This is a genomic window from Leptospira andrefontaineae, from assembly GCF_004770105.1.
GTDB classification, from domain to species: Bacteria; Spirochaetota; Leptospiria; order Leptospirales; family Leptospiraceae; genus Leptospira_B; species Leptospira_B andrefontaineae.
The window spans coordinates 112,949-170,619 of sequence record NZ_RQEY01000012.1; the positions used below are offsets into that span (position 1 = coordinate 112,949).

The 57,671-nt window shown below is 37.9% G+C and carries 45 protein-coding genes (2 of these 45 running past the window's edge); 24 read left to right on the forward strand and 21 right to left on the reverse strand.

Annotated elements, in window-relative coordinates; genetic code table 11:
* A protein-coding gene (locus tag EHO65_RS07515; protein ID WP_135773517.1) for a hypothetical protein crosses the window boundary here: on the reverse strand, positions 1-119 show its 5' end (the start). It extends 1,033 nt beyond the left edge of the window; the window shows 119 of its 1,152 coding nt (coding positions 1-119); it begins with the start codon at positions 117-119; its stop codon lies off the left edge, out of view.
* Between the two features lie 248 nt (positions 120-367).
* Between EHO65_RS07515 and EHO65_RS07520 the strand changes: the two genes are divergently transcribed.
* From EHO65_RS07520 to EHO65_RS07565, 9 genes are all read left to right on the forward strand, one after another.
* Positions 368-6,730, forward strand: coding sequence for a TIGR04388 family protein (locus EHO65_RS07520; protein ID WP_135773518.1), 6,363 nt, complete (start codon positions 368-370; stop codon positions 6,728-6,730).
* An 11-nt stretch (positions 6,731-6,741) separates the two neighbouring features.
* Positions 6,742-7,329, forward strand: coding sequence for a hypothetical protein (locus EHO65_RS07525; protein WP_135773519.1), 588 nt, complete (start codon positions 6,742-6,744; stop codon positions 7,327-7,329).
* A gap of 70 nt (positions 7,330-7,399) precedes the next feature.
* Positions 7,400-8,032 carry a hypothetical protein gene (locus EHO65_RS07530; RefSeq protein ID WP_135773520.1) on the forward strand — a complete coding sequence of 211 codons (633 nt, stop codon included), beginning with the start codon at positions 7,400-7,402 and terminating at the stop codon, positions 8,030-8,032.
* A 21-nt stretch (positions 8,033-8,053) separates the two neighbouring features.
* Positions 8,054-8,482, forward strand: a complete 429-nt coding sequence (locus EHO65_RS07535; RefSeq protein WP_135773521.1) for a hypothetical protein — start codon at positions 8,054-8,056, stop codon at positions 8,480-8,482.
* Positions 8,483-9,089: 607 nt separating this feature from the next.
* Positions 9,090-9,842 carry an AP2/ERF family transcription factor gene (locus tag EHO65_RS07540; protein WP_135773522.1) on the forward strand — a complete coding sequence of 251 codons (753 nt, stop codon included), beginning with the start codon at positions 9,090-9,092 and terminating at the stop codon, positions 9,840-9,842.
* Positions 9,843-9,924: 82 nt separating this feature from the next.
* Positions 9,925-10,686, forward strand: a complete 762-nt coding sequence (locus EHO65_RS07545; RefSeq protein WP_208744018.1) for a hypothetical protein — start codon at positions 9,925-9,927, stop codon at positions 10,684-10,686.
* Between the two features lie 417 nt (positions 10,687-11,103).
* Positions 11,104-11,571, forward strand: coding sequence for a hypothetical protein (locus EHO65_RS07550; RefSeq protein ID WP_135773523.1), 468 nt, complete (start codon positions 11,104-11,106; stop codon positions 11,569-11,571).
* Positions 11,572-12,044: 473 nt separating this feature from the next.
* Entirely contained in the window at positions 12,045-13,943 is a 1,899-nt protein-coding gene (locus EHO65_RS07560; RefSeq protein WP_135773525.1) for an AAA family ATPase, read from the forward strand.
* A 4-nt stretch (positions 13,944-13,947) separates the two neighbouring features.
* A complete protein-coding gene (locus tag EHO65_RS07565; protein ID WP_135773526.1) occupies positions 13,948-14,982 on the forward strand; it encodes a hypothetical protein in 1,035 nt (344 codons plus the stop codon).
* Positions 14,983-15,012: 30 nt separating this feature from the next.
* Here EHO65_RS07565 and EHO65_RS07570 read toward each other — a convergent pair whose 3' ends face one another.
* The 9 genes from EHO65_RS07570 to EHO65_RS07610 form a co-directional block, all read right to left on the reverse strand.
* Entirely contained in the window at positions 15,013-15,684 is a 672-nt protein-coding gene (locus EHO65_RS07570) for an SOS response-associated peptidase family protein (RefSeq protein ID WP_135773527.1), read from the reverse strand.
* 6 nt (positions 15,685-15,690) lie between these two features.
* Positions 15,691-17,961: a DNA polymerase domain-containing protein gene (locus EHO65_RS07575; protein ID WP_135773528.1), complete on the reverse strand. Its 2,271-nt coding sequence runs from the start codon at positions 17,959-17,961 to the stop codon at positions 15,691-15,693.
* A complete protein-coding gene (locus EHO65_RS07580; RefSeq protein WP_135773529.1) occupies positions 17,962-18,219 on the reverse strand; it encodes a DUF8156 family protein in 258 nt (85 codons plus the stop codon).
* A complete protein-coding gene (locus EHO65_RS07585; RefSeq protein ID WP_244243476.1) occupies positions 18,182-18,742 on the reverse strand; it encodes a P-loop NTPase family protein in 561 nt (186 codons plus the stop codon). Before EHO65_RS07585 ends, EHO65_RS07580 begins: the two co-directional genes overlap by 38 nt.
* Before the next feature lie 203 nt (positions 18,743-18,945).
* Positions 18,946-20,286, reverse strand: a complete 1,341-nt coding sequence (locus EHO65_RS07590; RefSeq protein WP_135773531.1) for a HEPN domain-containing protein — start codon at positions 20,284-20,286, stop codon at positions 18,946-18,948.
* A 143-nt stretch (positions 20,287-20,429) separates the two neighbouring features.
* Positions 20,430-20,822 carry a hypothetical protein gene (locus EHO65_RS07595; RefSeq protein WP_135773532.1) on the reverse strand — a complete coding sequence of 131 codons (393 nt, stop codon included), beginning with the start codon at positions 20,820-20,822 and terminating at the stop codon, positions 20,430-20,432.
* A 338-nt stretch (positions 20,823-21,160) separates the two neighbouring features.
* Positions 21,161-21,481, reverse strand: a complete 321-nt coding sequence (locus EHO65_RS07600; protein WP_135773533.1) for a hypothetical protein — start codon at positions 21,479-21,481, stop codon at positions 21,161-21,163.
* Between the two features lie 87 nt (positions 21,482-21,568).
* Entirely contained in the window at positions 21,569-21,835 is a 267-nt protein-coding gene (locus EHO65_RS07605; RefSeq protein ID WP_135773534.1) for a hypothetical protein, read from the reverse strand.
* A gap of 651 nt (positions 21,836-22,486) precedes the next feature.
* The gene (locus EHO65_RS07610; RefSeq protein ID WP_135773457.1) at positions 22,487-23,668 is read right to left on the reverse strand and encodes an IS481 family transposase; all 1,182 of its coding nucleotides are present in this window, start codon (positions 23,666-23,668) and stop codon (positions 22,487-22,489) included.
* A 179-nt stretch (positions 23,669-23,847) separates the two neighbouring features.
* Here EHO65_RS07610 and EHO65_RS07615 point away from each other — a divergent pair, with 179 nt between their 5' ends.
* From EHO65_RS07615 to recD, 3 genes are read left to right on the forward strand one after another with little or no spacing between them, the layout of a single operon-like run.
* A complete protein-coding gene (locus EHO65_RS07615) occupies positions 23,848-27,249 on the forward strand; it encodes an exodeoxyribonuclease V subunit gamma (protein ID WP_135773535.1) in 3,402 nt (1,133 codons plus the stop codon).
* Positions 27,236-30,895: a UvrD-helicase domain-containing protein gene (locus tag EHO65_RS07620; RefSeq protein WP_135773536.1), complete on the forward strand. Its 3,660-nt coding sequence runs from the start codon at positions 27,236-27,238 to the stop codon at positions 30,893-30,895. The genes EHO65_RS07615 and EHO65_RS07620 overlap by 14 nt, the downstream gene beginning before the upstream one ends.
* The gene (gene recD, locus EHO65_RS07625) at positions 30,892-32,679 is read left to right on the forward strand and encodes an exodeoxyribonuclease V subunit alpha (RefSeq protein ID WP_135773537.1); all 1,788 of its coding nucleotides are present in this window, start codon (positions 30,892-30,894) and stop codon (positions 32,677-32,679) included. The genes EHO65_RS07620 and recD overlap by 4 nt, the downstream gene beginning before the upstream one ends.
* Before the next feature lie 2 nt (positions 32,680-32,681).
* On the opposite strand, the gene EHO65_RS07630 is transcribed toward recD, so the two are convergent.
* Complete coding sequence (locus EHO65_RS07630) at positions 32,682-35,522, reverse strand: adenylate/guanylate cyclase domain-containing protein (RefSeq protein WP_135773538.1); 2,841 nt, start codon at positions 35,520-35,522, stop codon at positions 32,682-32,684.
* A 72-nt stretch (positions 35,523-35,594) separates the two neighbouring features.
* Positions 35,595-36,071 carry an STAS domain-containing protein gene (locus EHO65_RS07635; protein WP_135773539.1) on the reverse strand — a complete coding sequence of 159 codons (477 nt, stop codon included), beginning with the start codon at positions 36,069-36,071 and terminating at the stop codon, positions 35,595-35,597.
* Positions 36,072-36,176: 105 nt separating this feature from the next.
* Here EHO65_RS07635 and EHO65_RS07640 point away from each other — a divergent pair, with 105 nt between their 5' ends.
* The 9 genes from EHO65_RS07640 to EHO65_RS07685 all read left to right on the forward strand — a co-directional run bounded on the left by EHO65_RS07640 (position 36,177) and on the right by EHO65_RS07685 (position 45,921).
* Positions 36,177-38,063 carry a polysaccharide biosynthesis protein gene (locus tag EHO65_RS07640; protein WP_135773540.1) on the forward strand — a complete coding sequence of 629 codons (1,887 nt, stop codon included), beginning with the start codon at positions 36,177-36,179 and terminating at the stop codon, positions 38,061-38,063.
* Positions 38,056-38,535 carry a ClpXP protease specificity-enhancing factor SspB gene (locus EHO65_RS07645; protein ID WP_135773759.1) on the forward strand — a complete coding sequence of 160 codons (480 nt, stop codon included), beginning with the start codon at positions 38,056-38,058 and terminating at the stop codon, positions 38,533-38,535. The genes EHO65_RS07640 and EHO65_RS07645 overlap by 8 nt, the downstream gene beginning before the upstream one ends.
* A complete protein-coding gene (locus EHO65_RS07650; protein ID WP_135773541.1) occupies positions 38,532-40,139 on the forward strand; it encodes an NCS2 family permease in 1,608 nt (535 codons plus the stop codon). Before EHO65_RS07645 ends, EHO65_RS07650 begins: the two co-directional genes overlap by 4 nt.
* Positions 40,140-40,219: 80 nt before the next feature.
* Positions 40,220-41,131, forward strand: a complete 912-nt coding sequence (htpX, locus tag EHO65_RS07655; protein WP_135773542.1) for a protease HtpX — start codon at positions 40,220-40,222, stop codon at positions 41,129-41,131.
* Positions 41,132-41,230: 99 nt separating this feature from the next.
* Positions 41,231-41,764: an adenine phosphoribosyltransferase gene (locus EHO65_RS07660; protein ID WP_100769067.1), complete on the forward strand. Its 534-nt coding sequence runs from the start codon at positions 41,231-41,233 to the stop codon at positions 41,762-41,764.
* Positions 41,765-41,771: 7 nt separating this feature from the next.
* Positions 41,772-43,235, forward strand: a complete 1,464-nt coding sequence (locus EHO65_RS07665) for a S1C family serine protease (RefSeq protein WP_135773543.1) — start codon at positions 41,772-41,774, stop codon at positions 43,233-43,235.
* Positions 43,236-43,238: 3 nt separating this feature from the next.
* A complete protein-coding gene (locus tag EHO65_RS07670) occupies positions 43,239-44,771 on the forward strand; it encodes a S1C family serine protease (RefSeq protein ID WP_135773544.1) in 1,533 nt (510 codons plus the stop codon).
* Positions 44,772-45,064: 293 nt separating this feature from the next.
* Complete coding sequence (locus EHO65_RS07680) at positions 45,065-45,418, forward strand: LB_289 family protein (RefSeq protein WP_135773545.1); 354 nt, start codon at positions 45,065-45,067, stop codon at positions 45,416-45,418.
* A 17-nt stretch (positions 45,419-45,435) separates the two neighbouring features.
* The gene (locus tag EHO65_RS07685) at positions 45,436-45,921 is read left to right on the forward strand and encodes a DUF4269 domain-containing protein (protein WP_135773546.1); all 486 of its coding nucleotides are present in this window, start codon (positions 45,436-45,438) and stop codon (positions 45,919-45,921) included.
* A 37-nt stretch (positions 45,922-45,958) separates the two neighbouring features.
* On the opposite strand, the gene EHO65_RS07690 is transcribed toward EHO65_RS07685, so the two are convergent.
* From EHO65_RS07690 to EHO65_RS07705, 4 genes are all read right to left on the reverse strand, one after another.
* Positions 45,959-46,216 (reverse strand): RNA recognition motif domain-containing protein, encoded by a 258-nt coding sequence (locus EHO65_RS07690; RefSeq protein ID WP_008589002.1) that lies wholly within the window; start codon positions 46,214-46,216, stop codon positions 45,959-45,961.
* A gap of 306 nt (positions 46,217-46,522) precedes the next feature.
* On the reverse strand, positions 46,523-47,761 hold the full coding sequence (locus tag EHO65_RS07695; protein ID WP_135773547.1) for an AZOBR_p60025 family cell surface glycopolymer formation protein: 1,239 nt from the start codon (positions 47,759-47,761) through the stop codon (positions 46,523-46,525).
* Position 47,762: 1 nt separating this feature from the next.
* A complete protein-coding gene (locus tag EHO65_RS07700; RefSeq protein ID WP_135773548.1) occupies positions 47,763-49,349 on the reverse strand; it encodes a hypothetical protein in 1,587 nt (528 codons plus the stop codon).
* Positions 49,346-49,744 (reverse strand): Fur family transcriptional regulator, encoded by a 399-nt coding sequence (locus tag EHO65_RS07705; protein ID WP_135626782.1) that lies wholly within the window; start codon positions 49,742-49,744, stop codon positions 49,346-49,348. Before EHO65_RS07705 ends, EHO65_RS07700 begins: the two co-directional genes overlap by 4 nt.
* Before the next feature lie 173 nt (positions 49,745-49,917).
* On the opposite strand from EHO65_RS07705, the gene EHO65_RS07710 reads away from it, so the two are divergent.
* A complete protein-coding gene (locus EHO65_RS07710; RefSeq protein ID WP_135773549.1) occupies positions 49,918-50,622 on the forward strand; it encodes a leucine-rich repeat domain-containing protein in 705 nt (234 codons plus the stop codon).
* Between the two features lie 103 nt (positions 50,623-50,725).
* Here EHO65_RS07710 and EHO65_RS07715 read toward each other — a convergent pair whose 3' ends face one another.
* On the reverse strand, positions 50,726-51,511 hold the full coding sequence (locus EHO65_RS07715) for a hypothetical protein (RefSeq protein WP_135773550.1): 786 nt from the start codon (positions 51,509-51,511) through the stop codon (positions 50,726-50,728).
* 92 nt (positions 51,512-51,603) lie between these two features.
* Here EHO65_RS07715 and EHO65_RS07720 point away from each other — a divergent pair, with 92 nt between their 5' ends.
* Entirely contained in the window at positions 51,604-53,226 is a 1,623-nt protein-coding gene (locus EHO65_RS07720) for a peptidase M30 (RefSeq protein WP_135773551.1), read from the forward strand.
* Here EHO65_RS07720 and EHO65_RS07725 read toward each other — a convergent pair whose 3' ends face one another.
* The 4 genes from EHO65_RS07725 to queA all read right to left on the reverse strand — a co-directional run bounded on the left by EHO65_RS07725 (position 53,227) and on the right by queA (position 56,763).
* On the reverse strand, positions 53,227-53,535 hold the full coding sequence (locus EHO65_RS07725; RefSeq protein ID WP_100723727.1) for a YbaB/EbfC family nucleoid-associated protein: 309 nt from the start codon (positions 53,533-53,535) through the stop codon (positions 53,227-53,229).
* Positions 53,536-53,591: 56 nt separating this feature from the next.
* Complete coding sequence (locus EHO65_RS07730; RefSeq protein ID WP_135773552.1) at positions 53,592-53,822, reverse strand: hypothetical protein; 231 nt, start codon at positions 53,820-53,822, stop codon at positions 53,592-53,594.
* Positions 53,823-54,036: 214 nt separating this feature from the next.
* Positions 54,037-55,656 (reverse strand): AAA family ATPase, encoded by a 1,620-nt coding sequence (locus EHO65_RS07735; protein WP_135773760.1) that lies wholly within the window; start codon positions 55,654-55,656, stop codon positions 54,037-54,039.
* Between the two features lie 51 nt (positions 55,657-55,707).
* Complete coding sequence (gene queA, locus EHO65_RS07740) at positions 55,708-56,763, reverse strand: tRNA preQ1(34) S-adenosylmethionine ribosyltransferase-isomerase QueA (protein ID WP_135773553.1); 1,056 nt, start codon at positions 56,761-56,763, stop codon at positions 55,708-55,710.
* Between the two features lie 84 nt (positions 56,764-56,847).
* Here queA and EHO65_RS07745 point away from each other — a divergent pair, with 84 nt between their 5' ends.
* A protein-coding gene (locus tag EHO65_RS07745; RefSeq protein WP_135773554.1) for a glycosyltransferase family 87 protein crosses the window boundary here: on the forward strand, positions 56,848-57,671 show its 5' portion. 487 nt of this gene lie beyond the right edge of the window; the window shows 824 of its 1,311 coding nt (coding positions 1-824); it begins with the start codon at positions 56,848-56,850; its stop codon lies off the right edge, out of view.

Consider the following 57,671-nt stretch of genomic DNA (forward strand, 5'->3'; position numbering starts at 1 on the left):
CTATCTTGCGAATCTGAATTCCGTAATAGATACAAGGAACAGGAGTTGAATCCAAAGTAGAAGACTAGAAATAGATCTAATAGTAATAGTTTGCGAACTGAATTTGTAGGAAATTGCATATTACTTCTTCTTTTCCTTTAATTCTAAAAAGACCAAAAAATTCAGCCTATATCACTAATTGTTAGTCTTCAGTTCTATTTATTGAAGTCCGTAGGGGTTTTGTATAGTGCACTTTTAGGTTAAGCAAAATACGAAAATTATTAAAGTACAATTTGTACCATAATAATTAAAAATAGTCCAAAATGTACTTTACAGAATTCAAATCTTTGACATCCCATTGTAGAATCGCTAGAATTGGACTCAAAATATGTCTCAACTTAGAAATCAAATTACTAATAAGATCCGAATTAGTCTATTTTTGTTTTATTTAATATTTTTGCCACAATTATCTATATTAGAGTCCCAAGCGATTGAGCCAACGGAACTTGACTTGTCTAGTTATCAGGCAGATTCTTGGAACACATTATTCGAAACTGCCTGGTCTTTAAGTGATATAAACTCTTGGAATGATTATATTAACGGGCAATACTCTTCCTTTAAAGCAGATTGGGAAGCCCAAGCGGACTTACAATTTTCTAATATTCTGTCTCAAGTTACACAAACAGACGGAGTTGTTGGAAATGCGGCTTACATAGATTACGTTTCAAAGTACTTAGAACTGCAAAGACAGGAAGCTGAGAAGAATTGGGAGACTCAAGCCGAATCGAATATTCAACAAGAAAGAACTTTCTTTTTAACTAGCCTTCAAGGAAGACAAATAAATAATTTGGGAGAGAATTTACCTTCAGAAACGCGGTCCCAAATTGAGCAACAGGTTCAGAACTGGAATAAACAATTTAATGATACTTTACAAATTGGGCTCTATGAATATCAGACCGCCCTTCAGTCATTGCAAACCATGTTTCAAGGAATGCAAAACTCGATCACTCAAACTGACTCGGAATTCCAAGCCAATTTACAACAAATTCAACAATACGAAACGCAAGTTCGAGATAGTATTAAAAATAGTAACGATGGATTAAAACAGTATCTATTAAATCAATCTCTATTGCAACTTACTGATAACAATGGTGTTTCTTTGCTTGGAGATTTTAGTTCTTTATCCGGCACACAATTATTAGCTGCATATAATAATATCGACTCTAGCAAATTAAATGCCGCTGGGTTAAAGTTAAAGAACTTAATTGATACAATAGATTCTGGATTAGATCCTACAAATCCAGGTTCATTATCAGATATTGCTGTAGCCATGCAAAATTATTTGTCAGAAGAGCAGATTAACGCGACTACCACAGCGGCAGGTTATAGAGCAAATGAGTATCAAGCTTGGTCTTACGGCGATATAAGCAGTGCCATACATCAAATTACTTTTATCACTTCAAATGATTTCACAAGTGATCCAAATCATCCTGGTGGATCTTGGAATGATGAATTAGCTGCGGCAATAAAATTATATATTGATTCCAATGGTTCGAACGCTTCGGACTTGTTGGGAATGTTAAGTGCGCGCCTCGGGAATTCAAATCTAACAGTTAGTTCCATAAACTCGATTGATTTAGTTGCAATATCCAATTCTGCATTTTTAAGTAATTATACGAATTGGACATCAGATTGGAATACTCCATTACTTGGAGTTGGCGGTTCTTATGCCAATAACGGGTCTTCTTTCTGGACGTTAACTGCTCATTGGTGGGCGTGTTGGGGTAATGTTTGTTTAGAGCAATATACACCTTATGCAGAACAGAATGTGTACTTAGATGCATCCTTAACGATTCATGATTCGGCTGCTCAAGCAAATGCTATTCAATACGAATCGTTTAGAGATGAATTGGCCGGAAAATTTAGCCTTTGGACAAACACGCTTGTCCCAGCTATTCAAAATTGGGAGCAACAAGTCTCCGACTATAAAGCCAAATACACAGAATGGCAAACTACTAAGTTAAGCTTAGAGCAACAGCTTCAAAGTGAATACAATTCACAACTCAGCCAATTGCAAGTAAATCAAAACAATTGGGCAACACAACTGAGCGATATGTATACTGATGCAAACGCGTATTCAAATGCAAACTCAATTGTGATGCCTACCTTAAATACAAACGTTACTGGATCTTCTTTAAGTTCGATAAATTCTCAAATCCAATCGTTTAGTAATTACGCTAATACAAATCCAAATCTGCAAAATCTTTCTAATTTTTATAATGCAACGGGCCAATTGGTAAATGCGGCTTACAACCTTAGCATGGTAGAAGGAAATCAGATCTTAGCATTAGATAATCAAAAAGCTGCACTGGATTCTTTAATCCAAAATTTACAAAACCAAAAAGAAATGAATTCAGATATATCTGAAGAGTCCTATGCGAAATTTACGGGAAAAATGTTCGATGGCTCTAATGCAGTTGGAAAGATTGAAGGCGCAGGTTTATGTTCTGGATCTAGTTATCAAGCTAACCAGTCCTCTTGTGATAATCTCTACAATGATGATAAGAATTTTCATTCAAAGTACGATGAAGTTTATATAGATGATAAAGGAAACATTCACGTAAAACAAGAAGTGAATACAACCACTGCCGTTTTTAGCGGTGGAGATATGACTAATTATCAAAATTATACTCTTGGTACTACACAGAAAGACTTTGTAATTGGAAATGTCGGAACTGTACAGCTTGCAAATTCAAACTCTCTCGGTAATTTATTTGATTCTACTTGGATGGCTGGTAAATCGGAAGCGTTGTCTGCATACATTAACACTTCGCAGCAAAATGCTTCTAATAATTATTTAAACCAAGACTTCCTAGATTCGATTAATAAAAATTCATCAAGTGTTGATGAATATGTGGCGTTAGAAAAGAAAAGAGCACAAGATAATGCGATCGCGCAGGCTAACAATGCTTCGACTATGGTTTCAATCGCTCAAACAATAATTGGCGGGGGGACTGGGATGGATTGGGCCAAACAGCAAATAAAAGAAATGACCAAGTCTGCAGTTAGCACCGCGATTGGAGAAGCCACTGGAATACCTGCTGATGTAATATCTGCTTATATTGATTACAAAGCCGATCAAAAAGCCAAAAAACAGGCCGAAGGCCAAATGGTCCAGAGAATGATTGTTATGAATCCTTATGTAGGAATGTTAAATTACGTTCCTGGTATTAAGGATGTAATAAAGCCATTTAATCAAGTTGCTTCAAAAGGACTGTCTGAACTAACGGTAGGTATTTCAAAGGTTGGTGCCGAAGTCGTGCGAGGGGCTACAGCTATCTTGGGTTCTAATTCAGTTAGCTCCGTTCTACAAGCCAGCGGTATTTCAATTAATCCTAAACTATTAGAAAATCTAGATGATTCCATTTTGGCACAAGGAACTGATCTAGCTGAGTATGCTCGTTTTAAAGATCTTCAAGAAGATCTTTCGAAAGGAGATATTCAAGCTGAATATAAACAATCTCTAAAGGACGCAATTTATCTAAAAATAGCTGAGGCGGTATCACCTTCATTAAACAATATTGATCCAAATGCTCTTGCTCAACTTTGGCAAGAATACGACAGACAACAAGCAGCAAAGGCTGCTAAAAAAGAAGAGCAACAACAAATGCTATCGACCGCAGTTGCTATGGCAGCAGCGACAGCTCTCCAATTTGTTCCTGGTCCTGGAACTGCAGCCGGAGCGAGTATCTTAACGCAAGTCGGAGCGTTTTTTACATCGGCTCAAGGAATGGTCGTAGCTGCGAATGCCGTAGTTCAAGGAATTATCGCTTCACGTCATGGAGATATGAATGAAGTTTTTGCTGGAGTAACAAATGGATTATTGCTTGGTGCAACAGGGCCAACAAGTGGATTAACCGGCAGTATATCTTATACACCACCAGGCAGCACTGGAAGCCTTGGAGATTTAATAGATCTTGGACTTAATGGATCTTCAGCATCCGGTTGGGGAGGCGGTATCGCCGTTGGCGGATCGAAATTAAATGGTGGATTTTCATTTACTCCAGGATCCGGTATCGATCTGAATTTAGGTGGGTCATTTGCCACCTCGGGTGGATTTTATAATATCAGTTACAATACGACTTCCGGAAATACAAGCGGAAGCATAGGTGCTGGTCAAGAGTATGGCTCAAACTTCGGCGTCAATTTAAGTACGGATCATAACCAAGCCCCTTCTATCTTTGTGGGCTTTGGCTGTGATGTGAATGGGCAAAATTGTGGAGGTGGTAAAAATGGATTGGGTTCGGGTGGATCTTTAACTCTTAATGCTGATGGCACTGTAGACATAGGAGTTGATTACTTGGGTAACCAAGGACTAACAGTTTCGTATAATCCGAATACCGGTACTTGGAGTGATATCATAGTAAGCGATACTTGGGCGAAAGACTTTACATATATGAATGCTCAAAATGTGGCCGATGCTTCCGCAAACAAATTGAATATAGAAGTTCATGAAAAATATGCAGAATTAGCATCAGATCCGAATATATTAAAAAATAGTGAAGGCTTGAAAAACTTAGCAAATAACATGGGAATTTCAATCGATGCCCTCGGAGATATGATTGCTAATTCAAAAGATGCCTTAAATTCAAGTGATCCAAATCAATCCAATGGTGCATTGCAATTATTAGACTCTGTAATGCAAACTATCCACGATGAAGCATATACTTTGAACCAACCAAATTTAGATTTGCGCGATGCAATAGAGAATTCTCCGAAAATCAACGATGTTGAAACGAATTCATCAACTGGTGGTTTCTTTGGTGACTTAACAATGCAAACTCAAATTTATCTGAATCAAATGGCTGGTAATGCCTTTGGTGAATTTGCATATGTAAATGAAAATGGTGAACTTGTTTTTCAAAGTTGTTTTATAGAAGGAACTTTGGTTAATACTTTGAATGGATTACAGCCGATCGAAAAAGTTAGAATAGGAGACAAGGTTTATTCTTTTGATGAAGAATCAGGTCAAAAAGTAATCCGTAAAGTAACAAATACATTTATTAATCCTACTTCAACTATTATTAGAATAACAGATTCTAAAGGAGGTGTTTTAGAAACTACATGGAATCACCCATTCTTTTTAGAACAAGGACTTTGGGTCAAAGCAAAAGATTTATTAGTAGGGGATCAGTTCATTACATTTGATGGCAATGAGCTCAAAGTAGCTTCAATTAGTGAAGAAATTCGATCCGAGACTGTTTATAACTTAGAAGTAGAAGACTCCCATACGTATTTTGTCGGAAAACATGGAATACTCGTGCACAATGCTTCATACGATCAGAAGGTATCAAATTCTGTAACAGATTTTATGCTTAAAGCATTTGGCGGAGAAAAATTTGAATCCGAGGTCCAGTACATTAATTTGTTAAAGGGCAATTTATCGGCATTGGAAGAACAAATTAGCCAAGCAAAAAAACAAGGCAATTCTTCCTTAGTAAAAGCCCTAACTGGATTAAAAGATACCTTATCCCAAAATATTGATAAATTAGTTTCAAGTGTTCCTCAATTAGGGAACATTTCGGAAATTAAAAGGTTGGAATCAATATTGGAATCTCTGCAAGGCCAAATAGATCGTGCCAAAGAGTCTAAAGATAAATTACTGACTAATCAACTCGAATCAATGAAAAAGAATCTGGTCTCACAACTCGATTCTCTATTTTCTACGGTAAAACGAAGCTTCTTAGACCAAGCATATAAGTCACTCAAAGACGGTCTATACACCGGGGTCTTTGAGCAATTTAACCAAAAGCCGGTCGATGTTAAAAATGGAGTAACACTGCCAAGTGACAGTACAATTAAGGCTTATACTTCTGATATTATTTCAGAGTCTGCAAAAATCGGAGCAATGAACTATCTATTAGCTGGTGATGAAAAAATACTTTCAATGTCAGCCGCAGAACGAAAAGCCTACTTTGATCGAACTCTTAAAGGATTTAATATCGATCCTAATGCTCCGTTCGAACAAAGAAAAGCTCAATTGCAAGAATTAGTTGATCCAAAATATGGAGCACAAAGTGGGCACAAAGGAACAGCCGTTCAATTAACAGTTATAATGGCGTTATTGCAAGAAGACCCAAGCAAATATACGTATCTACAGAAAGATGGCGCAACTGATGCAAATTTCAAGAATTTTCAAGAAGTGAAAGAATGGATTCTAAATAATAGCGGAAAACGGATGGAATCAGAAGGAGATGCTATAGCTGCTGCAACTTGTAGAATATATGCAAATTGGCTGCAAGCAACAGCGGACGGAAAGACTAGTACCAGCTTTGCTGAATGGTTTATTTTTAAAGCTAGAACCGGAGATATAGCCATGGGTTCCAGTGGACCTGTGATGGATCAAGGGGGCACACCGGGGTTTACCAGCTATTTTGGAATGGAAAATATATTATCCAATGATTTCGGAATATTACAATCTAAAGATGGAGCAAACATCGTGGGTTTATCAAATCCCATTCCAAATGAAACCTTATTAAAAAAACTAGATGTTTTTCCGGCAGGAAAAGTAATTCAAGTATGGGATGATGCAAGTGGCGCCCCTGGCCCAAATCATTATTGTCTCTGGATGAAAAATGAAAATGGAGATTGGATCAACTTAAATCATACCGGGGCATCTTCGGGTGGTGCAAAAGTTAATGAAAAGATTACATTTGACGAAAATACTAAAGTATATAAAATATTCTATTAAAGGAAATGAGGATGAAAGTAGTCACGATTGCTGTATTTACTTATATATTACTAATATATAATGCATTTGGTGAAGAAAAGAAAACTAATCCGGTTTCAGAATTCAAAATACTGAAACTAAATCAAAATGAAGTTCAAGGAATTTATCATTTTTCTAGTCCAGCTCAGTGGGCAAAAATATTAAATGTAAAGGAACCGGGTCCTTGGATTTGCAGCCAAATAGATAATAAAAAAAACTCTATAAGAATTAAATTTGTTAATAATCCTGAGGTCTTTCAATTAAGTATTATTCAAACAGAAAATGACTTCATTTCCGTTGAATATAATAATATTATTATATTAAAGGGTGTTTTTGTGCAAGAAAAAGGGGAGGATTGGACTAGTATTAAATTCTTTGATTCTTCTGAGCAAGTAGATCCTCGCGCTCGGTATGCGAGACGAATGACAGGTTCTCAATACAGAAATTCATATTTTGTAAAAAAAGTTCAAAATTTAGAAGATTGTGAAATGGAATATAAGATTGGAGGTTGCACACAAGATCCAATAGAAAACCGTGAATGGTCAAATTGTAAACCCCCCGGTTATAAAAATTTGAAGTAGTTCAAATTCGCGACATACTTAATAATCGTTCGAAACAAAATATTAAACTAAATTTTAAAGGACAAACTTAATGCAAATCAAATCACTAAAACTTATAATCCTTGCAGCGATGTTATTTTTTTCTTTGAGCTGCATTGGATTCGGACAAGATAAACTTACTCCAATAAATATAACTCCTCCTGCCAAAAAGTTGGAAAAAACAATTTTTGCATATTCATTGAAGTATTTTAACGGGCTCGGTATCGAAATTGGAGTTGTCCGCACTGAAAATGAAGCAATTGAAAAAGCTATCAAAGAAGAAATCCAAGCCTGCAATTGTTTTAAGGAATTTGAAATTCTCGAAATAAAGGATTACACAAAAGAAAAATTGCCGAAAGGAACTTCAGTCATTTTCTATGACATTCAATATAGAGAGACAACAAATCCCGGGATTAGAACTATTACTAATTTCTTAAGCTTAATCACTATCGGAATCATTCCAACCGGCTTTAACTTAGAAGTTAATACAGAAGTTAAGTTGATCGATAAATCAGGAAAGGAATTGAAAAGCCAGTTATTTAAAAATCAAATTACTATGATCGGTGGATTATCAATCCTCTTCGTAGTGCCATTTCGAGACGAAAATCCATTTATTCTTAGCGGGATAACAAATAATTTCTTATCTAGCATTGCAAATACAGGGTTAATTGCGGCTTCTCGATAGAAGTTAGTAGGAGAATTAAAAGTGAATAAAAAAGCAAAAATAATACTATCAATAATATTTATATTCGGATTATTTTCTTTCGTAACTTGCGAAGATGGGAAAGAGGATTCGACCATTCAAAGCTTACTCATGGTAAACATTTTGACAGCGCAACCGAATGATTTGAGTGTTCAAGTTCAAGGAAATTGTGGCACATGTGCTAATTTTGATTTAAGAATTTATGAAGGATCTGGCTGTTCCGGAAGCGCAATTCAAACGCAATTGAGTATAGATCCTAGTACAGCTACATATACATTTGCAGATTTGCCGGGCGGCCTGACTTACTCTTTGCAATTTACGGATGGAACAGATACTGAATGTGATAATTTTTACGTAAACGGCAGTGGCCATGCTTCATATTGCGGCGTTTATTATAGTTCTACATTCTTTTCTGGTATAAGCTGTATTTAATTTTTATCGCGCTTCTCAATAATCTGGCTCCGTTTCTGGAAGCGCTTTAAAGAATTGCTTAAATTGCAAAGTATACTATCAAACTATTGTTATGCTGAAAATTGATTCAAACTTGGAAATCGATCGACTTAATCAGGAAAAAGCAGATCTAGAACGAAGATTGGATGATATGTTTCCTGTTTTATATGAAATCGTAATGCAGCTTAGAAATACAAATCAGAGCCTAAAGAAACTAAAGAAGAAAAAATAACTCTCCGCTGAATTACAATCTAGGTATCGTTATTTATTTCAAAAAACGATACCTTTCAGATCACAATAATTCAGAATAATTATCAATGAATATTCCACAATGGGATAGTAACTTGGTCGACTATTCACATAAAATGATATAAAGGTTTTACTGAATATTATCCGTGCATTGATCGAAAACCGATTATCTGCAAAAACAAAATTAATATTATTCTAAATTATGTAGTAGGATGATAAAGTTGTGCGGACAAGAACGGGATCGTATTAAATCAGAGACAGCGGTTAGAAAATAGCTAATCATACTCGACCTCTACTATGTAATTTATTTGGAATTTAAACTAATACAATAAAAAATATTATGAAGAAACTCATTGCAATTCATGGTGAAGAACTCTTGGTGGACGATGACGATTTTTCAAGATTGAGAAAGTATACCTGGTCCGTTAAATATAATAGTAATTACACCACTGCATATCGCACTTCCAGGAACAATAGAGCAAAGACTCAGAAAATGATTTTACTTCATCGTGAGATAATGAATGTCCGAAGCCCGAAGTTAGTCGTAATTCATAAAAAGGGTGATTGGAAAGACAACAGAAAGAAGAGACTTCTTGTAATAGAAAAAGGTAAGCAGAATTTCACTCAAAAAAATCGCAAATCGAATAATAAATATAAAGGCATCACAAGAAGAAAAGATACGGGATTATACATGTCCTCGATTTGCAAAAGAGGAAAGGAATATCATTTAGGTGTATATGAGGATCCCAAGGTTGCCGCAATGGCGTATGATAAAGCAGCAAACATTCTTTTTGGGACACTAGCGAATACAAATAAAAAGCTTGGCCTCATAAAATACAAATCTCTCAAAGACATTCAAATCAACTTACATGTTAATGAGAGAGGCAGGAACATGAATGAGCCTCCGGATACAATACGTGTTTCGAAATTAAGAAAGCGGTTGCTCAAACTAAGAAAGAAATTCACTTACGAAAAAATAGCAGAGTTTTGTAATGTCCAGGGCGGGACGTTGTATCGCTTTGCGGTCGGCCAAATTAATTTAAGATCTATCGCTGTCGAGAAGATAGAAACCGGTATAAGAAATCGTAAATAATTCAGAAATTTGCAGGACCGTATAACAAAGAATAGGTGAATATATTCTTTTCTGGAAACAGGGCGCATAGGAATATTGCTCCATGAAACCACCTTCCTTAGAGCAAATTAATAAATGGCAAGTTAGGAGAGGTGAGAAGGGTTACAACAAAGCGATATACAATAAAATCGTTTTTGCTTTTACGGATAAAGACGGCAATTTTCAGAATAAGGTTTTTTCTTCATATAGACCAGCAATCCAAAAGGAAGGCATTCGGCTCTTTTCCATGAAGTTCCGTTGTCCTTACTGCAAGACAGCAAAGAGCTTTACCCATTTTAGATATGCAGAAGAGGTCAATGGGTTTTACGAAGGCTGCAAAGACTGTAATATACCGGACTATCAAGGATTTGTTAAGTTCAACAAAAGAAGAGTTAATAAGGGTTCGGGAGAACTTACACTCGCAAAATACAAATCCCTGAAATCCAAATACTTTACAAGATTTGGAAACTTGAATCCCCATATAATTAAGGCTATAGATAAGATGGCTCAAGTATTTGGCAGGAAAGTTCTAACTCAAGTTAAACCTTGCGACTATTGCAGCGAACCTCGAATACTTGCACTATTTACCCCGGATTATAAGAAAAAGAGAATATACGGTAAATGTAGGATTTGTAGTGCAACGGACCAGGCAAGACGACGAGCCGAGGCAAGGAAGCTTGTTGTAAAGAAAGCGGTAGAGAAGGATAGAGTCGGAAAAAGAAGAAATAGAAAGGACGGTGCTTTGATAGACAAAGGAGGGACGGTTTGGATTTCAAAGGATGCTAAATCTAGGCCGAAGTCGGCCATGTTAGTTAAAGGCCGCTAAGGGATACATTTTGAATTGCGGATCCCTTTTTTAGCTTTGTTGGGACTTTACAAATATGGACCTTTGGCCTGCTTGCTAGGGTCTAAAAAGTGGTTGGGACAAGGTCCAAAGCTTGTTGGGGATCTTACTCCGGATTCCGGGAGGGAGTAGGGGGACTACCGATAACGTTCCAATATGTCGCTTAACTCATACAGTACACTCGTTCTATTTTTTCATTAATTTTCATTATTTTTCATTTTTTACTTATTTTAACATTTATATATAGACAAAATTATTGTTATAATGTCTCATTTTCAGCCGAAAGTGGAGAATTCATTATTTAGCTCGGAGCTTTCGTTCCGATGTTCTAGGTAACCAATTAATATAAATACAATCGTCTAATTAAAAGAAATGTCATTGAAACTAGGATCTACACTTATGCAATCCGTCGACAAAGTTGTTGAAGAATCAAAACCGTCAATTTGGGAACCAGAAGAACCGGTATACACTAGCGATGATTTAATTAAAGCTTACTTGGATGGAAAAGAAGAAGGACTTCAAAGAGAGAAAAAAGTTCTAGTAGAAAAGCTAAAAGAAAATACTTCAGCAGCGGCTGACTTAACACAAAGTATTTTTGAAATACTTCAAACTAAGAAAATCACTCCTGAATTCGCATATTTAAGAATTAATGCTTGGGACAATATAAATGTGGCCATTGGTGTACCAGAAAAAAGTTATATTTCCGAAGAAATGCTTTCTGTATATGATTATACCTGGGACATAGAAACTGAAGCTAATGCAGATGATTCTCGGAAAATTATATTTTCATTCTTAGGGCTTAATGAGAATTTTAAATTAAACTGCTTGATTTCGGATGGGTATTATTGGAAATTTAAAAATCCATAATGTCTCGACGCGACCACGCTTTACATAATGATAAATTATCAATTCATTTATTAAAAATCGGTGAATTCAATGATTGGGTTGTTACGACCTGTTTCTATTCAGCGCTTCATTTCATCGAAGATCTAATCTTTCCATTAACTATAGGTTCAGAAAACTACAAGGATATAGACTCGTATAAGGCAAGAGCTATCATATCCGACAGAAAACCAAAACATGAAATTCGACTCGATTTAGTTAGGTCTCATTATCGAGATATATCGCCTGAATATCGATGGCTTTACGATACTTGTATTCACGCACGATATTTTACTTATAAAATTGATATTGAATTGGCTAGAAAAGCGAGAAGATACTTGGACAAAATCAAAAATAAAGAAAAATTAAAAACTTAAAATACTGGTTCGCATTTCTCGAAATTCTAATATCTAATAATTCATTTCTTTTGCTTAAACATTCAAAGTAGGAACTCTCAAATGATAAAATCCTGGAACATTAGGAATTTTAAATCTATTGCTGAAGAATCAAAACTTGAATTTTCTCCTTTAACAATCTTCGTTGGTGCCAATAGCTCAGGGAAGAGTACTATAATTCAAAGCTTACTAATTGCGATTCAAACAATGCAGAGCCAAGTTCAAGCAAGATCAGTAGTTCTTAATGGACATATTGTTCGTCTTGGCTCTTTTGAAGATATTGTATCTAACTTTGATAAAAATGGTGATATAACCATTGGATTTGAAATAGAACCTAATTTTTTTTCGAAAGAATATCCTGGGTTAATATATTCGCGGAGATATTTTCGATCGAATATTGAAGAAGTAAATAAAATATTTTATGAATTTAGTTTTTCATCCCATGGCATTAGCTCAGATAAAACAGAGCTATTACAATTACAGCCAAAATTGAAATACTGTAATTTGCAATTAGAATGGAATGATGAAAAAGGAGCAAAGAAAGAAGTTATTAAAATAACAAGATCTAAGGAGGATGTGAAAGCGAGGATAGCAAATTTAGGATTTCACGAAAACGTGAGAATGCCGCTCCCAACCTCTGCATTAGAATACGAAATTGAAACGGACGAAAATGTAAATTTTGCTTCCGAGTTATACTATCGATATCCGAAAACAGGAGAGTTAGTAGGTTGTTATTTTAGGCATTTTATTCCATACTTATATTGCATTTTTTATGATGTTGTAGCTGAACAGGCCGACTATTTAGTAAGGTACTTAGTTCAACCCGGTATCAACTCTTATCGCTATGGAGGTCAAGAAGTAGATGGCAATCTTCGATTTGGAAATAATCTACAAGATTTCATAAACCAGAAAATATCGGAAATTCTAACAGATGCCCCTAATTGGGAATCCCATCAAGTAAAAGTGACCGAATTAAATCGATATGCGGCCAAATTAAAGAAAAAATTTGATTGGAAAGATTTGCGAACGTTTATGGAACATTGCCCACCGGCCGTTAAAGCTGATTTATCAGAGTGGGCAAAAGCAAATGAAGAAAAGATTAAATCCTTGTACCGCGAAGACAAAGTACCTAATCCCCAATTAACTTCTTTGCCATTATCAAATAATGCGGATACAGCATGTGATTTTTTATATAATTTCTTTCACAGCCAAGTAAAATATTTAGGGCCATTGCGCGATGAACCAAAGCCAATTTACCCAATAGCTGGGAATATTGATCCTTTCGAAATAGGATTTAAAGGAGAAAATACCGCTGCTGTATTAGATTTACATAAAGATCTTCTAATTCAATACGTAAAAAGTTCAGATTTTTTAGAAAATAATTTAGAAATAAAACCAGTGGAAACCAAGCTATTGGATGCGGTATCCGACTGGCTCATTTTTATGGGAGTGGGGATAAAAATAAAAACAGATGATAAGGGAAAATTTGGGCATGAGTTAAAAATTAATACAGTTGATAGCTCTGAAATGCACGATTTAACTCACGTAGGGGTAGGAGTTAGTCAAATTCTGCCAATTTTGGTTCAGGCATTAATCGCAGAACCTGGCTCTACCTTAATTTTTGAACAACCAGAACTTCACTTGAACCCAAGAGTTCAGACTCGATTGGCAGATTTCTTTCTATCTATGAGTTATATTGGTAAGCAGTGTATAATTGAAACGCATAGCGAATATTTAATTAATAGGTTAAGACAAAGAGCAGCAGTTCTAAAGGGTGATGAAGTCGCAGATAAAGTAATAATATACTTTGTAGAAAAAAAAGGGGGTAAATCAAAGTATTCGCCAATAAAAATGAATAGCTACGGTAAATTCGATCATTGGCCAGAAGGCTTCTTTGATGAGGCGGAAAAATTAGCTGCAGAGACTCTCAGGGCAGCGTTAAAGAAAAAAGAAGATAGATAAGATTATGAATTTAATAGGAATATTAGATCCATTTATCTTTGTCTGTCCAGAAATCAATTCAAACAAAAATGAAATTAATAGCTACTTTCGAAATATCCTAGATTGGTATGATTTAAAAGAGCAGAAATGGATGCAAGTTAGCTTGTCTGAAAATGCCCCTGAATTGTTAGCTCAGAATAATGATTATCCACTTTCCCAAAAATTAAACAATTTAATTCACGAAAATCAATTAGAGTATGTTTCTCCAGATGTAATTATGAGAATAATGAACTCAATATTTAAGGACGAAAACTGTTTAGAAAAATATATATCGGAGAATTCTATTGCAGATTATCAAATTGAAAAGTTTCACTTTACTTCGAATATTTCTAGACCGAATGAATATTTACTTCACTTGCAACAATTAATCGGGATTCATGCAGTTTTGAAATTTATTGTTCAGCCATCCATAAATTCAATTTTGATCACTAAGCATATTCCAACACCGGTAAGTAGAATAAATTTTAGCGGAAGTATTCAATATTTGAAAGACGATGATTCTGGAAATTTACAGGAGAAAGTAATTGAAGTAGGCCAGATCTCGATGGTTGATAATGTAGAAGCCTTTTGCAACGAAATAAAGCCCGTAAATGTTTGGATCATCGGAAATAGAATCGAAGCTTTTAAAAAGGCAGTTGAAACAGAAAGTATAAATTACTTTATCGCTAAAGGACAGTCGTTAAGCACGATAAAGCTTAATGAATTTTCATTTGGAAGAAAATTTTATGATTCATGTATGCCAATTGGATTTTTGAATGAGCCTACTAAAGTCGGCAAACTAATTAAAGCTCTTTGTGATTTAGTTGTAGAGGATAAAAATAGGAAGTACCACGAGTTTCGTGTGCACAAAGGTCCTACAGCTCGACAAGAGATGCGAGGTGATTGGAAAGCTTTTCGTATGGATATAGATCACGAGTTCCATTTGCAATTTTGGAAATTAGAAAAAAGATTGGAATTTTCAAATGTAGAACATCATGGTGTATTTAGGATATATAAATAAAATATAAACCTCGCTAAGTCCTTTTGGGCTTCATTCGAAAAGAAATCTTTCCTCCGCTGCTACACTTTTTATAGGTTTTCCTTTTCTTATGGGAGTAGATGAAATGAGTTCAAATTCTATATCATTCTCAATGGCATTATACAATAATGATTTTACTTCTTTGTTATCATTATTTAACCATGCTTCATAATTAATGGGTTGTATAATTGCAGGTTGACGATCGTGAACTTCACTTACTTTCTTGTTTGCTGGAAAAGTTATCGTAACAAATTTTCTTATTGTTTGCCCGTCACCTTTTTCTTGACTTAAGGTCAATCCTGCGAACGCGACTAATTTTCTTTCGGAGAACATTAGTTCGTATCGATCTTGTTTATTTAGTATTTCATATCGCTTCCATTCCCAATATGTAGTCGCCGGAATTAAACAACGATTTACTTTAATTGCATTTTTCCATTCAGGAACAATATCTAATTTTTCAAATCTTGCATTAGGGGTTGCGTCGTATTTAGGAAATTTATAATTCCAATGAAGTCTTTGCATTGTGAGATTTCCCTCTTCTGATACAATCACTGGCGGTGTGCTCCCTGGGAAAACTTCTTTTTCCGGTCTGTATTCTCTTTCTATTCTTTCTAAATCGTGTCTAAGGCTGAATTGTTCAATTATTTGGCTGAGTTCAGCATTTAGAGAGTATCGGCCGCACATATTAATTTACATTGCCTCGTGAAATTTAAAGATCAATTGATTTTCACGAAGAGCTTCAAAATATTCTGGAGGCTGAATATGCTCTAAGAGTTCTTCCATCGCCTGGATAAGCAATTCTCTATAGAATTCATAATGTACATTCAGAGGTGAAGGTGAGGAGAGGACTGTTTCTTCAGGAATATATTTTCTCCTTAAACCAGGCCCTTGACTAACTAAATACTTTACCTTTTCTCCTGGTTCCACTTGGATCCCTATCGAAGATAAGAGGTCAAGGGTCTCGGAAGAAGCATTATTCGCGACATATTCTTCCCGACTTTTTGAAATACTCCGTCTTAGGAATAGGTCAGAAACTGCGACGTTTCCGGATCGAAGTTGCGAGACAAAAAATTCGTATAGTCGTTCAATTTCTTCCTTCCTTGAAAGTAGGTCATGCTTGATCGATGCCGTGCTCATTATTTCTAATACTTGCGTTTGAAAAGATTTTACGAACAGTGGCATATCTTTTCTGCGAACGAACACTCCTCGAATTTTTATTTCGCCTGAAGAAAATTTACCAAAGTAGCGATTAACTACTCCAATTTCGGGATCTTGCTTTGATGCAGGGAAGATAAGCCAATCATAAACTCCTTCGATTTTCATTTCGATTTTTGTTTTCTTAGTAATTTGGGTACATAACCTCCGGAGCTCTTCTTCGGTAAATTTTCCTGAATCGGGTTTTGCTATAAATAGCGAATCTGTAATTGCGTGAAGAAAAACATAACCGTTGTCTTCGGCGATTTCTTTAGCTAAAAGTAAGACTTCACGTCCGATCGCTGTTACTGACTCATGCGATTCTAATCGGCCAAATTTCGCGTTACGATAACCAAGGTAACCAAAAGACGTTACGAGCATCCATTTTAAAGCATTCTGCCGAGCATCATAGACTGAGGATTGATCTGATTTCTCTTCCAATTTTGTTTTATAAAACTTTCTGCGAATAAGTATATCCTCCAATGCGTCAGACACAACACCTCGGCGTTTTTTGCAAATATGGTAGGAGGTTTCTGGAACTAACAATCTTTCCTGTTCGGATTCGCAACAGGGGCAGTTTACGCACTCCGGAGAAATATTGTATTTCGCCATGATCGAAGGATACATTTGAGCAAAGTCCAGTTGTGCTACATTCTCGCGTACCGAACTAGACGTATCTGGCAGATAGACTAACCCGCCTTTGTCTACTTGCAATAATTCATAGGCGGTCTTTGGTCGTTCGATCGCCGCTTTTTGCCATGGGACCAAATAATTTTTACGAATAGCCACATCTGTTTCAATACAGGTTAAAGCTGTACCTGTACTAGCTCGCGCCATTCTCTGAATAGGAAGACGAGAAAGTCTCGCAAGTTCTAGAATACCGAGGAGGAAGCTTTCTTTAAAAACAAAACTATTTGAACTATCGATATGTAGCCTGCCAAAAAGAGGATAGGACGGAGCTTTATAAATAACTTGTCCGTAGGTTTCAAAGGTAGTCCCTTTTGTAACGATTTTTCTTTGAATCGCGTTTTTGTCCCGATCAAATAGAAGGCGTACTCGCGTTTTTTCAGAAAGGGCAAATAGAAATGGGAGAATGGCTTGATCGCCGTAAGCGCTTAGAATTATATCCGGATCCAGATTAGTTAAAATTTCATTAATTCGATTTAGTAATTTTTTAGCCGTGTTTTCGAAAACTTCGATATACAAACCGTCTTCATTGGAGAAAACGAGGGGGTTTAGCTGGGAGTATCCTATTCTATGATTGTGTTTAAAGAAAATCTGTAACTTTGAGAAATCTGGAATTTCGTAATTGCAATCTTGTATGTTGGAAAGGCATTGAATGGTAAGGATTTTTCCTTGATCGTGTTGTACTTTAACTTGCGCGATTGGAAAAATATTACGTTCCAGCATATATGCGTTCGTGATTTCTAAATCCGAATGGAAGATTTCTAACTTTCCGTAGAATGCGAAAAGTTTTTGATAAATTCTCCTGAGGACTGAAGGCTTGGATAAGGTAATTTTTAACACTTCACGCGGTTTGTTTGCATAAAAAGATATTTTTACTACTCTCTCAGGCGTCCCTAAAATTGCGTTTAGATCGGATAGTCTTTTTAAAAATGATTTTTCGTACCTTGGATCACCTACAATGTAAATTGAAGGATAGAAAGCGTCCGTAAATAACTTCGTTTCATTTTCACCTTTTATCCACACGAAGATCGTTTCTTCTAACGAATATACGTCGAAGATGTATCCTTCAAACGTATCCATTTACTTTTTCTTCAAGATTTCAATCGCTTCTGCTAGTTCGTTGATCTGTTTCTGCAAATCAATAATAGCCGACAGAATCATTGAATTTTGAGGATTAGGATCGGATGCCATGACACCGGCGGCGAGATCTTTTTTCGCGTTACGGAAAATGCCATCTAATATTTGTTGTTTCGGAGCCGGGAGCCCCCGGCGATAATTTTTATAACTTTCTTCTACAAGCTTAATCTGCTGAGAATAAGGTAAGATTGTCCTGCCCATTATCCAACTCCATTCTTTCTTTTGCTTTTTCTATCGCTCCAAACCTTTTATGTAATCTCTCAATGTAGGAATTATAGAGTGGATTGTCCTTTCTCGAAGACTCGACAATCAGGAATCGAAAACCTTTAGCGTGGATTTTCTCTAACTTAAAAATTAAATCGAAAAGTAAATGCTCCCTTTCCTTTGGTTTTACATCCTTATCGAAAAATTGCTTTGCGGGGGAGAGAAAAACGATAAGAGGAAAAATATGGGGATCTATGTCTTCTGTTATTAGATCAGATAATGAATCGAGAAGCTGGTAAGGAGTGAATGCTCTCTGTATTTCAATATTATGCAAGGCAACGAGCGGCCTATCATTTAAGAATTGCGTAATGCTAAATATATTAAAACGAATGGCACAATCAAAAATATGGATGCGTTCTCCGGAGGAAGCTAGTTGTGCCATAAAAGAATGTGCGAGATTACGAGACTTTTTACCAAGGAGAACGGTATTACTTAATGAGTGCGGTAAGGGTGAATCCATTTTTCGCATTTAAACACGATTGATTCAAATGGTAAACATATAACTGCGTAATAAAAGAATAGTTCTGTGGCAAATTTCTAGAAAATTATCGCAGAAATTGAAAAATCCTCAATTTCGAGCCATTTCGGCAGGTTGCTGCTTGTTAGTGGATGGGATACTGCACAACTTACCCGATAGCTAAGGTCTTCGCTAAACATGGTCGTTCAACGGCTTGGAAAAGTTATATTGTCCCAATCTACCTTAAATTTTGTATTTTTCTGTTGGCGCATTAGATCTACTATTTTCTCAATTGAGTAACTAATATATCGATTCAACAAATCAACGCATTCATTCAAAGACATTTGCCCTTTTTTAATTTCTAATGTTGAGCCGTGAACAATCTTACTACGCATACTATAGGCTGATTTAAAGAATCTATAAATCTCTCTTTGCTTATTAGGATCTTGTTCAAGAAATAATGCTGCTCTGTGTGAGAGCCTATAATTTAATTCTCCATTTACGTCACTCTCTGATTGAAGAAATATCGCTTCCGCAGCTATCATTAAATCGATAATTTTATCTTCGTATGCGGATTTAAGTACGGATTGAGAATAACGGCTAAGAGCGACAACGAGAAAATTTGGTAAATTAATGCTTACTAAGTTTAACCTTCTCCAAAGATCAATTGCTCGGCCCTCCTCTCCATTTTTCAAATTATACTCTGAATTAACATTTGGTCTAGATGAAGTGTGTTGTAATAGATAACTGCTTTTAAACAAACCCGTATAATTTACTATTTTTCCAGCCGACGAAACCGTGCCTGCTTTGAATAATTGGAGAGAGGTAATTATCAGTTCTTCCCAAGAAATTTTGGTTTCGGTATTTCTTGTTACTGGAAAAGAGCGCGGCCCTATTTGTTTCTTATAACGTTTACGTCTCACTATACCAAACTCATAAACAACTAGCACAATGTCACTGTGCGGCGATTGTATTGAGAGGTGAATTCCGGAGTTTAATAAAATCGAAATTTCTTTCGGTTTAAGCTTCTCAATAGTTAAGTCATCGTCCAATTGAAGGGATTCTGCTTCGGCTCGAAAACCGAATAGAGGGGCTATCTCTTCAACTGTAATGTAATCTGCTTCAAAATCTCGTGCAATACTACGGATTTGTGATAAAGCAATTTCGTAATCGAATTCTAATAGGCTGTTTTCTCCTAAAAAAGGAATAAGAGTTTTTCTCATTACTCCTTCGAATGTAACTTGATGACTAAAAAATTCTTCTGTTCCGACAACAGTATTTAATTGGTCCTTTATTTTAGCATCCGATAGAATTAATTTTTCTGCTTTTTGATATGAATCGAGTTGGCTAATTTCTTCTTGAATTTGATGAAATACAATCGGCCAAACGATCAATTGAATATCACGCCTCACGTAATATTCTCTATCGGATTTTTCCCATCGTCGATCAATTGTTGAAAGCAGCCTATCCTTCCTTGCTAGATCGGAAAGAATTTCATGAATATCTTCTGCGGTGCAAGCTAAGGCGTTTTCTACAATTTCATCCATAATTTATCCTGGTATTAACATTATAATACCAAAATCAATTTTTTATTATGTTATTGAAACCTCTTTTCTAGTTTCCGTTTGGTATTACCCATTGAACTACGATTTGCAGATATTTAATAATCCAAAGATGGTATTTGAGTAATTTAATCTATTATAAATTCAAGATAGTGAGACTTTGAGGCCCGAGCAAATAATTCGGAAATGCTTTCGACTTTTAATACAGGAAATTCCTTGTGAATTCCTTCCGCAAATAGTAGGTCTTTTTCCAGTTGAAATATATCATCGTGAATCCAAGTAGCGAAGTCTGTTCCAATCAGCGCGCAGACTTGATAAAGGTAAGGGTGTTCCTTTTTAACTATCTTTATCGTAATATCTTCTAGTTCTGCATTGCTAAACCTTTTGCGAAATTCCGCATACTCCATTGACATCGAGGTCCGCCGAAGGATGAGAGAATTGAGCATCATTTTATTTATATCTTGAAAGATTCTTTTATCTTCTTCAATTGTGATTTCTTTAACTTCAACTACTAAATTCATACATTCTTATCACTTTTGTATAACTCGATAACCTGTCCACATGTCGAATAGATCATTAAGTTGGTCGAAAAAGATTCCTTCCAATAAAGTAAACTTTACAAACCCTTTGGTTAATTCCTTTCCCACTTTAATGTCATAGAGATCATTTCCCTCGTTGTAAGTTATATCAACTGCACGGACTTTGGTTTTCAGGTCTTGAAATGTAAATGTTAGGTTATTAGGATATTTCTTAGATACTCGGATAGTTTTTATAAAACAAAAAATGAAACCAGGATTGATCTGGTTTAGTATAGTTTCTTGAACTTCTGAAAAGGTTGCTTTCATAGTAATTGAAAATATTACTTATATGATGGGACGATTTTATATCCGGTCCATTCTGCAAAGAGAGCATTTAACTGGTTTAAGGCCACATTTTCCAAGCGATCGATTTTCAAGAACCCCTCAGAACTAGTTGAAATAGTTCTAATTTCATAGCACTCTTTCTTTTGGTTATAAGTGATTTGCGCTCCACGGATGTTTGTTTTAATATTAAAAAAAGAAACGCCGATCCTATTGGGAGAGTTTTTCGAGAAATTTACTTGGCTTACATAGCTCAGTAAGAACCCAACTTCGATTTGTGATATTATTTTACTTTGAATGAAGGATATTTCAGCGTCCAAAACTATGACTCCTCTTTTAGGAATTAGAATTAAAATATCATAATGATTGCAAAAAAGCAATCATTAAAAAACATAAATATATAAAAATTATTCTAATTCTGCGATTTTTTTGCAAATTTCTGAAAGTAAGTCAAGAAATGGGCGATCGTTGCTCTTGGCTTTTCGATATCGGTGCATTTTATTCGCTAAAAATTGTCTTCCTTGGTCCTCTCGATTATTATCTCCCACCAAATGCCTAGAGAGTTCATCTCCGCTTCCATACTGATTTATCGCTTGGTCGATGAAGGCATTATAAAGGTCTTCTAATTCTTCTTCATGGGATCGAATAGTTTTATAATATATTTTATCACTCACAATTGAAAATCCTTCCATTGATTTGTGAATGGATAAAATGCTTAGGTTACGAGATCAAGGAAAAACGAACGGATTGGGGCGGAATATTAATTCCGGGTTGGAATAGGGTTGCAAATGCTCAGAAGGACTTGGTTTATCCCATCTAATGGTACTTCGTCAATAGTTTCCACATCATAGCGTTTCTCAGTTTCAGATTCCGCTGGTATCTCTCTGTGGATCCGGATTTTATATTCTTGGTGAGCGAAACTGAATTCAATGCCTACAAAGAAGATTTTGGAATGGTTCGGATGAAGAATGAGATTTAAGTAATCTGGAATATTCGGAGAATGTTCGAGTTTCGCGACAGATGTCCGGAGGAAATTGAAATCTATTTCATTTAGGATTATGGCTTGTCTTTCCGTAATTTCCTGGTTCGGCACAAGCTCAGGATCTTTTGAAGCGGTAAATCTGCATAGGAAATTTGGGAAGGGGTTTGAGAGAGGGGGTTTTTAAGTTAACGTATGCTTGCTTAAAAGATTTTGCGAATTGTGTTACTTTAGAGATATTTCTTAGAACTTCCCATAATGGTATTTATGTCTCATTGAAAAACAAAAGTCTCTGAACGATCAACCACATAGGTAACACTTTAAACCAGTCACATGGGTTACACTTTTAGTAAGAAAGATTATAAGTGAGCTTCTCATATTTCAATACTTTTCCAGTATAAAGATCTAATATTCCAAGAACTGCATTCGTAAAATAGATACGACAAAGACGATCCGATATCTCTTCGAAACCTACTATCTCACCAATCAATGGAGCACCGAAAAAAACTCTGTGAGGACCGTATTGAGAAAAACCGCTTTCATAAACTTTCTCTGCTACTACATGTGTTGGATACGCAACCTCTTGAAGTTTGGAAGGAAAAAGTCTTGATGACTGAATGTAGACTGATGCTGGTGTTTGATAACCTAAAGCTTCATGCGGTCGTATCTCGTTGTACTCTTTTTTGAATCTATCGAATGACTGTTGTTGTTCTTCTAAGGAAGCCCTAGGAGGAAGCGCTGTTTCTTGCTTCAATGTTCGGTGCATTCGTTCGTGCCGACCATTCTGCTGAGGTTTGCCAGGTTCTATTCTTTCCGGACGAATTCCAAGTTTTAACCACCAAACGGATAATTTACTTAATCCTCCAATAGCTTTAGAAGCAAACGGACTTCCGTTATCCGTCTTAATCGCTAACGGTAATCCATATTCTTTAAATACACGTTCAAAAGCTTGTTTTACGCTTTCTGTATTGGTTTTCTTGAGGATCTGACAATCTAAGAGAAGCCTACTATTTGCATCAGTGATAGTTAACGGATCACAACGCATTCCATCGCCAACAGTAAAGTGTCCTTTGAAATCAGCACACCAAACATCGTTGGGAGTAATTGCATCGGAAAAAGGAAAAAGAGACTGTGGAGTTTTTTTCCTGCGAGGTTGTTGCCGAACTAAACCCTTCCTTTTAAGAATATTCCCAATCGTTGTTACACTCGGCCAAGACTTGACTCGATGGTATTTTACTTTTAATCTCCATAGTAACTTTCGAGGTCCCCAAGAAGGATGCTCTTCCCGCATTCGAATAATTAGATCTACGATATGCTTCGGTGTTTCAAGTGGTTGAACTTTTGGAGCTCTTGACTTCTCTTTTAATCCGTCGATTCCTTCTTTTTCATATCGCTCCAGATACTTGTAGCCGGTTTTTCGGCTAATGCCAAATTCCTTACAAAGATCTGCGAAGATCCATTCTTCCCGCTTAAAAGCAGCAATAAATTTGATTCTTTCCTCGATCACAAGTGACTCCTTCCAAGGCATCTGGACACCTCCAAATGCCTGAATATTATGTCACCTATGTGGGTTTCTGTATATGTTACCTATCTGCCTTGATCATACCTTGAATTGGCGATTTATAAACCTATAAGAGCTCCCCTCTCGGACCAAAACTTTGTTTTACCGGTCCGTAATTTCTGAATTTTTGGTAGAACCGATCGAAGATGAGCATACTAGTCCATAGTTCCGACAATCTTGCGGATTTGTCCGAAGCATTATCTGAATCCTTAAGAGAAGAGATCTCTAGGCAGGATGGGTTGTATTCTCCGACTGTGATCATCCCGAACAAAAGTATGGAGACCTGGCTGAACCTGGATTTGGTCCAAAGGTTCGGTGTAGTATTCAATATCAGATTTCTTTTCTTGGAAAAGTATTTAGAGGAACTGGTTCTCGAAAAATTTTCCCCGGAGATCGATCCAAAATCCAGGCCGTTCTTACAGGGAGAATCCAGAAAATTCCAGATCTATGAGACCTTGCTCCGGGATCAGGAATTTCTCCAAAAATATCCAATTCTCAAAAACTATCTTTTACCTTCCGGAAGAAAAACTCCAGATCCGGTCAGGCTTTTGGATCTGTCTGGACGTTTAGCAAAATATTTCAAGGACTACGAACTTCACAGACAGGACTGGATCCGAAACTGGCTAGGAGAAAAATATTCACTTCTAAGATTACCGGGAGAAGATATCTGGGAGGAAGTAGCCACCCAGTCCGAAATTTTTTTCTTTCAAAAAGAACTCTATTCTTATCTCACAAGTTCTGATCTTTCTAAAGAAACTTTGATCCAATATTCCATGCGAAATCTTGGCTTGGAATCGAAGGTCAAAAAACATTCTCCAAAGAATGTATATTTATTTGCACTATCACAACTTTCGAGTACGTATATTGCCATCTTTCAAAATCTTCTTCCAGAAATTCATTTAGAAGTTTTTCAATTCGGAGTTCCAGACGGAGAACTAGTTTCCGGAACAGAAAGAAATCAGATCTGCAGAAACTGGGCAAACTCATTTCGCTCTTTGAAAAAATCCTGGGAGATCTCGGGCGCAGAATTTTCACATTCTAAGAAAAAGGAAAAACAAACTAGGACAGTTCTATCAGAATTCAAAGAATATCTTGGGCGATCGGAATATAAAAGCCAATCCCGACTTCTTCCGGACGAAAGTTTACAAATTTTAGAAGCACCCGGCAAAGTCCGAGAAGTAGAAGCAGTATTCCATCATATTCTTTCTATCTTATCCGAATCTAAAGAAACCAAATTAACCGATTTTGGGATATTCTGTTCCGATCTTTCCGAATATAGAGCCGCTTTAGAGTTCGTATTCGAAGGCGGGATACAAGCGAAACTAGGGGAGAAGTCCGGCAGTTCTATAAAAACTTTACCTTACAGTATAAGAGATGTACTCGCCTCAGAAACAAGCGCATACATCAGCGGAATACTTTCCTTATTTACTCTGCTCTCTAAAGAAAGATCCAGAGCAGATATTTTTAAATTACTTAGAAATCCTTGCTTCCAATCTAAATGGGAAGTAGAACCTTCTTTAGTAGAAGAATGGGCAAGGTTATCCGAAGACTTGGAATTATACCAAGACGATTCTCTATCAGAAGACCAACCGCTTTCATTCTCTTTCCGAAAAGGTTTTTTACGCTTAGCCGCTGGAAATATATTATCTGCAGAAGAAGAGGAAGACCTTCCGGTCTCCCCTTTCGATTCCGGAGCGGGTTATTCGGTATCTACCTGGATCGGGCTTTGGAAACGTGTATCTTTTTTATTGGAAGAATTTTCTTCCTTGGTATCAGATCCAAAATCTTCAGGGGAAAAAATTTTAGATTCTCTATCCGATTTGTTGAGAGAACTGCTTTCTTCTCCTTCTTCTAATCCGATTGAAATGGAATTGGAACAGAATATTATAGATTCGTTATATGAATTAAGATCTGTCCAATGGGATCCAAAAAATTCTAAGGATAGACTCAAATTTTTAGAGGCATTTTTTAAACAAACCGGAGGAGAGATCAAAGTCCGAAAAGGCCAATATCTAACCGGCGGGATTACGGTATCTTCTCTGCAACCTATGCGCCCTATTCCATTCCGACATGTATACATTTTGGGTTTAGGAGAAGGTCTATTTCCCGGAACAGACGATACATCTGCATTCAATCTCAGACATTTGGCTCCGAGAGAAGGGGATATAAATGTAAGAGGGCTAAATCAGTCCTTATTATACGAAACAATCTTATCTGCAAAACAAAGTCTGGTTTTATCTTTTGTAGCGGAAGATATTACGAAAGATGAAAGTATTGCTCCTTCTTCCTCCTTACTTTTGCTAGAACAAGCCTTAAAGGAGAATGTATTAGCTCCTGAAACTTCTGTTAGGATCAAGATCCCATTAAACAAACATAGCAAGGAATATTTTATACAAAAAGAAAGTTCCGCTTTAAAGTTTGCGGAGAAGTTCCGTAAAAGTTTCGATCTTTCTTCTTCTCTATTATATGGAAAAGAAGAAGATAAAGAATATTATCGTAAAACTGTGCTTGGGAATTTCCAGGCAAGTCCTCCTGCAAAAAAGGAAATTCCAAATCTGGAAACTATAGATTGGAATGATCTGGTTCGATTTGCAAAATCCCCTCTTTCTTATCATTTGCAGAGAAGATTCCGATTGTACTCGGAAGAAATTTCAGAAGCAGAAACCGCAACAGAAGAACCATTTCGAATTTCGGATAATTTCAAATTTATGAAAGAGTTATGGTCTTATTCTATGAAAAAGACCGAAAAAGAACTCCAAAATTCTTTGAGCGGACTATTCTCAATTTGGGAGAAAAGAGGAAATATCCCAAGAGGAATTTACGGAGATGCTGAATTTTTAACAAAATCGGAAAAGGTGGGGAAAATTTCAGAGACAGTCGCTGAAATACTTTCGGATTCGGAAATTTTGTCCGGATTTACATTCGGAGAATCTACCAAAAAAGGGAATTTACTCTCTTTACCAATGATTCCATTAGAAATTTCGAATGTATCTAAAATCAGTATAAACGGTCTTAAAGAAGATGTTTTCTTAAAAAAGGAAGCGGATGATACCCTTTCACTCGTTCTTATATATCCGAATTCAAAGAAAAAGTTTAAGAATTTAATCGAACCATTTTTGATCCAATCTTTGCTGGATCTTATTCCTTCTAAAAACACTCCCAAATCGGTAACTGCAATTTTTGGGTATGGAGATAAGCCTAGTATCTCGAATATGAATCGAGAAGAAGGAGGAATATATCGTAAAAAATTCCTCTTTGATCTGGTTCAAGAATTCCTCAACCAGTCTACATCTTTAATCTCCCCTGGTATCTGGGAAGATTTTCCCGATAGAACAGAAATTGATCTAAACGATTCCAAAAATTTAAATTTACTCTCCGAGGAATATAAAACTTGGGCGCAAGAATCAGTTCAGTACGATCCTGAAATTTATTTGGATGAGATCATCCGACTTCTGCCCTACTCTCAAAATTATATAAGTGAAAAGGATTTTTATCTCTGCTTAAAACTTTATCATCCATTGGAAAAGGTTTTTTATGCAGAAAAGTAAATTGGAAACCGCGACCGGTTCTTTTGCCGACCAAATCGATATTACTAAAAACGGTTTTATTGGTGCTTCTGCCGGGACAGGAAAAACACATACGATTGTATTTTTAGTTCTGAAAATATTAAAAGACTCATTTAAGAAATCTCTCGATTCAGATAAAATTCCTTTCGGAATAGAATCTATATTAGTACTTACTTATACAGATAAGGCAGCATCTGAATTAAAAGGAAGGATCCGTGCTGAGTTAAAGAATACGATCCTGAAATTAGAAAAAATAGAATCCCCAAGCGAAGAAGAATCCAAAGAACTGGATTATTTTTTAAACCAGGCTTCTCGTTTAGACCAGGCCTATATTTCTACCATCCATGGATTCGCTCATAAGATCTTAAAAGAATATTCTTTGGAATCAGGTAGCTCCGAAAATTCAGAATTAGTGGAAGAGTATTCCGCAGTTTCGAAAGCATTGTATAGAAGAATGCGTAATGAGTTCAGCGGAAAATATCCTAAAGAACTTTTGCCTTTTATACTCTCTCAAGCAAATCGTTTTTATAATGACGGATTCCAAGGAACTACTTGGGAAAATTTTGTATCCAGTCTCGCAGTGAAAAAGGTTTCTTCTCCTGATTCTATCCAACTTCTTCCTCGCCCTCAAAAGTTTCCTGAGATCGGTTCAATCAGAAATGTATTTTTGGAAATCCAATCTATTCTTCCCAAATTTTTAGAGTTCCAGGATTCTTTTAGAAAGAAGGTCAATTCAAATAAGTACAAAGCTCTTTCTAATCGCCAGATGGAATTTCAAGATTCTCTAAAAAAGCTCTTAGATTTTTCAGAACCATTTTCCCCTTTCCCATTTACACTTGCACTTAAGAAAATACTGGATCTCAAAAGAGGAGAAAGTTCCGGTATAGAATCTATTCTTCTTTCCGACGAAGAGTTAAAAACTGCAACCGGCGAATCAGGATATCTTTCTTATACATTAGAAAGAGAGAAGATCCGAAAACTTTCTTTAAACTTAAGCACATTAGAATCTTCTCTTTCTTCTTTCCTAATTTCTCTCGCAGAAGATATTGCAGAAGATTCAGTTAAGATCAAAGATGAAGAAAATTCGATCACATACGGAGATATGATTTTAGGACTTTCTAATTCTTTGGAAAAAAATCCGGAGTTGGTCTCTGAATTAAAGAAACGTTTTCGTTTTGGGATTATTGATGAATTCCAGGATACTGATCCTGACCAATATAATATTTTCAGAATATTATTCTTAGAAAAATTCAGCAACTCTGAAACTGAAGGGAAACTTTTCCTGATTGGGGACGCAAAACAGTCCATTTACGGTTTCAGGGGAGCAGACTTAGGCACTTATTTAGCTGCAAAAAGAGAATTTGATACCGGAGGGGAATTTGCAGACTCTTCTATCGTTTATCCGGAGTTGGATACAAATCGTAGATCTTTACCTGAACTTATTGCATCCTATAATTCTATTTTCGGAAGTAAAAAAGGAGAATGGTTCCCGATTGAAGAAACAGGATTTTTACCTATAGAATACGTGAATGTAAAATCTCCTGAAATTCCGGGAAAAGCAATTTTATATTCAGATAAAAGTAATCGTGCTGCTTTAAATGTATTCTCTCTTTCCAAAGAAAGCAATGCGGATCGATTAAAAGACCAATACTCCAAATTTTTAGCGGAAGAAATAATTCATATAGTTTCCGAGAAGTCGGAAGTATACATTAAAAAAGAAGGATATCCTTTCCCCGAAAAACTAAGTTGGTCGGACATTTCTGTTTTAGTCAGAGGAGAAAATGATTCTGAATTTTTAAAAAGACAATTCAAAGCTCGTGGAATTCCGTATACATATCCCAAACAAACCGGATTATTCGGATCGGCTGAGGCAATCCGAGCAAGAGAGATCTTGAAATGTTTGGACGAAGAAGGAAGCAGAGATTCATTTTATAAATTACTAATATCCGATCTATTTTGTGTGAGACCGGAAGATCTGCAAAATTATGAGGAATATCCGATCGAGTCTGGAGAAAAAAGGCTTTTAGAGAACTGGAGAAAATTCTCTCGCAAAAAAGATTTCCCAGGCCTTTTTAGTTCCATTTTGACAGAAAGTAAATTAGCTTCTCCCCTTCCGGAGGAGTCCAGACAGGATTGGGAAAGAAAGATCACGAACTTTAAACAGATTTTCTTTTTCTTAACCGAAAGAGCATCCAAGTCCGATCAAACTTTAGGAGAGCTAATCACATATTTGGAATCCAAAATGGTATCCAAAGAAAATGAAAAAGATTATTTAGAAAAAGATTCTGAAGAGGATCGAGTCAAAATTTTCACTATCCATTCTTGTAAGGGTTTAGAATTTCCGATCGTGTTTTTATTCGGAGGATTTTCCGGTTGGGGTACACAAAGAAAAAAATTCTCCGAATATAGAGAAGGCGAAAAACGTATTATAGATCTGGAAAATAATAAGGAAGAGATTTCAGTTTTCAATACGATTAATGAAGATAAAAGATTGTACTACGTTGCTTTAACTCGGGCAATGTACAAATTTTATTTCCCATTATTAGCAGAACCCGATCCAAAACGTCCTTTGGAATTATTCCGAAGATCATTTCATGCGGCAAGCTCTGAATTTCCTCAAAATTCTTCTGTGGCCAGATTTTGGGAAAATGAGGATGGAAAATACGAACAGGAATGGATTAGAGATCATAAGACTATTTCCGGATTAACAACTAGCCCAACAAAAGAAGAAGGCCCTGAAATTTTACGTTCCATAGAGATCTGGCCGGAAAAAGCAGAAAAAAGAAAAATTATCTTAGAAAGTTATTCTTCCTTAGATTCATTTTTTACTTCGGAAGGACTCGGATTCCAGGTTTCCGAAACTAGATCATTCAAAACGGACGAAACACCTGAGGACTCCAAGGAAGAGGAACTTCCCTCTTCCAATAAAATGGGAAACTTACTCCATCAACTTCTGGAAACAGAGGATTTTAATGTTTATAGAAATGCAAAATCTACAAAACAAATCCCTGAGAATAATCTAAAATCATATAAGAATATTTTAAAGTCTTACGGGTATGGAAATGGTTCCGAACAATTGGAACTATTTGCTAAAAGGATCTCTGAATTGTTTTGGAATACTCTTAGAACTCCACTATCTCACTCCAAAGAGAACATATCACTTTCAGAAATTCCCCCTTCTGAACGAAAGCATGAAGTGGATTTCTTTCTAAAAATCCCGGAGCAAACTGGTGCTTCTGATTTGTTAAAAGGAACTTTAGATTTAATATTTCTTTCGGAAGGTAAATATTGGATCTTAGATTGGAAGTCCAACCTTCTCTCTTCCGATTTTGGAGAAGATCCTTATTCGGAAGCCCATTTGAAAGAGAAAATTCAAGAATCTTACTCGTTGCAAATGGCGATCTATTCCGTGGTTCTGGATGATTGGTTAAGATTCAAATATGGAAATGGATACGATCCTAAACTTTTAGGAGGAATGTATTTTGTATTCCTCAGAGGAACAGGTCCTAATAGGCCTGGGCGAGGGATTTTTTACCAAGATATAGATCCTGAATTTGTGAAAGTTTCTAAAGAAAAAATAAAAGAAACCTTAGATTTGAAAAATAGGATTTCGGCGGAAAAAGAATGAAAGAAGAATCCCTCGAAACAATTTTAGATCAAGAATATGCAGGATTTCTTACCAAGGAATTTTCACCTTATGCGAAAGGTATCCCACAAGATGTTCTATTTTCCTGGAATCTCCTATTGATCCAAGCATCTAAAACAGGAAATCTCGCTGTTCCATTCTCTGGAAAAGATTCAATTTCAGATATTTTATTTAAAAAAAGAGATAATTTATTATATTTTTCTAAAGTATTTAATCAATTAACGGATGTAGAGAAAGGTTTTGAAAACTTACTCAAAACCGGTACAGGGACTAAACCCGAAAAAGTGCAGGAAGTTTTAAAAGAACTCATTTCTTCCAATCCACTCTCTATCAAAAGAGGAAATAAAGAATATATTCTCTGCGGAGAAGGAGAACAAAAAGAAGCCTTAGAAAAAGCTCTTCAATATCAATTCTTAGTTCTAACCGGCGGACCAGGTACGGGAAAAACCACAGTAGTAGCGAATGTGATCCGTGGACTTTTACGTTTAGGTTATGACCTAAATCATATCGGACTTGCAGCACCTACAGGAAGAGCTGCCCAAAGATTAAAAGAATCCTTAGAAAATACCATTTCAAATCTTCGTACGAAAAATGCATTGGATGATTCCATCTCTGAGATCGCAACTTCTACATTACATAGGCTTTTAGAGTACAATCCTAGAAAAAGAAATTATAAATACGGCAAAAATTTTCCACTCCCCTATCGAGTCATCATCTTGGATGAGGTGTCCATGGTGGATCTACATATGATGTATAGATTGATGGAAGCATTACCATTCGGTTCGGAAAATTTCAGGTTTATACTTTTAGGTGATCCAAATCAGCTGCCTAGTGTGGAAGCAGGAGCAGTTTTATCGGATTTAGTAAGATCTTTAAAGAAACTAAATTCTGAAAACTTAATAGAATTAAAAACAAGCCACAGACAAGAGGAAGAATTTTCTTCCATCTCAAAAGCGGCTGAACTTTGTGTAAAAGATACTGTTTCTTTACAGGAATTCCGAGAGAATCTTCCTAAAGCACTAGAATTAGATTCTATTTTCCAGGGTTCGACAAAGGAAAATTTAAAGGGCTTTTATCAGATCCGATTAGATTATAAAAAAGAATGGAGAGAATTTTTAAAAAGAACTGCGGAAGATAAGATCCTTCCTATATTTTCTAAACTTCCTGATCCAAATTCTCCTCAGGAATTGAAAGAATATTTAAACAAAGACTTAAATCGATTTAAGATTCTTACAATTCTTAGGAATGGGATTTTCGGAAGTGAATTTATCAATAAAGAACTAACGGAACTTATCCTTCACCATAAAAAAGGAAATTTAGTACAGATCGGGAACAAAACTTATTTTTCCGGACTTCCTATACTAATCACAAAAAATGATAGAGTGAGAGGAGTTTATAATGGAGACACAGGTCTCGTTTTAGAAGTCCAAACTCCGAATGGAGGAAACGAACTCAGAGCTTTATTTTTTATTGAAGGAGAGATCCGAGATTTTGCATTGGATACTCTTCCTCCCCATGAACCTGCATTTGCGATCACAGTTCACAAATCCCAGGGTTCGGAATATGATTCCGTTTTTATTATTTATCCTCCGGATCCAGCTGATCTGAATACGGAAGAAGTTTCCTTGGAACTATTTAAGAAGGAAATCTTATATACTGCGATCACTAGAGCAAAACGATCTGCATTTTTGGTTTCGGAAGAAAAACTTTTAGAATATTCCCTCCGAAACCGCTTTGAAAGATTAACCGGTTTTAAATTGGGTTAAGGTTATTTATGATCGCGAGTATAAACTCCATCCCAAGAAGTTGGAGGTGGGGTTTTTTTATACTCATTACATCTCTCTACAAGTAACTGGACAGCTTTGTCCTCTTTACCTTTTGCCTTTTCGGATTCTTTGAATTTTTTAACGGCAGCATCCCATTTACGATCCAAGTATAGTGTTAAACCTTCTTCATATAAACCGATGATTTCTTTTTTAGCAGAAGCAACACCTTTCAATTCTGAGATCGCCTCGTATAAGATCACAGGTTCATTCTTACCTTTTACTCGAACTAAATCTAGTTTTCTGGTAAAAATAGAATCCTTAATTTCAGAATGAACTGAATCAGAAACCAAAATGGAAACTCCATAATCTTTACCGGCAGCTTCCAAACGAGCCGCTAGGTTTACTGTATCCCCCATCATAGTATAAGATGCGAGAGCGTCGGTTCCCATGAATCCGACTTTTGCAAGTCCGGTATTCAGACCGATCCGGATCTGCATATCCCTTGCATCTGGAATATATTTTTGGCCTTTTTTCCAACCGGATCGTAATTCTTCCAATTTGTCCAACATCTTAATGGAAGCACGAGTCGCTTTTAAACAATGCCCTTCTACATCCACAGGTGCGTTAAAAATTCCTACAATCGCATCCCCGATATACTTATCCAAAACTCCATCATGATCTTTTAAGATCAAAGTCATTGCGGAAAGATATTCGTTCAGAAGTTCGGATAATTCTACAGAACTTAACTTTTCACTAATATTAGAAAATCCTGCTACATCTGAGAAGAATGCTGTGACCCTTTTTTCAGTACCTCTTTTGAGAGCGGCAAGGTCTTTCATCGCCTCTCCGATCACAACTGGATCGATCATACTCCCTAAGATACCTTTGATCTTCTCTCTTTCCCTAAGACCGGTCACCATTTGATTCAGTGCTACTGAAAGATTCCCAAATTCGTCACTTCCACCCTGCTCGAATTCTACGTTTAGATTTCCTTTTCCAACTTGTTCCGCGTTTCGGATCAAACGTTTGATCTTAGTGACCACGAAACCTGAGATAAACACTGCTAAGAAAATAGAAAATCCGCAGATCCCTAATGCGGAAAGTACTGCTCTGTCTCTATTACGGCGAATGGATTCCAAACCTTCCGTTCTATCTACTACAGTTCGGATCACACCTGAAAAATTGGAAGCCAACACAACTGTAGGAAGATCTTCGGATGTTTCTGCAATTAAAGGTGTCGAGTCTAATTTCCAAAGGATCTGCTCTGCTTCCGTTCTACTGTTTCCTATAATCCCGTCCGGAAAGAGCGCTTTTAATTTTGCAGTGGGAGTTTCACTTTCTCCAGAATAGATCCATTCTCTGACGGAATTCCAACGTTTGTGGAAAGTTTCTTTTCCTTCTTCCGATTGAACAGATTTCCCGTAATCGGAACCATCCGGTCTGAATCTAAGTAAGATCTGATCTTCTAAAGCCGAATCTCTGATAGAGCCAAAAGATTCTACTTCAAGTTCTTCCTCTTCTTTAGGGGGATTGTTTCGAAGATAAGTTGCGTATAATAAATTTCTTTTACGGACTAATGCGGCATACTGCGTATATTGCTTCTTAAATTCTTTATCTTTAAATGGTGGGATCGGAGGTTTTTTTTCCTTCAATTCCTTAAGTCTGGTTTCTAAGATAGGAGGAATTTTAGAAAGTTCTGATAGAATTTCCTGTTCTTCTCTTAAATAATTGGTCCAGGCTCCGAATGTATTTCTTCTGGATTCTAAAAGTTTGGCTCTTTCAGTAGAAGCCGGATTTCTAAAATGAGGAGAATATAAAGCCTGCAATTCCAATCCATTTTGTTGGAAAGAAGTGGGACGGATCTCCCCTAAAACTCCAGCTCCTTCTAAAAGAGAACTGAGTGCGGACTTTAATCCTTCTTCCAAATTTTCTTCCATAGGAGCTTGGTTGAGAGAAGATTCTGAATCAAAAATTTTTGTATCTAATGTTGGTTCGGATGCTTCTCCTGGAATGATCCCGGAAACTGGAAATGTTTGGATCCTAAATCTGCCAGTATCCAATCCCAATTCTTTGATTTTTCTTTTTTTGGAATCTGCAAGAATAGAAACTATATGCTCATCTAAATCAGATCTGAGCTTTCGAGCGGAAAGTGATTTTTTACGAAGTTCTTCTTCGGCAGCTGAGATCTCTGTATGATCCGGCTTTTCTTGATTTTCTTTTAATTCGCCTAGACGTTTTCTGATCTGGCCGGCTTCTCTATCTGTGAATACGAATTTTTTAGCCATCGCTTGGAGACGTGCGAATTCTTTATCTCCAACTACTTCTTCTCCGCCTTGTTGTAACTGAAGTCGGATATTCTTTTCTAAAACTTGTATATCATCTTTGGAAAGATAGGCGGAATAATATGTATCCAAAGTTTTACGGACCGTATTTTTTCCTAAGGCACCGAATAGACTGGTCTTGATCCCGAAAAAGGAAACCTTCTTTTCCTGAACTACGGTCTTGGTAGTTTTATACTTTTTTAATGCTTCAGTCTGTTTGCTAACCCGGTCGCGAAATTCTTCGATCCGGATCAAACTTTGGGAAATATTATCCAATTCCAGAACAAGAGAAGAGATATATTTTCTGGAAATAGCGGCTTCCCTATCATAACTGTCTGTGAGGATCTCGGTCTGTTGCCTTACATAAATAAAGGAAAGGATTAGAATGGTCAGAACAATCAGACTCCCTGTGAACCAGGCGAGTTTTGCCCGTATTCCGGAATAAAATAATCTCGGAAGAACTAGAGTAAGATCTAGGATTTTTTGTCCGAAACCATGCTTGTCAGAAGTCTGTGTACCCATATAATAGTAACAGCACCAGTCCGAATTTTTTCTGGCAAGCCTATAAAATTTGGAAATTTATTTCCGAATGGATTAGAATAATTTCTCGTAACTAGCCGTTCTATAGTCTGCGGTCAGGTAGAAGGTATGGTCACAGGACGGACAACGGTAGTTTCCTTTTCCCTGAACTCTCAAAATCTGGAGACAAGCGGGACAGGCCGTAGTACTTTCGTTAGGTTCAAAACCCGGAACTGAATTTTGACCAGAGACTAGATAATATTTTGCTTCTTCTCTAGTTTTGAAATACGGAATTTTTTCTCGGAGTCCAAGTCGGTTCCAATCTCCCATCAGACTTTCGGACAATCCACAGGCAGCGTATTGGGAACTCAAATGAGCGAGAGAAGAATTTTTAAGAGAAAGTAATCCGTTCTCGTCCCAAACTTGTAAGTCTCTGGCATCGAGTAGAATTTTATGAGGCTCACTTCGAAGTAAAGGATCCGTTTTTTCTCGGAAAGTGTTCCCGAGTAAGGAATCCAGTTTGCCTTGTAAATTGACGATCAATTCTTTCACTAGAATAAAAGCCCTTTAAAGTTTCGAATCAGATCGGGTTTTTAAGCAACCTAAAAAACTCAAAAAGATTGGACTTTTCCTCACCAGCGACATTTTTTTTACTTAATGGGACAATGGAATCGTCGAAGCCTTCTCTTCCCTGTGGATTTAAGCTTCATGATCCTCTCCTATTTCCTAGCCCACCTGATCCGTTTTGAATCCACTGTATTTCTACAGGAGCCTAACGACTTTTTTATTCCCCTCCTGATCGTAGTAGTTTGTCGTTCTCTAGTATTTCTATTTTCGAATATTTATAGATCGATTTGGGCTTATGCTTCCATCCACGACCTAGTGGAAATTATCAAGACCACCATTCTGTCTTCATTGATCTCGAATACCGCACTCTTATTTTACAACGGATTCGAGCATCTTTCCAGAATGATCCCCGTAATAGACACACTTCTTCTTTTAGGATTTTTGTGTATTCGAAGCCTTTCCTGGAGGCTAGTAAGAGATCAGTACATTCTACGCAAAAAACAAGGGGATGGAATTCCTACACTCATCTTAGGCGCTGGAAAAACAGGAGCCACACTTCTCACGGAGTTAAGAAGGCATAATGATCTGAACCTTCTTCCCTTGGGTCTTTTGGATGACGACGAATCCAAGATCGGAGCCCATATCCAAGGTGTGCCGGTTATAGGAAAAATTGACCAAGCTGAATCTCTGATCCGTTCTCTTGAAATAAAAAAGGTGCTGATCGCATTCAGCAATCCGGACGGAAAACAAATAGGTAAACTGATAAAAAGTTTCGAATCTGAGAATGTAGATTTTAAGATCCTACCTTCTTTGGGTTCTCTATTTTTCGATCCGCCAAAAGTACAACAATTAAGAGAGATCCGAGTAGAAGACGTATTAGGACGTCCCGTCGTAGATCTAGAAATAGAATCCATTCGTTCTTATATCGCAGGTAAAACTGTACTCATCACAGGTGCTGGCGGCTCAATCGGAAGCGAATTATGTAGACAGGTCGCAGTATTCCATCCTGCAAAAATGATCCTGCTTGATTCCGCGGAAACTCCTCTCTACGAGATAGATTACGAACTCAGAAAAGTTTTTAAAGACAGTGGTATACAATTCAGGGCAGTAATCGCAGATATTAAAAATCCTTTGAGGATCGGTTCTGTTTTTGAATCGGATCGTCCCCAAGTTGTATTTCACTCCGCCGCCTACAAACATGTACCCATGATGGAGATCAATCCATCCGAAGCAGTTTTAAATAATGTACTAGGAACTAAGAACTTAGCGGATATTTCTAGAATTTATGGGACCGAACGTTTTGTTTTAATTTCCACTGACAAGGCAGTCAATCCAGTAAACATAATGGGTGCTTCCAAAAGAGTTGCGGAGTTATATCTGCAGGCGATCTCCCAAGGCACCAAGACAAAATTTATTACAGTAAGATTCGGTAACGTGTTAGGTTCCAGCGGTTCGGTCATTCCTAGATTTAGAGAACAGATCAGTAATGGTGGTCCTGTGACTGTGACCCATCCGGATATTATCCGTTATTTTATGACGATCCCGGAAGCTACACAATTGGTTTTGCAAGCGGCAGCCATGGGGGAGAAGGAAGAAATTTTTCTCCTAGATATGGGAGAACCGATCCGCATCCTAAATCTTGCGGAAGATATGATCCGGCTTTCAGGTTTTCGACCTTATACGGATATACCGATCGTGTTCACAGGTTTAAGACCTGGAGAAAAACTATTCGAAGAACTACTGTTAGATCTAGAAGGGATCAAAAAAACACACCATCCTAAAATCAGGATTGCAGCCCCCTTAGAGGAAGGAGATCCTAGCAGCTTCCAGGCCAGATTTAACTCTTTATTAGAAGCAGCAAAATCGGATCGAGAAGAAGAGATATTCTCTTCTTTTAAAACTCTAGTGCCTGAGTATAAAATTCATAAAGAATATATCAGCGAGGAATCCTCGCGTAAGTTGAAAAATGATGGATAGTCCGAATTTAGAAGACATACAGACACTTCGAGAATTCAAAAAACAACTCTTTTCAGTGTACTGGGAAAGGTTCGGTACCTTCTACGTACACGTAATGCCTCATCCAGATCTCAAAATTGGAAAAAGAGGACTCGTGGGAGAAGAGCCCGAATCAGGTATCATCCTAGTCATAGGACCCCGCGCTGCAAGAGATATCAAAATAGAAGAAGAATGGGTGTACGCTGAATTACAGTTCGGTTATACCTGGGAACAAGTCTTTCTACCCTGGGACGGAATTTTCAGATATTTCGACAAGTCCCAACAAACAGTCACTCAAATGAGAATATATTTAGGTAAGCCGGATGTTCCTCCTAAAAAAGAAGAAACAGCTTCGGCAGAAACCAAAGAAGAAGTTTCCGATCCGGAATCAAAATCTTCAAAACGAAAAGATAATGTAATCCAAGTAGACTTCGGGAGTAAAACAAAGAAATGAGCAAATACAAATGGTTTGTTGCCGGAGATCTGGATGGATTCTTCGGACTGATGATCGATAACCTGATCCAAATTTTGGTTCTGGTAGCTTTATGTATCGGCTTCTGTGGAATGCCCCAGGATTTTGTATTCAGAGTTGTAATTCCAGGAGCTGCAATCTCACTACTCGTCGGAAATCTTTTCTACGCTTGGCAAGCAAGGCAACTTGCAATTTCCGAAAATAGAAGTGATGTAACTGCATTACCTTACGGGATCAATACTGTTTCCTTATTCGCATTCGTCTTCTTTGTAATGTTCCCGGTTTATCAAAAAACGAACAGCTATAAAGCAGCTTGGTCTATCGGACTTCTTGCAAGTTTCGTATCCGGTTTAATCGAATTTTTTGGAGCATTTGTAGCGGAGAAGATCCGCAAGGCTACTCCTAGAGCAGCACTTCTTTCCGCGCTCGCAGGGATCGCACTTACATTTATCTCTATGGACTTTTTGGTCCGTACATTCTTAAATCCACTTGTTGCATTCGTTCCATTCGGAATTATACTTTTGCAATATTTCGGAAGAGTAGTATTTCCATTTAAGATCCCAGGTGGACTGATCTCAGTAATCGTAGGTACCCTACTCGCTTGGTATCTTCCCCATTTTACCGGAAAACAAATGATGGATGGGGCCGCATTACACTCCTCTATCGATTTTGGATTTAATCTTCCTGTATGGAGTGGTGGAGATCTATTCGAAGCTTGGAGCCAGATCGGTATCAGAGAATATTTATCTGTAATCTTACCGATGGGAATTTTTAACGTAATCGGTTCCTTGCAGAATATTGAATCTGCAGAAGCAGCAGGAGATAAATACAATACCAGGAATTCCCTCATGATGAATGGTGTTGGGACAATCGTTGGTTCCTTATTCGGATCTCCTTTCCCTACTACAATTTATATTGGTCATCCAGGTTGGAAAGCGCTCGGAGCTAGATCTGGTTATTCCAGTTTGAACGGAATTTTTATGACTTTGATTGCGTTCTTTGGACTAGTCAGTTTTGTATGTGCTCTCATTCCGGTAGAGGCAGGAATGGCAATTGTGCTTTGGATCGGTATCGTGATCGGTGCACAAGCATTTGAAGCTACCCCTACTAGACATGCACCTGCAGTAGTACTTGGGCTTCTTCCTGCTCTTGCGGGTTGGGGAGTTTTGATGATCCAAAGTGCATTCAATTACGCGGCACCAATTCTTGCAAAAGCGATAGAAGGAACAGAGGCAGCATCCAAAACCCAAAATATCTGGCTTTCTACAGTACCACTAGATCAGCCGATTTTTCCGTATTCGCTCGGTGGACTTTTGAGTTTATCCCAAGGATTTTTACTTTCTTCCATGGTTTGGGCAGCGATCGCAACTTTCGTGATCGATAGAGATTTTAAGAAGGCAATCATTGCCAGTTTGATAGGTGCTTTTCTTGCCGGAACAGGATTTATACATTCTTATTCCTTGGCTGGAAACGCAATTTTGAACTCTTTTCAGCTAAACCTGGGTCCATTTGTCTGGGCATATTTATTACTTGCGGGACTTTTTCTTCTCGCTTCTTTCTTGAAGAAGGAACCAAGAGCGGTCTAATAATCACCGGAATTTAGAAGACCGGCGGGCACGGAGTTACCGAGGCCTAAAAAACTTCTAAAAAGGAGAACTGTTCGCCTATGGCGCTTTTTCGTAGATTTGGATTATTCGCGCTTACCAATATCGCGGTAATTTTCACGATCGGATTGATTTTAAGACTTACTGGACTGGACGTATATTTAGCCAAGTCCGGAGTACCTTACGCTACTACCCTTCTATTCGCTGCGATCTGGGGTATGGGAGGTGCATTCATTTCTTTGCTGCTTTCCAAGTTTATGGTAAAGGCCTCCATGGGAGTCCAAGTTATCGATCCTAGAAACGCATCCGGATGGCAAAGAGATCTTTTAACTAGAGTGCAAAGGCTGGCTTCAGCTGCAGGACTTCCTATGCCGGAAGTTGGATATTACGAATCTCCTGAGATCAACGCATTTGCTACGGGTCCTAGTAGAAGTAGCGCATTAGTCGCCGTTTCCACCGGGCTTTTGAACGGAATGGATAGCGAAGAATTGGATGGGGTGTTGGGACACGAACTTTCTCACGTAGCCAATGGAGACATGGTAACCATGACTCTAGTTCAGGGAGTGATCAACTCGTTCGTGATCTTCTTCTCTTGGATCGTAAGTAAGGTTATCGTTTCTCAATTGAATCGTAACGATGATAGAGGATCCAGTGGTGGATTCTTTATGGAGTTCATGATCAGACAACTTCTGATGGTAGTCTTCGGACTTTTAGGCTCCATAGTTGTGGCTTACGTATCCAGAGCCAGAGAGTATCGTGCCGATGCAGGCGGAGCAAAATTAGCCGGAAGATCTAGTATGATCGCTGCTTTAGAAAGATTAAAAGTAGCTTTTAGTAGAGATCCAATCGATCAAAGAGGAGAAACCATCGCCGCTTTGAAAATTTCCAATAGAGCCGGAGGACTTGCATCCTTATTTGCAACCCACCCTCCTCTAGAAGAAAGAATTGCCGCTCTTAGAGCAAAAGCATACTAACCTAAATTCGCGGCCTTCTTTTCCGGAGGCCGCTCTTATTACCCCTTGAAAAAAGAATTGTTAGTTCCTTTCCGGAAAATGGAATTGGACTTCGAGCCCATGTCCATAGTTAAAAGCAAAATTCGCACGATCCCGGATTATCCCCGCAAAGGAATCCTATTCAGAGACATCACTTCCCTATTATTAGATCCGGAAGGTTTAGCTCTTACAATAGGTACTTTCGTAGACCGGTACACAGGAAAAGGAATCACTAAAGTAGCCGGAATCGAAGCCAGAGGTTTTATCATTGGTGCACCTCTTGCATTCCAACTAGGAGTAGGTTTCATACCGATCCGTAAAAAAGGAAAACTTCCTTCCGAAACAGTTTCCCAAGAATATGATCTAGAATATGGAAAAGATGTGATCGAGATCCATAAGGATTCCGTGGTTCCTGGAGATAGAATTCTACTTATGGACGACCTGATCGCAACTGGTGGAACAATGATCGCCGCAGTACAGTTATTACAAAAATTAGGCGCAGAAGTTCCTGAAGTCGGAGTCATTATTGATCTTCCTGATCTAGGCGGGGCTACAAAATTAAATAAAGATTTAGGTGTAAACGTATTCTCTATCTGTGAATTCGAAGGACATTAAGAATCTCATGCGGATCCTGAAATTTGGTCTGATCGTACTAGTATTCTTCTCCCTTCATTTTCCTCTCTTCTCGGAAGAAAGAAGCGATTTCGATCATGTGCGAAAAGCAGTCGTGCAGATCAAAGTATATTCCCAAGCATTCAGTGCATTCACTCCTTGGGCAACCGACGGGGTCCGTGCAAGTTCAGGAACAGGGTTTCTAATCGGGAACAAAAGAATATTAACAAATGCTCATGTAATCTCGAACGCAAAATACGTTCAGGTGCAGAGGTATAACCAGACAGAATGGTACAGGGTCAAGATCCTACATGTGGCCCATGACTGCGACCTAGCAGTCCTCGAAGCAGAAGATCCTGAATTTTATAAGGATTCTACAGATCTAAGTTTGGGAGAAATTCCCGAATTGAATTCTTCTCTTATCGTAGTAGGATATCCGATCGGGGGAAACAAGGTCTCCGTAACTAGAGGGATCGTTTCCAGAAAAGAACAATCCAAATACGAACATTCTTCTGTAGATAGCCACTTAGTTTTGCAAGTGGACGCTGCGATCAACCCAGGAAATTCAGGTGGACCTGCCATCCAGAACAATAAGGTAGTAGGAGTCGCTTTCCAAGTCGCTACCAAAGGTGAGAATATCGGTTACCTAATCCCTACTAAAGTGATTCGTCATTTTCTAAAAGACATAGAAGACGGAAAATATGACGGGTATGTGGAACTTGGTATCGGAACATTCAATTCTTTTAATACTTCGCTCAGAAAAGCAAAAGGTATCCCGGAAGGTTTAGAAGGTGTATTTGTAACCAGAATTCTTCCGAACGGTTCTGCAGATGGATATCTGAAAGAGGGGGATTATCTTACGGAGATAGATGGTCTCTCAATCGGAAGGAACGGCACAATTACTCTCGATAAGGATGCCCGAGTAGATTTTACAGAAACAGTCGATGATAAATATTCAGGAGAACCGATCCGATTCAAGGTATTCCGTAACGGCAAATTGATCGATATAGAGTTCAAAGCCAAAAGAATGCCTGATTTCGATTTTATGAGAAACAGGTACGATAATCCTTTCGATTATTCTATGATCGGCGGATTATTATTCCAAGAGATGACCAGAGATCTTTTAGGCGCTTGGAGTAGAAGTGGAAGCACTTCCGGCGGCAGTCAGTTCTTATATAGATACGATTATTTTATAGAAGATGGGATCGGTAGGACCAAAAAAGCAGATGTGGTCCTATACAGAAAATTAGCGCACCCGGTAAATTCTTCTTCCGATTATTTTTTGAATCTGGTTTTGGAATCTGTTAACGGAGAAGCGATCAATAGCCTCACTGACCTGAAAAGAATTATCGGGGAATCCAAGTCTAAATTTTTAAAATTAAAATTTTTGAATATAGATCTTCCGTTGATCTTGGATAGAGAAGAAGCCCAAAAAGCGGATTCCCAGATCAAAAGTACCTACGGTTTGGAGTAATACGTGAAATCCAAGATCTTTCTAGTCATTATCAGCATTTGTGTTTTCAGCTCAGGATTATCCGCTAAAAAGCCAAAACCGTCCTCTAAGCCTGTAACTACTGCAAATGGGATCGCATCCCAGGCAAAAGCGGAAGAAGAATACAAAAAGAGTATTGTCCAAGTAAAGATCTCCTACCAAGAACCTGATTATTTTAACCCTTGGAAAAAGAAAAACCCAAAGGTAAGAAGAGGTGTGGGGATCGTAGTCCCTGGAGAAAAGATCTTACTCCCAGCGCATTTACTCGCCCACTCTACATTGATAGAAGTTAAAAAACATTCTTCTTATGCGGAGACAAAAGCGACGGTAGCAAGACAAGATTCCGAATCCGATCTAGCACTTTTAAAAATAGAAGAAGAAAACTTCTTCAAAGATCTGATCCCTTTTGAATTCCAAAAAGAGATAGATTATCCAAGACAAGTTTCCATTTACCAATTGGACAACTCAGGTTCTATCCAATCCGCTTCAGGTGCTCTAATCAGTATGGACCTGGACCAATATCCGCAAGGAATGGTGGAACTCCCTGTATTGGATGTGAACTCTACTGAAACATTAAATGGAAACGGAGAAGTTCTATTAGAAAAAGGAAAAGTAAGCGGGATACTTTTCGACTTCTCCGGAGATAAAAACTCAGGTAGAGCGATTCCTTCCTTTTTGATCAGTAAATTCTTAGGAGATTTCGGCAAAACTGAGATCCCTTTTAAAGGTTTCCGTTATAGGCCAATCATGGACAAGGCCACCAAAGACTTTTATTCCCTTAAAACAAAAGACCAAGGAATATTAGTAGCCGAGATATTACCTGATAGTTCTGCAGATGGGATATTAAAAATAGGTGATGTGATCCTGGAGTTTGGCGGCAAGAAGATAGACTCGAAAGGATATTTTCATCATTCAAAATACGGCAAACAGGTTCTTTCTTATATTGCTCATATAGGAGACGAATTCGGCTACCAGATCGGAAAACAAATCCCGATCAAAATTATCAGATCCGGCAAAGAGGAAGAAGTCCAACTCACCTTAAAACCTTTTCCTTATTCTTCTATTCGGATCCCTCATAGAAATCTTGGATCTAAATCGGAATACTATTTTGATGGTGGTTTCCTATTCGTAGAACTTTCTGAAGGTTACTTACTCGAATGGGGAAAAGATTGGAGATCTAAGGTAGATCGCAAACTTCTATACACATTCGATTATCATAAGTTCAGCACAGGTGACAAAAAAGAAGGTAAATTCGTATTACTCTCCCAGGTTATTCCTGACGAATCCAATCAGGGTTATCATGAAGTTTCAGGAAGACTAGTAGATCAAGTAAACGGTAAACCAGTTCAATCAATCCAAGATATTTCTAATGAAGTAAAATCATCCAAGTCTAGATATATTACGATTTTATTAGATGATGGAACTGATGTTGTTTTGGATAAAGAAAGCCTGAGCGCCGCTAACCAAAGGGTCCAAAAAGAATATAGGATCCCCAAGTCCTCAATGGGCCCTCGCTAAAAGGGGTCCTCTTCTTCTTTTTTCACAAACGTTCGTACAAAAAAGGCCCAAAACCAAGGTCAATAAGGAAAGAATTTCCATTTAGTCCCGGTCTAATTCTATAGGAATAGGAGTTTGGACTGATTCTATAGAATTTCCCCTTCTTAAAAAGGGAGTTTTTTCAAATCAAACCTAAACTTACGCCAGATCGGCAGCTTGAATAAGATTTTCTGCCAGGATTCTTTAGGGTTTTTTCTTTGCCCGTGAGCTGGTTTCGAAAATATGGCAGGTATAGCCGATAAGAGAGGGTTCTTATGAAACGGACCGAATTGGAGAGACGAGAAAGAGATCTCCGCAAAGCGCAAAAAAAACAAGAAGCCCTAGATAAACGCGGAGGCGGAAACGGAGTCGGCGATTTTATCGATCAGCTTTCCGGGCTATTCCGTTACGACGCAACAGAGATCTTTAATACCAAAGACGATATCAATATTCTGGAAGTTTTGGAAGAGATGCAAGTGATCCTTCCCCAGAAAAAATGGGATGATGTTCTTAAAAAAGCGATTAAGAAAACAGGCGTTGTAGAAAAAGAAAGAGCCTATAAAGAGCTCGTGGAACTTCTAAACGTAGAAGAAGAGAACGAGGATGAAGAGGAAGAAGTAGGCGTTTAATCGCCTACTTTCCCTGAATGACAAACCGATTTTCGGATTGTACTTCACTTCTAAAAGATCATAAAGTTCTCGAAACACTTTCCGAATTCTCTCCTGAATTCGTAGGTTCCATTCCAATCGGAGTGGACCTTCCCCAATCTGACATTGATATTATCTGCGAATTAAGACCTTCTATTCTAAAAGTCCTAGAATCATTTTCTTCTTATCCTGGTTTTCAGCTCTCCGAAAAGATTTTAGGTAATGTATCTTCTATCATTTGTAGATTCCGCTTAGGATCTGAAAAGGTCGAGATCGTGACCCAAAATATTTCCCCCCAGAAACAAATCGCTTATCAGCATATGATTATAGAGGAGAAAATCCTGAAAGATAAAGGTGAAACTTTTAGGCTGTCTATCTTGGAGAAAAAGAAAGAAGGGAAAAACACCGAAGCGGCGTTTGCTGAACTTTTAGGTCTGGAAGGAGATCCATATTCTTCTCTTTTGGAATATGGAGAAAAGAAGTAGGAGAAACTCGGGGAAGTCTCCTTCCCCGAGAAAGATCTTAATGTCTTCTTGGTTTGTTGAAAGTCTGAGGTTTTGCGATATCGATATTCAAAGTTCTACCTTTGAACTCGGTTCCGTTTAGACTGTTCTTCGCGTTTTCGGCTTGCTCCTCGCTAGCCATTTCCACGAATCCGAATCCTTTACCTTCAATTACTTTAGCGTAAGCTACTTCGCCGTAGTTGGAGAACAGGTCACTGATTTCCTGCTGGCGAACGGAGTAATTAAGATTTCCTACAAAGAGTTTGCGATTCTGCATGCTTTCCTCGAACAAAAAATTTAGGCAGCTTCCGACTCGCAAACGGAGACCAATTCGCCTTCCATAAGACCATAACACTCTTTAAGAACAGCGGGATTGATTTGAATGATGGTAAAATCGCGGATAGCAGGGTTTCTAAGAGAAGCAAAGCTCGGATTTCACCGATCTGATTACAATGACACGTGCGGATTTCTGAACAGCGGACCTACAATAAGACCATTCTAATTCTTTTATAAGAAGAATCAAGCCTAAGAAAATTTTTACAGACTTGTTTGCAAAAAAACCGGGATATGGAGACAGGAGCCGTTACCAGACCAAGTGACGTAAAGGTTTGGAAACGAATGCCAATTTTATTAAAAACGAAACTAGAATGATGCTTGTAAGGGCCCAATAGGTCCCACTCGGAAGGGTATTATCTTCTTTTTCCCAAAAAATTAATAAAGGAAGGCTGAATGTAAACATTCTGGAAACATTCTCGTAAGTCGCCCAATATAGAACATAACCTCCCGCATAGGCGGTTAATAAAAGAATTCCAAAACCTAACCTAAATGCCAGGCCCTTCTTCCAATCTCCCCTAAATAGCAGATACGTCCCGGATAATAGAAGAAGTACCAAAGGGAACCTGGAGAATTTTTTGATCAGAAGGATAAGATTTCTATCTCCTGAAACTAAGGCCTGTTGGAGTTCCCCGAAATACCCTAAAAGTCCCCCAAATGGATCAAAGAAATGGCCTAGACTTCCCGGGGTCCATTCCGGGAATTGGGTCCTAAGATAGACACTCCAGGCTGTAGGTAGGATCAAAGAAGAAGCCACCCAGAGGCTTTTTTTGAAATCCTTTTCGATCAGTGTAATTAGTCCCAATGGGAAAAACAAAAATACTGACTGTTCTTTTGTAAGTATAGCAAGACCGGCAAGAAAGGAGAAGGTTATAAATCTATTTCTGATAAAAGACCAGTATGCGAGTACGCTTAGTCCCATCATCACTGTGTCTGAAACAAGCAAGATAAAACTTCCCAAGGCAAACGGGGATACTAGATAGAATGCACTTAGATATTTTTTAGAGTCAGGCAATAAGTCCCGGATAGCAAGATAAGATAGGTAGAAGATCCCTAAATTCAGAATGTACATTCCAAAGATGGTCGCATTCATCCCGAACCAACCAAACGGGGAAACTAAAAGTGGATATCCAATCCTAGGCGCCCTAAAACTGGTCTCGAAACCATTAGGCCAATCTAAACTAAAACCGGACAACATCCTGGAATAATAATAAAAGATCTGCCCGTCATAACCGGCACCCAGATTCCCCTCCTCTCCTAAGAATACGATGGCACCCGGAGGAGTTTGTTCTTTGTTTTGGTCTGCAAATTCTTTTCCGAAATTTACCTGAGAGCTAGGGCTCCAAGAATATTTCTTCCATACACAAAATGAGGAAAAGGAATAAAGTACGATAAAAAGAATAGTAACTAGTTTAAAATTTCCTAAAACACTAATTGATTGTGCCTTGAACTTCTCGTTTGGTAAAAATTTAGATAAGAATCCGGACATTTTACTTTTCTGCTAATGTTTCCAAAATCCAATTTGCGTATAGATCGGAAGATTTTTCAGAAGCCTGGTAGGTCAAATGATGAGGATCTAAAAAAGATCTTTTATCCTCAAAATCAGAAATTGCGTTTTTGAATTTATATTTTGTTTTCCCTAAATTTTCCAAATAAGAAATATACCCTTTGTACCAAGGGCTGGATTCATATACTTCTCTTTCGATAGGATTTTCAGGAGAATTTACAAGAACCACTTGGATACCTTGCGATTCTAAATACACAATTGCTTTTTTCAAATATTCCAATTCTGACCAAATAAAGAACTTAGGAGAAGAAGCCAATTTGATCTTTGCCATTCTAAGAGTAACAAGTCTGGACATTTTGGAACTTTCTCCCTTATATCCGTAAATCCTTTCCGTATAATCCTTGGAATAAACAGCATCGTCCATATTAGAAAGTCTAGAATCATCTAAACCTGGGATCCGAATATAAGAGATATGTTTTCGGATCTCATTTCTACAAAAGTTTTGAGAAAGTCTGATACCATAAACTTCTTCCGTTCCGAAAATCCTGGCGTCCACTTGTAAGGAAGAGACCTTTTTATCGGATGCAATTCTAAGTTTTGTTCTATCGGACTTTTCTGGAACAGTAAATTTGATCGTATACCAACCTGACTTAGAGAAAGTTTTATCGAATAGGATCGGTTTCCCTTCTCCCCAAATTTTGAGGGTAGTATCTTTCTCTTGGAAGAATACACTCTCTTCGAAAACTCCGTTTTTCAATTCACAATCGATTGAGAATTCAGGTTTGGCCCACCCTCTTAGATAGATACCTTCTTCCGGAATAATTCCTGTATAATAATGGTAGGATCTTCCACTTCTGAGATGGTTTTCTATCCAGGCATCCATCGGGTCATACAAAAAACTACGATATCGTACTACCAAAAAAAGAGACCTGGAAAGAAGAGATAGAAATGTGGACTTGCCAGTTTTGAGAATATCCCGATACTTTTCCCTTAGATATTGGGCCGGATAGATCATCCTGTTTTGGTGTCTTGTTTTTGCAGAAACATCATCCAGGGTTTTTTCGGAATATTCTAAATTCTGAAAGTCAATGATGGACTTTTCTTGATAAAGAAGATTCTGTTTGTATTGGGCGAGTCTAGCTTCGTTTTCTTTTTCCGAGATCAAAAAATCCAATTGAAGATCCGCAGGATTTAAAACAAAAAATACAAGTTTAGGCTTTTTAGAGACTATATCTTCCCTATAAAAATAAAAATCGGAAGGTGTCAAAGCAGGATGAGAATAAAATTCCGTGCGTATCGACTCCCTTTTTAGTTTTTCATTCATTCTTTCCGGAAGAGAAGAATAGAGAGCCACGCTACTTCCAACAATCAGTGCACCTTTTTCGTTTTCAGTAAATTCGATCCTTCTTCTTTTTTCCAAGAAGTTGAACCAAGGAGAGGTATCCCATTCTAGTTCGTTAGGAAATCCAAAAAGTATATTATCTAGCACGATCCGATCTATAAGAGAGAATAATGCGATAAATAGAATGCTTAAATAGAGTATTTTAAATTTTAGTTTTTTTTGATTCATTTGGAGGAGGTATTACATTCGGAACAGACGCCGTATAAAATAATTTCATGAGAATCTAATGTAAATCCCTTAGGCAAATTTTCCATGGGAAAAGGACAGATCTCCACATCAAACACACGATCGCAAACTTTACAATGAAAATGATGGTGATGATCCAAATGACTGATCTCGAAACGAGAAGATTCTCCAGGTAATTGGATCTCATGGATCGAACCTGATTCCAGCAAATGGTTTACAGACCGATAAACAGTTGCGATCCCTATATTCTGTATGGATTTTTTAGAGATATCGTGGATTTCCTTTACCGAAAGAGGACCTTTTGCGTCACGGATGACTCTTAAGATCTCGCCCTTTTGTTTGGTGTTTCGAGAGGCGGATTTTTTATCTTCTTCCATTCGGATCGGCTTCGAATCTTATCCTGCTCCAAAAAGGAAGCATATGTCAACCCGATAAATCCGCTTTTAAACGCCTGTAGAAGTTCCTACATGTAGATCGATTTGTATTTTCGAAATTCCAAATTTGAATTTTTTAGTTTTCTTCTTACTTGAATCCAAATAGATTCGATCTTATGAGGAAAACTTTCCTAGTCCTCTACTTTTTATTCGGCTGTTCTCAATCGAACCATCTTATCTCAGTACGAAATTCCGAAGGTGAAGTCCTAGGAAAATATCCTAAAGAAATAAGATGGTTAGGATTCGAAGACAACCCTGCTTGGAGCGATCTATCCGCATTTTCCGGCTTAGAAATCCTAGAACTAAATTCTAAAGATGTAAAATCATTGGAAGGCCTACCTGATCTTCCTAAACTCAGATATATTCATCTATCTGGATCTTCTGTAAGAGATCTTTCTCCCTTAAATCGTTTTGCAAGACTGGACAGTATTTTACTGAACCAAACTGAGATCACTGACAAAGATCTGAAAAATTATCTATATTGGAATAGGCTTACGAGAATTGAACTGACTGATTCTCAAATCTCCAATCTTGGATTTTTGGGACCAGGCTGTAGCGTGAAACATTTACAACTAAAACGTACTAAGATTTCGGATCTAAGGCCTTTGGAAAATTGTACAAAACTAATGGAATTATATCTGGGTGAGACCCTAGTGAAGGATTTAAGTCCTATATATGGTCTTACGAACCTAATCCATTTACAGTTGGATGGATCGGATGTCTCTGCAAAAGAAATTTCTGATTTTAGAAAGATCCAGCCCTATGTAAAGATCATGCCTGGTTTACGTAAGATCTTAAATTCGGAGAATGGTTTAGACTGATCGATAGTCGCTTCGCTCCTGAAGCCCGAGACTTGGTTCTTGTTGATAACCTAAGTTTTGAGACGGACTATATTCGCTGCCCTCCTGAAGCCCGCAGGGCGGACTATAAAGCAAGAGGTCTTGCTTCTCCAGGATTTGTATACAAAATCATATCTCCAGGCTTTGCATGCTTGGATTTTTCGGTTTTGATCTCTCCTGTAGTCTCCACAGTTGTTAGAGAATTCAATTCCGTTTTAGTTCCATCTTGTTTTTCTAATATAGCCTTAGCACCTTTTCTAACCCTGGAAAGACGGATCCCCCAAATACTTGTGATAGCAGTATCCGTTTTAAGTATAATCGCGGAAATTTGAGAGATACTGGAAGATTTGGGTTTTTTCAGAAGAATTCCCTCTTCTTCTCCTTCCGGGCCTGGAGTTAAACGAATATCTTCCGGACCAGATTTCCATATTAGAAATTCGAAATGATCACATTCGTACGCTCTAGTTAAAGTCCAACGATCTCCGGGGTTTTTGCTTGTGAACATCCTACAAAGTTTTGGGCGAAATCTGAAAAATTTTCCGGACTCGTCTAAATTTAGTTTTCCCTCAAATCTTGTTTCTTCCCAATTCTTGGATTCACTTACTGTTAGTTGACTGATCAACATTTCTTTTTTGTTGGAATGATTTAGATAAACCTGTCGGATATAAAACCCGGTTGGGATTTTTTTGATCTCGGAAAAATATTCTCCGCTATCCGGAATGGAATCAAACGCGGGGATTTGTGGGCCTGAGATCGGATCTTTTTGTAAGGGAGAAGGACGAAATCCGCAATTATATCCTAACGAAATAATTACGATATATTGAAATTTTTTGGAAAAAAATTTCCAAAACTTCGGAACCTTTTTAGCCAATGATCCTTGCTCCCATTCGACCCTGAATAATTATTGACCTTAACAAAAAGGATCAAGGCGTAAAGCTAGTTTCCTTTTTGTCAGGAAAGATCATGAAGGTTTCAACCGGAGACGGTTTTTGGAAGTTCCTTTTTATGCCGGTAGGCAGATCTTTATATACATTCGTACTTTCGGTTTGTTTGATATTCCTACTTTCTGACTGCGTGGTCAACAATGATGCGCTAGGCATAGAGGATAAATCAGAACCTAGTATAGACGATCTACTTTCATTAACCAAAGTATCTAGTTCTTGCGGCGGCAATAATACATTCTGGATCCGAAATCTTGTAAAAAACAGTTCAAACTGTGTAAAAACAACTAAGGTAGCATCGGGAGTCCATGTAAACATCTACGCAACTAGTGGTTTAGAATCCGCTTTAGATTACCAATATATCTCTCAAGAATTCGATTCTAAAATTTATCCAAGACTCGGTGAAGCATTCGGCTTCTCTGATGACCTGGATGGCGACGGAAAAGTTGCAGTAGTTGTTTCCGATATTCATGACGGAAGTACAACAGGCTCTTCTTTTGTGGCTGGATTTTTCGATCCTGTGGATTATTTCCCGGATAGTTCAAGCTATGCGGTCCGTTCCAATTATTCAAATATAGTGTATATGGATGGAGTGGAACTGGTTACGGTCCGCAACTCTGACCTTGCCCAAGGAAAACCAGACACATTCTTGGCGACCCTCGCGCACGAATATCAGCATTTGATCCGATTCCAGTATGAAGCTAGGATTATGAGCCAAGGCGGAGGAAGAGACGAAGCTTGGATCAATGAAGGGACCAGCGAAATAGCGGCAGATATTGCAGGATATTCTCCACAGATCAATCGGATCAATTGTTATAGAGGTAGAAATTCAAACGCATGCTCGAGAGGTGCAAATGGAAATAGTGTATTTGGAAGTTCCAAATTTAACTCTTTAGTAGACTATGCATTCGCCTACTCCTTTATGAAATACTTATATATGATCTCGGGAAATGATACGGATTCTAGAAATTCATTCTTTAGAACAGGAGTCCAAGGCCCTAAAGGTTATAGAGCTTCGGATGCAACCGGATTATTCCATCTATTCAAAACAAACGCAGATAATTATCTAAATTCTTCTCAAGAAGTAAAAGATGCGCTCGGAACAGATGGCTCCGCTATCTTCATGAAAATTTATCCTGCTTTCTTATGGCAATCTTTGGGAGATGTTTCTCCCGAGTTTGCACAATCCGGAACAGATACGAACGGAGCTTCCGGATTTTTGCAAGATATCACTAAAACAATCCAATCTTTTCCATTTCCTGCAGCAGGAACAGATGGAGATGTTCTTAGAAAATTATATGATCCTCTCAGGATCCCGGAGATCACTCCAATAGGAACTCTAAATCCCGGGCAAATCCAATTCGTAAAAGCGGATCGTTCAAATTCAAACGCTATCGGAAGGCTAGTATTACTAAAAAAGAATTTAGATGGAAATCTATATTCTCTACAGATCAATACTGAAATGAAAAGATCTGGAGATATATCCGTATCTTTGGGAATTACCGAAAATGATGACGAAGGTGGAGAAGAAGCGATTGTTCTTCCGGAGTCTTCCGACTCTCGTCCGATCTGCCCTCATGAGTTCTTTAAACTCTCTCGGAATCGGACGAAACAGAAAATTTTTAGCGAATATAAAGGCCCGTAATTAAGGCATTCCGGAAAGAAGAGATTTGAATTCTCCCATTCTTTCTTCTGCTACTTTCTGAGCAGCTTCCATGGATTGGTTCACAGCCTGCTTTATACTTTTTTGAAGTAGTTTTTTATCATTCTTAGCAAGCAAAGAATCTTCGATACGGATCTCTTGTACGGTTTGTTTACCGTCGGTAATGCAGACTACCAATTCATTCTTGGATTTTCCCTCGAAGGTTAAAGCCTCCAGTTCCTTCTCCAATTTTTTCATACGAACCCGCATCTGGTTCATTTGTTTTAGATTATCTAAACTTTTGCCGAACATCGAACACTCCCGGTCTTTCTTGATAGGATTTTCAGACCGGGAAGTGGAGCAAGAAATTAAACCAGGCTAGGTCCGGTTTCTCCCTCTCTCTCTGGCAGATCTCGGATTTGTTCCGAGCTTGGTTCCCAAGTAAATTGGTCGGGGATGAGTTCTCTTAAAACGGGTTCGTCGCTTAAAAAGCCCCCCGTCTTAACTGGGGCGATTCCCAAACTAACTAAGAATCCCATACTTGCAACCAAGGTTACCAGTAAGGACGACTCAATATTGATGTTTGCCCGACGTTCCATGACTGTATATAGAGTATCGGTCATTTCAGGGCAGACTGATTAGGGAATTTATGAGAAAAAATCGGGCTTTTGAGCTATAAAATGTTTCACGCAAAGGCGCGAAGACCGCTAAGGTTTTCAAAATCGGATCCAAACTCTGCTTGCTCTGTGAACTCTGTGCGAAACATCCAATTGCATCTGATTTTCGCACGGAGGCCACAAAGTTCACAGAGGCCTAAGTGTCTTCGCCGTCTCGTTTACGATCTATTCTTTCTTCTATAATCCGGAAAAGGGAACCGTTAGGATATTTGCCGGATTTAGAGATCCTGCCGGCTGGAACCCCGAAAATATCAGGGATCAGATCTTCTACATGAGAACAAGAGAAGATCTGGAAATTCCCCTTTTTCATACTTTCCCGGATCTCGCGTGGAAGATTCAAATCTCTCATATTATCTTTGGGGATATAAATTTTGTATTTTTCTCGAGTAGAACCAGTGAGCCGGATCACATCAAACCATGCTTGGATCTTTGTATTCACTGAACCCACAGGGAGAATATCCCCGTATTGAGAAAGAGCACCTGTCACTGCAATATTACAAGGTATCTCCAGGCCGGAAAGCGCGGATAGAAGTGCCAAAAGTTCTGCGCAACTTGCGGAGTCTCCATCGATCGGAGAACTATTTTGCTCAAATAAAATAGAAGCATCCAAACCAAAAGACTGAGTATGAGAAAACATTCCTTTAATATAGGATTGAAGGATAAACACTCCCTTATCATGAAGGCTTCCTGAAAGATTTACTTCCCTTTCTATATTGATCAAGTTTCCGGAGCCCAAAGAAACCCTGGCGGATACTTGGTTTACTTGTCCGAAATCTAAAAGAGACGACTGTAATAGAATCACCGAAAGCCCGTTGATCCGCCCTGTCTTCTTTCCTTTGAGTGGAACGCCAATAAGACCTTCCTTTATATTCTCTATATATTTTCGTTTGTGGATGGCTGTTCTTTTTTGGATAAGAGAAGGACCTGCTTCTATCTCAGCCCTGCCAACAGATTTTTTACCTTTATTATTAAATGCTAATACTTCCCTCACGAAGGAGCGAAGTTCGGAAAGATGAAGAGAAAGTCTAGTCTGGCTATCATTCCATCTGAGTGCAAGTTCCAAAAGTGAGTCCAAGGCTGCTTGGTCCAAAGGTGGATAACCCGGCTTCTCCCAAGACTTGACTAGTCCCGAAAAAACCGGAAGCCAGGATTTTTCCAAACTGATCTCATAAGGCATATGAATTTTAAAATCAAAACTTCCGTAAAAATCGGCATCTATCTGAGAGATAGAATCCACTTCCGTTTCTTCCCCCACTAAAATAAGTCGGAATCTGGAATCTATACTTGGATGAAATCGATTGATATTTGTTGAATCGGATCCTTCCGGAAGAGAAAGAAAATCTATCTTGCCGGTGAGAAGTACACCTTTCAGGAAATAATAAAGGTCAGGATCTTCTACAAATGGTTTGATCGGAAGAAGCAAAAGTCCGCCATTCGCTTCTGAAATTTTTCCCGGTCTATATTTATTCTCAAATGGAAAACCAGCCAGGGATAATAAAGTGGGATTCGGTTCAGCAACTACAGGTTGGTCTTTAACGATCTCTTCCAGATATTGTCCGAATTGTAGAAGGTTTGCTTCTATCTCCGGACCGGTGATTAGGATATGTCGGAAGAGTCCTGGGTTTCCAAGAGCTTGGCGGAATGTTCTCACCTCTTCCTTATGAAACACTAAAAAGTCAGGCAGTCCGTTCAGTCTAGCCGGCTTTGCCGCTTTAAATCTAATTTCAGTTTGCCCAGGAAGAACCTTTTTTAACACCTTTCCCATTTTCCTTTTCGGCTTAGAATTCCTCAATTAAATAAGTTGGGTTCAAACTTTTTCGGGATCCAAAATCAGCATAGAATCTCCGTAGGAAAAGAATCGAAAATTTTGTTTTATGGCGAATTTATAGGCCTTCAATATTTTTTCTTTTTCTGCAAATGCACTTACTAACAAAAGTAAGCTACTTTGAGGAAGATGAAAATTAGTAATGAGACCTTCACAGCTTAGAATAGAATCTTCCGGCTGTAAAAAAAGTCTCGTTTTCCCTTCTCCTGATTTGAAGGTATTCGTGTTTGGATCATAGGCAGATTCCAAAGCTCTTAACGTAGTAGTGCCTACAGAAATAATCCTTTTACCATTCTTCTTTGCAAAATCCAGAACGTTTTTGGTTTCAAGAGGAAGATCGAATTCTTCTTCATGTAATTTTTTATTCGCAAAATGATCTTCGTTTAAGGATTGGAACGTTCCATAACCGACTTTCAATTCTAGTTTTAGAAATTCTATGTTTCGTTTTTTCAATTCCTCCAAAAGTTCTGGAGTAAAATGTAAACCTGCCGTAGGAGCTGCAACGGAACCTAAATTTTGGGAATACACGGTTTGGTAACGAACATCATCTTCTGATGTACTTTCTCTTTTGAAGTAAGGAGGAATTGGAGTGCGGCCTATTGTCTCAAATGAGTTTTCGTCGAGGGGAGTTTCGGATTGAAAGATAGTAAATTCTTCTTCTTTTCTTCCAACTGAAAAAAGAAATCTCCCAGTAGCCTCATCAGAGACTATATCTCCTAACTTAAGCTTTTTAGAATTCCGAGTAAGTGTTTTCCAAATGCCAGGCTCCAATTCGGAAAGGAACATCGCCTCATGTCTTCTTCCCGTTTTAGTTGTCAGGAACACTCTTCGTTTGGAAACTCTGGTTGCATTCGCTACCAATACATCTCCTTCTTGGAGATATTTTAGCATTTCGGAAAATTCAGTTTCTTCTTGTAAAAAATCTTGGGTCCTTCCTAGAACAAGCAGCCTACTCTTATCTCTTTTGGCCGCAGGAAATTTTGCAATCTGGTCTTCGGAAAGTTCGAAATCAAAATCGGATAGATCTTGGAATTCCATTCTTCCAATGAATCCGATCCGAAGAATTCGGGAACCGATTTTTAATTTCTTGGCTTTTTCGGGCGGACATAAAAGAGTACCTGAATGCGGATCGACCTCAAAAAGTCCGGCCCTGTTTTAGCATTCTTTCTATTCTTAGCTTTTCTTTACGCAAACGGGTTCAGTCGCACGGAACAATCTTCCGATTTTTCAGACTATTACGAAGCCTCACGTAATTTCAAACAAGGCAAAGACCTATATAGCCTAGATGCCCTGTCTGAAGTGCTCCAAGAATTCGAAACCGGCAAATTGAAAATGAGCCAGATATTCGAACCGGAAGTGTTCTTTAGGATCAAAGCAAAAGTGGAGAATGTAGGCTCCTATATTTATCCGCCTACTTTCGCTTTCTTGCTGATCCCAATTTCAGGTCTTCCATTTGAAGTAGCATCAGGGATATTCTTCACCATCAACTTTATAGCTTTGATCTTGAGTTTATTCTTGATCGGGAAACTTTTAGGAAAAGAGAAATCGTTTTTATTCTTATCTGCAGTTTTACTTTTATCTCTACGATTTGTAGAAAATCACCAGAACAATAACCAAGTTGGGTTCTTGCTTTTATTATTGATCTTGGTTTCAGTTTCAGTCCAAAAAGATTGGTTGTCCGGACTTGTTTTAGCTCTTGCTATCGTGATCAAGATCACACCTGCCGCTTTCTTATTTTATTTCTTATACAAAAAAAGACCAATGGTGATCGTTTATACGGTCATCTTTGCTTTAGGTTGGATTGCGCTACCGGCATTATACAATCCTGAGTTTACTTGGAAGATGAACCAAACCTGGTACGATCTGGTCTTAGACAGATATCTAAAATCTCCCGCTTTGCGCGCTTGGAAGAATAACCAGAGTTTAAATTCCACCCTAGCTAAATA

Coding starts and splice junctions, on each gene's coding strand:
- EHO65_RS07730 (WP_135773552.1), bottom strand. CDS start 53,822: ATGGAACGTCGGGCAAACATCAATATTGAGTCGTCCTTACTGGTAACC.
- EHO65_RS07665 (WP_135773543.1), top strand. CDS start 41,772: ATGCGGATCCTGAAATTTGGTCTGATCGTACTAGTATTCTTCTCCCTT.
- EHO65_RS07595 (WP_135773532.1), bottom strand. CDS start 20,822: ATGAATTTAGTAGTTGAAGTTAAAGAAATCACAATTGAAGAAGATAAA.
- queA (WP_135773553.1), bottom strand. CDS start 56,763: ATGGAATTCCAAGATCTATCCGATTTTGATTTCGAACTTTCCGAAGAC.
- EHO65_RS07705 (WP_135626782.1), bottom strand. CDS start 49,744: ATGGAAGAAGATAAAAAATCCGCCTCTCGAAACACCAAACAAAAGGGC.
- EHO65_RS07610 (WP_135773457.1), bottom strand. CDS start 23,668: ATGCCTTGGAAGGAGTCACTTGTGATCGAGGAAAGAATCAAATTTATT.
- htpX (WP_135773542.1), top strand. CDS start 40,220: ATGGCGCTTTTTCGTAGATTTGGATTATTCGCGCTTACCAATATCGCG.
- EHO65_RS07645 (WP_135773759.1), top strand. CDS start 38,056: ATGGATAGTCCGAATTTAGAAGACATACAGACACTTCGAGAATTCAAA.
- EHO65_RS07615 (WP_135773535.1), top strand. CDS start 23,848: ATGAGCATACTAGTCCATAGTTCCGACAATCTTGCGGATTTGTCCGAA.
- recD (WP_135773537.1), top strand. CDS start 30,892: ATGAAAGAAGAATCCCTCGAAACAATTTTAGATCAAGAATATGCAGGA.
- EHO65_RS07680 (WP_135773545.1), top strand. CDS start 45,065: ATGAAACGGACCGAATTGGAGAGACGAGAAAGAGATCTCCGCAAAGCG.
- EHO65_RS07630 (WP_135773538.1), bottom strand. CDS start 35,522: ATGGGTACACAGACTTCTGACAAGCATGGTTTCGGACAAAAAATCCTA.
- EHO65_RS07520 (WP_135773518.1), top strand. CDS start 368: ATGTCTCAACTTAGAAATCAAATTACTAATAAGATCCGAATTAGTCTA.
- EHO65_RS07580 (WP_135773529.1), bottom strand. CDS start 18,219: ATGGGCAGGACAATCTTACCTTATTCTCAGCAGATTAAGCTTGTAGAA.
- EHO65_RS07530 (WP_135773520.1), top strand. CDS start 7,400: ATGCAAATCAAATCACTAAAACTTATAATCCTTGCAGCGATGTTATTT.
- EHO65_RS07640 (WP_135773540.1), top strand. CDS start 36,177: ATGGGACAATGGAATCGTCGAAGCCTTCTCTTCCCTGTGGATTTAAGC.
- EHO65_RS07700 (WP_135773548.1), bottom strand. CDS start 49,349: ATGAATCAAAAAAAACTAAAATTTAAAATACTCTATTTAAGCATTCTA.
- EHO65_RS07565 (WP_135773526.1), top strand. CDS start 13,948: ATGAATTTAATAGGAATATTAGATCCATTTATCTTTGTCTGTCCAGAA.
- EHO65_RS07560 (WP_135773525.1), top strand. CDS start 12,045: ATGATAAAATCCTGGAACATTAGGAATTTTAAATCTATTGCTGAAGAA.
- EHO65_RS07690 (WP_008589002.1), bottom strand. CDS start 46,216: ATGCAGAATCGCAAACTCTTTGTAGGAAATCTTAATTACTCCGTTCGC.
- EHO65_RS07720 (WP_135773551.1), top strand. CDS start 51,604: ATGAAGGTTTCAACCGGAGACGGTTTTTGGAAGTTCCTTTTTATGCCG.
- EHO65_RS07550 (WP_135773523.1), top strand. CDS start 11,104: ATGCAATCCGTCGACAAAGTTGTTGAAGAATCAAAACCGTCAATTTGG.
- EHO65_RS07650 (WP_135773541.1), top strand. CDS start 38,532: ATGAGCAAATACAAATGGTTTGTTGCCGGAGATCTGGATGGATTCTTC.
- EHO65_RS07540 (WP_135773522.1), top strand. CDS start 9,090: ATGAAGAAACTCATTGCAATTCATGGTGAAGAACTCTTGGTGGACGAT.
- EHO65_RS07570 (WP_135773527.1), bottom strand. CDS start 15,684: ATGTGCGGCCGATACTCTCTAAATGCTGAACTCAGCCAAATAATTGAA.
- EHO65_RS07685 (WP_135773546.1), top strand. CDS start 45,436: ATGACAAACCGATTTTCGGATTGTACTTCACTTCTAAAAGATCATAAA.
- EHO65_RS07585 (WP_244243476.1), bottom strand. CDS start 18,742: ATGGATTCACCCTTACCGCACTCATTAAGTAATACCGTTCTCCTTGGT.
- EHO65_RS07575 (WP_135773528.1), bottom strand. CDS start 17,961: ATGGATACGTTTGAAGGATACATCTTCGACGTATATTCGTTAGAAGAA.
- EHO65_RS07525 (WP_135773519.1), top strand. CDS start 6,742: ATGAAAGTAGTCACGATTGCTGTATTTACTTATATATTACTAATATAT.
- EHO65_RS07545 (WP_208744018.1), top strand. CDS start 9,925: ATGAAACCACCTTCCTTAGAGCAAATTAATAAATGGCAAGTTAGGAGA.
- EHO65_RS07725 (WP_100723727.1), bottom strand. CDS start 53,535: ATGTTCGGCAAAAGTTTAGATAATCTAAAACAAATGAACCAGATGCGG.
- EHO65_RS07710 (WP_135773549.1), top strand. CDS start 49,918: ATGAGGAAAACTTTCCTAGTCCTCTACTTTTTATTCGGCTGTTCTCAA.
- EHO65_RS07660 (WP_100769067.1), top strand. CDS start 41,231: ATGTCCATAGTTAAAAGCAAAATTCGCACGATCCCGGATTATCCCCGC.
- EHO65_RS07590 (WP_135773531.1), bottom strand. CDS start 20,286: ATGGATGAAATTGTAGAAAACGCCTTAGCTTGCACCGCAGAAGATATT.
- EHO65_RS07695 (WP_135773547.1), bottom strand. CDS start 47,761: ATGTCCGGATTCTTATCTAAATTTTTACCAAACGAGAAGTTCAAGGCA.
- EHO65_RS07620 (WP_135773536.1), top strand. CDS start 27,236: ATGCAGAAAAGTAAATTGGAAACCGCGACCGGTTCTTTTGCCGACCAA.